This is a genomic window from Saccharothrix syringae, assembly GCF_009498035.1.
GTDB lineage: Bacteria > Actinomycetota > Actinomycetes > Mycobacteriales > Pseudonocardiaceae > Actinosynnema > Actinosynnema syringae.
In genome coordinates, this window is sequence record NZ_CP034550.1 from 1,254,346 (window position 1) to 1,307,961 (window position 53,616).

Annotated in this window: 61 protein-coding genes and 1 tRNA gene (2 of these 62 cut by a window edge); 33 read left to right on the plus strand and 29 right to left on the minus strand. The window is 73.4% G+C overall.

Going from position 1 to position 53,616, the window contains the following annotated elements:
- The 5 genes from ctaD to EKG83_RS05860 form a co-directional block, all read left to right on the plus strand.
- Positions 1-1,684, plus strand: the 3' portion of a protein-coding gene (ctaD, locus tag EKG83_RS05840; protein ID WP_033433307.1) for an aa3-type cytochrome oxidase subunit I. The gene continues 104 nt to the left of window position 1, outside the view; the window shows 1,684 of its 1,788 coding nt (coding positions 105-1,788); its start codon lies beyond the left edge, outside the window; the stop codon is at positions 1,682-1,684.
- Between the two features lie 84 nt (positions 1,685-1,768).
- Positions 1,769-2,995: a phosphoserine phosphatase SerB gene (gene serB, locus EKG83_RS05845; protein WP_033433306.1), complete on the plus strand. Its 1,227-nt coding sequence runs from the start codon at positions 1,769-1,771 to the stop codon at positions 2,993-2,995.
- A gap of 14 nt (positions 2,996-3,009) precedes the next feature.
- Positions 3,010-3,699 (plus strand): peptidyl-tRNA hydrolase, encoded by a 690-nt coding sequence (locus EKG83_RS05850; RefSeq protein ID WP_153278866.1) that lies wholly within the window; start codon positions 3,010-3,012, stop codon positions 3,697-3,699.
- 37 nt (positions 3,700-3,736) lie between these two features.
- Positions 3,737-5,146 (plus strand): phospholipase D-like domain-containing protein, encoded by a 1,410-nt coding sequence (locus EKG83_RS05855; RefSeq protein ID WP_084716816.1) that lies wholly within the window; start codon positions 3,737-3,739, stop codon positions 5,144-5,146.
- A 276-nt stretch (positions 5,147-5,422) separates the two neighbouring features.
- Entirely contained in the window at positions 5,423-5,917 is a 495-nt protein-coding gene (locus tag EKG83_RS05860; protein WP_033433303.1) for a hypothetical protein, read from the plus strand.
- On the opposite strand, the gene EKG83_RS05865 is transcribed toward EKG83_RS05860, so the two are convergent.
- From EKG83_RS05865 to EKG83_RS05875, 3 genes are all read right to left on the minus strand, one after another.
- Complete coding sequence (locus EKG83_RS05865; protein WP_051766442.1) at positions 5,914-6,900, minus strand: RICIN domain-containing protein; 987 nt, start codon at positions 6,898-6,900, stop codon at positions 5,914-5,916. The genes EKG83_RS05860 and EKG83_RS05865 overlap by 4 nt on opposite strands.
- Before the next feature lie 473 nt (positions 6,901-7,373).
- Positions 7,374-9,395 (minus strand): ATP-dependent DNA helicase, encoded by a 2,022-nt coding sequence (locus EKG83_RS05870; RefSeq protein ID WP_033433336.1) that lies wholly within the window; start codon positions 9,393-9,395, stop codon positions 7,374-7,376.
- A 48-nt stretch (positions 9,396-9,443) separates the two neighbouring features.
- Complete coding sequence (locus EKG83_RS05875; RefSeq protein ID WP_153277904.1) at positions 9,444-9,734, minus strand: hypothetical protein; 291 nt, start codon at positions 9,732-9,734, stop codon at positions 9,444-9,446.
- Between the two features lie 328 nt (positions 9,735-10,062).
- On the opposite strand from EKG83_RS05875, the gene wecB reads away from it, so the two are divergent.
- Together wecB and EKG83_RS05885 are read left to right on the plus strand one after the other, a co-directional pair.
- Positions 10,063-11,226: a non-hydrolyzing UDP-N-acetylglucosamine 2-epimerase gene (wecB, locus tag EKG83_RS05880; protein ID WP_033433301.1), complete on the plus strand. Its 1,164-nt coding sequence runs from the start codon at positions 10,063-10,065 to the stop codon at positions 11,224-11,226.
- Between the two features lie 145 nt (positions 11,227-11,371).
- Entirely contained in the window at positions 11,372-12,031 is a 660-nt protein-coding gene (locus EKG83_RS05885) for a hypothetical protein (RefSeq protein WP_033433300.1), read from the plus strand.
- Between the two features lie 191 nt (positions 12,032-12,222).
- On the opposite strand, the gene EKG83_RS05890 is transcribed toward EKG83_RS05885, so the two are convergent.
- Positions 12,223-12,792 (minus strand): isochorismatase family protein, encoded by a 570-nt coding sequence (locus tag EKG83_RS05890; RefSeq protein ID WP_033433299.1) that lies wholly within the window; start codon positions 12,790-12,792, stop codon positions 12,223-12,225.
- 11 nt (positions 12,793-12,803) lie between these two features.
- A complete protein-coding gene (locus EKG83_RS05895) occupies positions 12,804-14,078 on the minus strand; it encodes a nicotinate phosphoribosyltransferase (protein ID WP_033433298.1) in 1,275 nt (424 codons plus the stop codon).
- A 78-nt stretch (positions 14,079-14,156) separates the two neighbouring features.
- Between EKG83_RS05895 and clpS the strand changes: the two genes are divergently transcribed.
- From clpS to EKG83_RS05930, 7 genes are all read left to right on the plus strand, one after another.
- The gene (clpS, locus tag EKG83_RS05900) at positions 14,157-14,456 is read left to right on the plus strand and encodes an ATP-dependent Clp protease adapter ClpS (protein ID WP_033433297.1); all 300 of its coding nucleotides are present in this window, start codon (positions 14,157-14,159) and stop codon (positions 14,454-14,456) included.
- Complete coding sequence (locus EKG83_RS05905; protein WP_033433296.1) at positions 14,453-15,010, plus strand: DUF2017 domain-containing protein; 558 nt, start codon at positions 14,453-14,455, stop codon at positions 15,008-15,010. The genes clpS and EKG83_RS05905 overlap by 4 nt, the downstream gene beginning before the upstream one ends.
- Before the next feature lie 16 nt (positions 15,011-15,026).
- Entirely contained in the window at positions 15,027-15,596 is a 570-nt protein-coding gene (locus tag EKG83_RS05910) for a P1 family peptidase (protein WP_084716821.1), read from the plus strand.
- Between the two features lie 246 nt (positions 15,597-15,842).
- Positions 15,843-16,394, plus strand: coding sequence for a DUF2231 domain-containing protein (locus tag EKG83_RS05915; RefSeq protein ID WP_063741412.1), 552 nt, complete (start codon positions 15,843-15,845; stop codon positions 16,392-16,394).
- A gap of 51 nt (positions 16,395-16,445) precedes the next feature.
- Complete coding sequence (locus EKG83_RS05920) at positions 16,446-16,901, plus strand: Mov34/MPN/PAD-1 family protein (RefSeq protein ID WP_033433295.1); 456 nt, start codon at positions 16,446-16,448, stop codon at positions 16,899-16,901.
- A gap of 53 nt (positions 16,902-16,954) precedes the next feature.
- The gene (locus EKG83_RS05925) at positions 16,955-17,227 is read left to right on the plus strand and encodes a MoaD/ThiS family protein (protein ID WP_033433294.1); all 273 of its coding nucleotides are present in this window, start codon (positions 16,955-16,957) and stop codon (positions 17,225-17,227) included.
- 5 nt (positions 17,228-17,232) lie between these two features.
- Entirely contained in the window at positions 17,233-18,183 is a 951-nt protein-coding gene (locus EKG83_RS05930; protein ID WP_033433293.1) for a PLP-dependent cysteine synthase family protein, read from the plus strand.
- A 72-nt stretch (positions 18,184-18,255) separates the two neighbouring features.
- Here the strand turns inward: EKG83_RS05930 and EKG83_RS47475 are convergent, their stop codons facing one another.
- The 3 genes from EKG83_RS47475 to EKG83_RS05940 form a co-directional block, all read right to left on the minus strand.
- A complete protein-coding gene (locus EKG83_RS47475) occupies positions 18,256-18,405 on the minus strand; it encodes a cellulose binding domain-containing protein (RefSeq protein ID WP_248782420.1) in 150 nt (49 codons plus the stop codon).
- Between the two features lie 25 nt (positions 18,406-18,430).
- Positions 18,431-18,787 carry an alpha/beta hydrolase family protein gene (locus EKG83_RS47480; protein WP_051766440.1) on the minus strand — a complete coding sequence of 119 codons (357 nt, stop codon included), beginning with the start codon at positions 18,785-18,787 and terminating at the stop codon, positions 18,431-18,433.
- Positions 18,788-19,096: 309 nt separating this feature from the next.
- The gene (locus EKG83_RS05940; protein ID WP_033433292.1) at positions 19,097-19,744 is read right to left on the minus strand and encodes a polysaccharide deacetylase family protein; all 648 of its coding nucleotides are present in this window, start codon (positions 19,742-19,744) and stop codon (positions 19,097-19,099) included.
- 172 nt (positions 19,745-19,916) lie between these two features.
- On the opposite strand from EKG83_RS05940, the gene EKG83_RS05945 reads away from it, so the two are divergent.
- A complete protein-coding gene (locus tag EKG83_RS05945) occupies positions 19,917-20,333 on the plus strand; it encodes a cytidine deaminase family protein (RefSeq protein ID WP_051766439.1) in 417 nt (138 codons plus the stop codon).
- 20 nt (positions 20,334-20,353) lie between these two features.
- On the opposite strand, the gene EKG83_RS05950 is transcribed toward EKG83_RS05945, so the two are convergent.
- Together EKG83_RS05950 and EKG83_RS05955 are read right to left on the minus strand one after the other, a co-directional pair.
- On the minus strand, positions 20,354-21,025 hold the full coding sequence (locus tag EKG83_RS05950; RefSeq protein ID WP_051766438.1) for a hypothetical protein: 672 nt from the start codon (positions 21,023-21,025) through the stop codon (positions 20,354-20,356).
- A gap of 17 nt (positions 21,026-21,042) precedes the next feature.
- Complete coding sequence (locus EKG83_RS05955; RefSeq protein WP_153277905.1) at positions 21,043-21,531, minus strand: CYTH domain-containing protein; 489 nt, start codon at positions 21,529-21,531, stop codon at positions 21,043-21,045.
- A 110-nt stretch (positions 21,532-21,641) separates the two neighbouring features.
- Here EKG83_RS05955 and EKG83_RS05960 point away from each other — a divergent pair, with 110 nt between their 5' ends.
- The gene (locus EKG83_RS05960) at positions 21,642-22,415 is read left to right on the plus strand and encodes an MBL fold metallo-hydrolase (protein ID WP_033433289.1); all 774 of its coding nucleotides are present in this window, start codon (positions 21,642-21,644) and stop codon (positions 22,413-22,415) included.
- An 11-nt stretch (positions 22,416-22,426) separates the two neighbouring features.
- Here EKG83_RS05960 and EKG83_RS05965 read toward each other — a convergent pair whose 3' ends face one another.
- The gene (locus tag EKG83_RS05965) at positions 22,427-23,269 is read right to left on the minus strand and encodes an SMP-30/gluconolactonase/LRE family protein (RefSeq protein ID WP_322746632.1); all 843 of its coding nucleotides are present in this window, start codon (positions 23,267-23,269) and stop codon (positions 22,427-22,429) included.
- Between the two features lie 189 nt (positions 23,270-23,458).
- Between EKG83_RS05965 and EKG83_RS05970 the strand changes: the two genes are divergently transcribed.
- Genes EKG83_RS05970 through EKG83_RS05990 form a run of 5 tightly spaced genes read left to right on the plus strand, consistent with a single transcriptional unit; the run spans position 23,459 to position 26,608 of the window.
- Positions 23,459-24,079: a rhomboid family intramembrane serine protease gene (locus tag EKG83_RS05970; RefSeq protein ID WP_033433287.1), complete on the plus strand. Its 621-nt coding sequence runs from the start codon at positions 23,459-23,461 to the stop codon at positions 24,077-24,079.
- Entirely contained in the window at positions 24,076-24,873 is a 798-nt protein-coding gene (murI, locus tag EKG83_RS05975; RefSeq protein WP_033433286.1) for a glutamate racemase, read from the plus strand. Before EKG83_RS05970 ends, murI begins: the two co-directional genes overlap by 4 nt.
- Positions 24,874-24,890: 17 nt before the next feature.
- Positions 24,891-25,703, plus strand: a complete 813-nt coding sequence (locus tag EKG83_RS05980) for an MBL fold metallo-hydrolase (protein ID WP_033433285.1) — start codon at positions 24,891-24,893, stop codon at positions 25,701-25,703.
- On the plus strand, positions 25,693-26,196 hold the full coding sequence (locus tag EKG83_RS05985; protein ID WP_033433284.1) for a hemerythrin domain-containing protein: 504 nt from the start codon (positions 25,693-25,695) through the stop codon (positions 26,194-26,196). The genes EKG83_RS05980 and EKG83_RS05985 overlap by 11 nt, the downstream gene beginning before the upstream one ends.
- A 10-nt stretch (positions 26,197-26,206) precedes the next feature.
- Complete coding sequence (locus EKG83_RS05990; RefSeq protein ID WP_033433283.1) at positions 26,207-26,608, plus strand: OsmC family protein; 402 nt, start codon at positions 26,207-26,209, stop codon at positions 26,606-26,608.
- A 24-nt stretch (positions 26,609-26,632) separates the two neighbouring features.
- On the opposite strand, the gene EKG83_RS05995 is transcribed toward EKG83_RS05990, so the two are convergent.
- On the minus strand, positions 26,633-27,151 hold the full coding sequence (locus EKG83_RS05995; RefSeq protein WP_033433282.1) for a DUF2231 domain-containing protein: 519 nt from the start codon (positions 27,149-27,151) through the stop codon (positions 26,633-26,635).
- Positions 27,152-27,205: 54 nt separating this feature from the next.
- Here EKG83_RS05995 and rph point away from each other — a divergent pair, with 54 nt between their 5' ends.
- Positions 27,206-27,970 (plus strand): ribonuclease PH, encoded by a 765-nt coding sequence (gene rph, locus EKG83_RS06000; protein ID WP_033433281.1) that lies wholly within the window; start codon positions 27,206-27,208, stop codon positions 27,968-27,970.
- Complete coding sequence (gene rdgB, locus EKG83_RS06005) at positions 27,967-28,572, plus strand: RdgB/HAM1 family non-canonical purine NTP pyrophosphatase (protein ID WP_033433280.1); 606 nt, start codon at positions 27,967-27,969, stop codon at positions 28,570-28,572. The genes rph and rdgB overlap by 4 nt, the downstream gene beginning before the upstream one ends.
- A gap of 55 nt (positions 28,573-28,627) precedes the next feature.
- Here the strand turns inward: rdgB and bcp are convergent, their stop codons facing one another.
- From bcp to EKG83_RS06020, 3 genes are all read right to left on the minus strand, one after another.
- Entirely contained in the window at positions 28,628-29,101 is a 474-nt protein-coding gene (gene bcp / locus EKG83_RS06010) for a thioredoxin-dependent thiol peroxidase (protein ID WP_033433279.1), read from the minus strand.
- A 33-nt stretch (positions 29,102-29,134) separates the two neighbouring features.
- On the minus strand, positions 29,135-29,665 hold the full coding sequence (locus EKG83_RS06015) for a hypothetical protein (RefSeq protein ID WP_033433278.1): 531 nt from the start codon (positions 29,663-29,665) through the stop codon (positions 29,135-29,137).
- Between the two features lie 285 nt (positions 29,666-29,950).
- Positions 29,951-30,979, minus strand: a complete 1,029-nt coding sequence (locus EKG83_RS06020; RefSeq protein ID WP_033433277.1) for an LLM class flavin-dependent oxidoreductase — start codon at positions 30,977-30,979, stop codon at positions 29,951-29,953.
- A gap of 107 nt (positions 30,980-31,086) precedes the next feature.
- Between EKG83_RS06020 and EKG83_RS06025 the strand changes: the two genes are divergently transcribed.
- Positions 31,087-32,127, plus strand: coding sequence for an FAD-dependent oxidoreductase (locus EKG83_RS06025; protein WP_033433276.1), 1,041 nt, complete (start codon positions 31,087-31,089; stop codon positions 32,125-32,127).
- On the opposite strand, the gene EKG83_RS06030 is transcribed toward EKG83_RS06025, so the two are convergent.
- On the minus strand, positions 32,093-33,373 hold the full coding sequence (locus EKG83_RS06030; protein ID WP_153277906.1) for a styrene monooxygenase/indole monooxygenase family protein: 1,281 nt from the start codon (positions 33,371-33,373) through the stop codon (positions 32,093-32,095). The genes EKG83_RS06025 and EKG83_RS06030 overlap by 35 nt on opposite strands.
- A 141-nt stretch (positions 33,374-33,514) precedes the next feature.
- Between EKG83_RS06030 and EKG83_RS06035 the strand changes: the two genes are divergently transcribed.
- Positions 33,515-34,624 carry a sensor histidine kinase gene (locus tag EKG83_RS06035; RefSeq protein ID WP_063741410.1) on the plus strand — a complete coding sequence of 370 codons (1,110 nt, stop codon included), beginning with the start codon at positions 33,515-33,517 and terminating at the stop codon, positions 34,622-34,624.
- Complete coding sequence (locus tag EKG83_RS06040; RefSeq protein WP_033433275.1) at positions 34,615-35,253, plus strand: response regulator transcription factor; 639 nt, start codon at positions 34,615-34,617, stop codon at positions 35,251-35,253. Before EKG83_RS06035 ends, EKG83_RS06040 begins: the two co-directional genes overlap by 10 nt.
- On the opposite strand, the gene EKG83_RS06045 is transcribed toward EKG83_RS06040, so the two are convergent.
- Positions 35,238-35,855, minus strand: coding sequence for a DedA family protein (locus tag EKG83_RS06045; RefSeq protein ID WP_084716813.1), 618 nt, complete (start codon positions 35,853-35,855; stop codon positions 35,238-35,240). The two genes, EKG83_RS06040 and EKG83_RS06045, sit on opposite strands and share 16 nt — an antisense overlap.
- 68 nt (positions 35,856-35,923) lie before the next feature.
- A complete protein-coding gene (locus EKG83_RS06050) occupies positions 35,924-36,358 on the minus strand; it encodes an SRPBCC family protein (RefSeq protein WP_211269177.1) in 435 nt (144 codons plus the stop codon).
- Positions 36,359-36,393: 35 nt separating this feature from the next.
- On the opposite strand from EKG83_RS06050, the gene EKG83_RS06055 reads away from it, so the two are divergent.
- Both EKG83_RS06055 and EKG83_RS06060 read left to right on the plus strand, forming a co-directional pair.
- A complete protein-coding gene (locus tag EKG83_RS06055; protein ID WP_033433274.1) occupies positions 36,394-36,942 on the plus strand; it encodes a TetR/AcrR family transcriptional regulator in 549 nt (182 codons plus the stop codon).
- Between the two features lie 16 nt (positions 36,943-36,958).
- Positions 36,959-37,912, plus strand: coding sequence for a CobW family GTP-binding protein (locus tag EKG83_RS06060; protein ID WP_033433273.1), 954 nt, complete (start codon positions 36,959-36,961; stop codon positions 37,910-37,912).
- A 30-nt stretch (positions 37,913-37,942) separates the two neighbouring features.
- On the opposite strand, the gene EKG83_RS06065 is transcribed toward EKG83_RS06060, so the two are convergent.
- Positions 37,943-38,016 (minus strand) — tRNA-Leu (locus EKG83_RS06065).
- Between the two features lie 180 nt (positions 38,017-38,196).
- On the opposite strand from EKG83_RS06065, the gene EKG83_RS06070 reads away from it, so the two are divergent.
- Positions 38,197-38,418, plus strand: a complete 222-nt coding sequence (locus EKG83_RS06070) for a DUF3618 domain-containing protein (RefSeq protein WP_033433272.1) — start codon at positions 38,197-38,199, stop codon at positions 38,416-38,418.
- Here the strand turns inward: EKG83_RS06070 and EKG83_RS06075 are convergent.
- Both EKG83_RS06075 and EKG83_RS06080 read right to left on the minus strand, forming a co-directional pair.
- Positions 38,411-39,043, minus strand: a complete 633-nt coding sequence (locus EKG83_RS06075; protein ID WP_033433271.1) for a TetR/AcrR family transcriptional regulator — start codon at positions 39,041-39,043, stop codon at positions 38,411-38,413. The two genes, EKG83_RS06070 and EKG83_RS06075, sit on opposite strands and share 8 nt — an antisense overlap.
- 52 nt (positions 39,044-39,095) lie before the next feature.
- The gene (locus tag EKG83_RS06080; RefSeq protein ID WP_033433270.1) at positions 39,096-39,395 is read right to left on the minus strand and encodes a hypothetical protein; all 300 of its coding nucleotides are present in this window, start codon (positions 39,393-39,395) and stop codon (positions 39,096-39,098) included.
- Positions 39,396-39,590: 195 nt separating this feature from the next.
- Between EKG83_RS06080 and EKG83_RS06085 the strand changes: the two genes are divergently transcribed.
- A complete protein-coding gene (locus EKG83_RS06085; RefSeq protein WP_153277907.1) occupies positions 39,591-40,025 on the plus strand; it encodes a hypothetical protein in 435 nt (144 codons plus the stop codon).
- Here EKG83_RS06085 and EKG83_RS06090 read toward each other — a convergent pair.
- On the minus strand, positions 40,006-40,623 hold the full coding sequence (locus tag EKG83_RS06090; protein WP_228122515.1) for a TetR/AcrR family transcriptional regulator: 618 nt from the start codon (positions 40,621-40,623) through the stop codon (positions 40,006-40,008). The two genes, EKG83_RS06085 and EKG83_RS06090, sit on opposite strands and share 20 nt — an antisense overlap.
- Before the next feature lie 76 nt (positions 40,624-40,699).
- Between EKG83_RS06090 and EKG83_RS06095 the strand changes: the two genes are divergently transcribed.
- Entirely contained in the window at positions 40,700-42,187 is a 1,488-nt protein-coding gene (locus EKG83_RS06095; protein WP_033433268.1) for a flavin-containing monooxygenase, read from the plus strand.
- A gap of 189 nt (positions 42,188-42,376) precedes the next feature.
- On the opposite strand, the gene EKG83_RS06100 is transcribed toward EKG83_RS06095, so the two are convergent.
- From EKG83_RS06100 to EKG83_RS06120, 5 genes are all read right to left on the minus strand, one after another.
- Complete coding sequence (locus EKG83_RS06100; protein ID WP_033433267.1) at positions 42,377-43,093, minus strand: type 1 glutamine amidotransferase; 717 nt, start codon at positions 43,091-43,093, stop codon at positions 42,377-42,379.
- Complete coding sequence (locus EKG83_RS06105) at positions 43,090-44,268, minus strand: Mur ligase family protein (protein WP_084716811.1); 1,179 nt, start codon at positions 44,266-44,268, stop codon at positions 43,090-43,092. The genes EKG83_RS06100 and EKG83_RS06105 overlap by 4 nt, the downstream gene beginning before the upstream one ends.
- A gap of 114 nt (positions 44,269-44,382) precedes the next feature.
- Positions 44,383-44,880: a helix-turn-helix domain-containing protein gene (locus EKG83_RS06110; RefSeq protein WP_170191903.1), complete on the minus strand. Its 498-nt coding sequence runs from the start codon at positions 44,878-44,880 to the stop codon at positions 44,383-44,385.
- A 118-nt stretch (positions 44,881-44,998) separates the two neighbouring features.
- Entirely contained in the window at positions 44,999-45,700 is a 702-nt protein-coding gene (locus EKG83_RS06115) for a SanA/YdcF family protein (protein WP_051766436.1), read from the minus strand.
- 28 nt (positions 45,701-45,728) lie between these two features.
- On the minus strand, positions 45,729-47,552 hold the full coding sequence (locus EKG83_RS06120; protein ID WP_228122516.1) for an LCP family protein: 1,824 nt from the start codon (positions 47,550-47,552) through the stop codon (positions 45,729-45,731).
- Positions 47,553-48,168: 616 nt separating this feature from the next.
- Between EKG83_RS06120 and EKG83_RS06125 the strand changes: the two genes are divergently transcribed.
- Entirely contained in the window at positions 48,169-51,114 is a 2,946-nt protein-coding gene (locus EKG83_RS06125) for a glycine--tRNA ligase (RefSeq protein WP_033433324.1), read from the plus strand.
- A gap of 61 nt (positions 51,115-51,175) precedes the next feature.
- Here the strand turns inward: EKG83_RS06125 and EKG83_RS06130 are convergent, their stop codons facing one another.
- Positions 51,176-51,346, minus strand: coding sequence for a hypothetical protein (locus tag EKG83_RS06130; RefSeq protein WP_153277908.1), 171 nt, complete (start codon positions 51,344-51,346; stop codon positions 51,176-51,178).
- Positions 51,347-51,661: 315 nt separating this feature from the next.
- Between EKG83_RS06130 and EKG83_RS06135 the strand changes: the two genes are divergently transcribed.
- Positions 51,662-52,771, plus strand: a complete 1,110-nt coding sequence (locus tag EKG83_RS06135; protein ID WP_033433265.1) for a sugar ABC transporter substrate-binding protein — start codon at positions 51,662-51,664, stop codon at positions 52,769-52,771.
- Between the two features lie 52 nt (positions 52,772-52,823).
- Here the strand turns inward: EKG83_RS06135 and EKG83_RS06140 are convergent, their stop codons facing one another.
- On the minus strand, positions 52,824-53,616 hold the 3' portion of the coding sequence (locus EKG83_RS06140) for a transposase family protein (RefSeq protein ID WP_084717238.1). Its footprint extends 17 nt past the window's final position; the window shows 793 of its 810 coding nt (coding positions 18-810); its start codon lies beyond the right edge, outside the window; its stop codon occupies positions 52,824-52,826.

A 53,616-nucleotide genomic window follows, 5' to 3' on the forward strand; every position in this document is an offset into this window, starting at 1 on the left:
GCAGATCGGGATCATGTACCTGGTCACGTCGTTCGCCTTCTTCATGGTGGGCGGGGCGATGGCCATGCTGATCCGCACCGAGCTGGCCCGCCCCGGGATGCAGTTCCTCTCGCAGGAGCAGTACAACCAGCTGTTCACCATGCACGGCACGGTGATGCTGCTGCTCTACGCGACCCCGATCGTGTTCGGCTTCGCCAACTTCGTCCTGCCGCTCCAGATCGGCTCGCCGGACGTGGCGTTCCCGCGCCTCAACGCCTTCTCCTACTGGCTGTACCTGTTCGGCGGCCTGATCGTGATGGCGGGCTTCCTCACCCCGGGCGGCGCGGCCGACTTCGGCTGGTTCGCCTACACGCCGCTGTCCAACGCCATCCACTCGCCCGGCGCGGGCGCCGACCTGTGGATCTCCGGCCTGGTCGTCGGTGGTCTGGGCACCATCCTCGGCGCGGTCAACATGATCACCACCGTGGTCTGCCTCCGGGCGCCCGGCATGACCATGTTCCGCATGCCGATCTTCACCTGGAACATCCTGGTGACGAGCGTGCTGGTGCTGCTGGCGTTCCCGATCCTGACCGCCGCGCTGCTGGGCCTGCTGGCCGACCGGCACCTGGGCGCCCACGTGTTCGACCCCGCCAACGGCGGCGTGATCCTGTGGCAGCACCTGTTCTGGTTCTTCGGCCACCCCGAGGTCTACATCGTCGCGCTGCCGTTCTTCGGCATCGTCAGCGAGATCTTCCCGGTGTTCAGCCGCAAGCCGCTGTTCGGCTACAACGGCCTGGTCTACGCCACCCTCGGCATCGCGGCGCTGTCCGTGGCCGTGTGGGCGCACCACATGTACGCCACCGGCGCGGTGCTGCTGCCGTTCTTCGCCTTCATGACCTTCCTGATCGCCGTGCCGACCGGCATCAAGTTCTTCAACTGGATCGGCACGATGTGGAAGGGGCAGCTGACGTTCGAGTCACCGATGCTGTTCAGCATCGGCTTCATCGTCACCTTCCTCTTCGGCGGCCTGTCCGGCATCCTGCTGGCCGCGCCGGCGATCGACTTCCACGTCTCGGACACGTACTTCGTCGTCGCGCACTTCCACTACGTGCTCTACGGCACGATCGTGTTCGCCACCTTCGCGGGCATCTACTTCTGGTTCCCGAAGATCACCGGCCGGATGCTGGACGAGCCGCTGGGCAAGCTCCACTTCTGGCTCACGTTCCTCGGCTTCCACGCCACGTTCCTGGTGCAGCACTGGCTGGGCAACGAGGGCATGCCGCGCCGGTACGCCGACTACCTGCCCGGTGACGGCTTCACCACGCTGAACACGATCTCCACCATCGGCGCCTACATCCTGGGCGCGTCGACGCTGCCGTTCATCTGGAACATCTTCAAGTCCTACCGGTACGGCGAGACCGTGCACGTGGACGACCCGTGGGGCTTCGGCAACTCGCTGGAGTGGGCGACCTCCTGCCCGCCGCCGCGGCACAACTTCACCGAGCTGCCCCGCATCCGCTCGGCGCGCCCGGCCTTCGAGCTGCACTACCCGCACATGATCGAGCGCATCCACGACGAGGCGCACGTGACCTTCACCGGCAAGGCGATCCCGCACGAGAAGGCCAAGCCCGGCCCGCTGGAGAAGGCGGGCGAGGTCGTGCAGTCGGGCACGGCCTCGGAGGGCACCGAGGGCGACCACAAGTAACCTCGAACGCAGGTTCACCGGCGAGCCCCGGACGACCGCACGCGCGGGCGCCGGGGCTCGCCGTTGTCTGGCATAGGAGCCGTCGTGACCAAGCCCACCGCCACACCCGTCCTGATCACGGTCACCGGACCGGACAAGCCGGGGGTGTCCTCGGTGCTGTTCGCGGTGCTGACCCGGCACGGGGTGGAGATCCTCGACGTCGAGCAGGTCGTCATCCGCGGCCGGTTGGTGCTCGGCGTGCTCGTCGCCGCCGACCGCGACCCCGAGGGCCTCCAGGAGGCCGTCGAGCAGGCCATGGCGACGGTGTCCATGCACGTCGAGGTGGAGCTCGGCGCGGACTCCCGGCGCACCGCGCGCCTGGAGTCCAGCCACGTGATCATCCTGCTCGGCCGCCCGGTGACGGCCCGCGCGTTCACCGAGGTGGCGCGGCGGCTGGCGGCGCTGGGCGTGAACATCGACGCCATCCGCGGCGTGGCCGACTACCCGGTCACGGGCCTGGAGCTGCGGGTGTCCGTGGCCGCCGACACGGGCGAGAGCGACGCGGCCCTGCGGTCGGCGCTGGCCGAGGTGGCGGTGCGCGGCGGCCTGGACATCGCGGTGGAGCGGGCCGGGCTGACCCGGCGCGCCAAGCGGCTGATCGTGTTCGACGTCGACTCCACGCTCATCCAGGGCGAGGTGATCGAGATGCTGGCCGCGCACGTGGGCGTGGAGGAGCGGGTCAAGGAGATCACCGACGCGGCGATGCGCGGCGAGCTGGACTTCACCGAGTCGCTGCGGCGGCGGGTGGCGCTGCTGGAGGGCCTGGACGAGTCGGTGCTCGACGAGGTGGCGGCCTCGCTGGAGCTGACCCCGGGCGCCCGCACCACGGTGCGCACCCTCAAGCGGCTCGGGTTCCGCTGCGGCGTGGTCTCCGGCGGGTTCACCAGGGTCATCCAGCGGCTGGTGGACGACCTGGGGCTGGACTTCTGCGCGGCCAACGAGCTGGAGGTCGTCGACGGCAGGCTCACCGGGCGCGTGGTCGGCGACGTGGTGGACCGGGCGGGCAAGGCGGTGGCGCTGCGGCGGTTCGCCGAGCGGGAGGGCGTGCAGCTCGCCCAGACCGTGGCCGTCGGCGACGGCGCCAACGACATCGACATGCTCGGCGCGGCCGGGCTGGGCGTGGCGTTCAACGCCAAGCCCGCGCTGCGGGAGGTCGCCGACACCGCGCTGTCGCACCCGTTCCTGGACGCGGTGCTGTTCGTGCTCGGCGTGACCAGGGCCGAGGTGGAGGCCGCGGACGCGGCGGACGGGCTGGAGCTGAACCGCCTGTGAACCCGATCCTGCGGATGCTGGTCGACCGGCACTACGCCACCGACGTGGAGGACCCGGCGCAGGTCCGGGCGATGCCGGTGGTGCTGCGCATCGAGCGGTCGGCGCCGCCGTCGCGGACCGACGTGCTGGAGGCCGCGGCGGCGGCCGCGGTCGCGGTGTGCCTGGACGAGCGGGCCCTGCCGGGCGGCGAGTGGCACGACGAGGTGGTGGCGTGGGTGCGCGGCCGCATCCGCAAGGTGTCGCGGCGGGCCCGCGGCGCGCACTGGGAGGCCGTGCAGGCGCTGCCGGGGGTGACGATCACCGTCGGCACGGCGTCGGCGCGGGCGTTCGTGCCCGGTCGGGTCGCGGACCTGCCCAAGGAGCTGAGCCGGTTGCAGATCTCGGGCAGCGAGCTGCCGCCGGACGAGCCGGGCGCGGTGCCGCCGGGCGCGTACGAGCTGTGGCTGAACCCGCGGGTGGAGATGACCGCGGGCAAGGCCGCCGCGCAGGTGGGGCACGCGTCGATGCTGCTCGCGCCGCGCCTGTCGGAGACCGGGCTGAAGGACTGGGCCGAGGTGGACTACCGGTGCGCGGTGCGCACGCCGTCGCCCGCGGACTGGGACGAGCTGGTCGCGCGGCCGGGCGTCGTGCTGGTCCGCGACGCCGGGTACACCGAGGTCGCGCCCGGTACCGCGACCGTGGCGGTGAACCACCGGTTCGCGTGAAGTTTGGTTCGTCCGGTTCGCGGTAATCATCCACGGCGTGGGCCTGTTGGACGTGCTGGACGCCAGACTCGGTGACGGGCTGGAGAGCCTGCTGTGCGCGCACCACGCCCGGCGGCTGCGCCGGCTGGGCTGGGGCGGGGTGTTCGCCGGGGACGGCGGCTGGTGGTCGCCCCGGCGGCCCGTGCGCGAGGGCAACCGGGTCGAGGTGCTGGTCGACGGGCACGAGGTGCTGCCCGCGATCGCCGAGGCGATCTCGTCGGCGCGGCGGTCGGTGCACCTGGCCGGGTGGTGCGCGAGCCCGGACTTCCGGCTGACCCGCGAACCCGGCGCGCCGACGCTGCGCGAGCTGCTGGCGTCGGCGGCGGAGCGGGTGCCGGTGCGGGTGCTGCTGTGGGCGGGGCCGCCGGTGCCGATGTTCGAGCCGACGCGCAAGCGGGTGCTGGCGAGCAGGCGGGAGTTCATGCGCGACAGCGCCGTGTCGTGCGTGGTCGACGCCCGCGAGCGGACCCTGCACTGCCACCACGAGAAGGTCGTGGTGGTCGACGACGAGGTGGCCTTCGTCGGCGGCATGGACCTCACCGCGGTCGAGGGCGACCGGCACGACACGCCCGAGCACCCGCCGCGCCACCCGCTGGGCTGGCACGACATCGGCACCCGGCTGCGCGGCCCGATCGTGGCGGACGTGGCCGAGCACTTCCGCGACCGCTGGCAGGAGATCGCGGGCGAGGAGCTGCCGCCGGTGGCCGTGCCGGGACCGGCGGGCACGTCGTCGGCGCAGCTCGTGCGCACCATCCCGGAGCGCACCTACGACTTCATCCCGCGCGGCGAGTTCAGCCTGCTCGACTCCTACCTGCGGGCGCTGCGCTCGGCCGAGCGGCTGGTGTACCTGGAGAACCAGTTCCTGTGGTCGCCCGAGGTCACCGAGATCCTGATCGACAAGCTGCGCAACCCGCCGGACCCGCGGTTCCGGGTGGTCCTGGTGCTGCCGCGCAAGCCCAGCAACGGCGCCGACACCACCCGCGGCCAGCTGGGCAGGCTGATCGACGCCGACGACGGCGGCCGCAGGCTGGTCGCGGCCACCCTCACCTCGCACGACGGCGCGACCTCGTCGTCGGTGTACGTGCACGCCAAGCTGGCCGTCGTGGACGACCGCTGGCTCAGCGTCGGCTCGGCCAACCTCAACGAGCACTCGCTGTTCAACGACACCGAGGTCAACGTCGTGACCGACGACGCGGACCTGGCCCGCCGCACCCGGCTGCGGCTGTGGTCGGAACACCTCCAGCGCCCGGTCGACGAGGTCGCCGGTGAGCCGGAGGACGTGGTCGACCACCTGTGGCGGGGCACGCTGGAGTCGGAGGGCAAGCACCGGATCGCCGCGCTGCCGGGCGTCTCCCGCCGGGCCGGGCGGCTCCAGGGCCCGCTGCGCGGCCTCCTGGTCGACGGCTGAGGTGTTACCGGCGTCACTTCCGGTGGCCGCCCCTCGTTCCACGCGTCGGCGGAAGCGCGGAACGAGGGGGCGGACCGTGGACAACGGCTGCGCGGACGCCAACGGCCTGCACGAGGACCTGCGCGACCCGTCCCGGCACGCCACCTCGACCCGCACGCCCACCCAGGACGACTGCACCACCAACGACAACGCCTGCCGCTGCCGGCCGACTTCCCGGACTGGGGGGCTCGGGAAAACCGGCTGCTCCACCAGGCCGGCCGCGGGCACCATGCCCGCATGCCGGACTTGCGGTGGGACGAGGTCAAGCCCTTCTTCGACCCGGAGCTGATGGGCTCGCTGCCCGACGGGTGCGTGCCGGGCACCGCGGTCGAGGACTGGCAGGCGCTGCTCGACCTGATCCGGACGAGCGGTTGGCGATGGGAGCTCACCCGGGGCGGGACCCCGGTCCCGGGGCCGCTGCCGACCGCGGAGGAGTTGCTCGCGCGCCAGGACGGCGAGGTGCTCGGCCTGTTGGCCGTCTGGCCGACGCCGGGGGTGCGGGTCAACTTCTGGCCGTTCTCCGCCGAGGACGTCGACTACGACTTCGACCTGCGCGAACTCCAGGGCCAGGCCGGGGTGGACGCCGTGTGCGGGTTCCTGGCCGCGGTCGGCCGCCGGCTGGGCAAGCGGGCGGGCATGGGCGGTGAGGGCAGCGGGGGGCACCCGGTCCTCGCCTACGACCCGGAGGTCGACCGCGTGGTGCTGCCGGAGGATTCCCCCGGGTTCCGCTAGGCCCCGGGCAGCAGGTCGACCAGGAAGTGCTGGGCGGCGCCGTCGGAGCAGGGGCGCTGCACGACCTCCGCGCCGGGCGCGGTCTCGTCGTCGGCGATGGCCAGGCACAGGTCGCCGCCCGCGCGGCGCAGCCGGAAGGCGCGCGAGCCGGGCACGCGCTCGACCCGGAACAACTGCGCGTCCTTGTCGGCGAGGCAGTTGTCCTGCGGTTCGAGCAGGCCCGGCGCGGGCTCGTGGTCCATCACCGTCAGGCACCCCAGCCCCCTGTCCTCCGGGTGCTCCCACTTGATGTTGACCAGGCCGGTGGCGACGGGCTGGAGGAACGTCCGCGGGCCGGGCTCGGCGCAGGGGCGCTGGACCGCTACGGCGGAGTCGTAGCGGCCGGCGCGGTCGCGGCCCTCGGTGACGCACAGGTCGGGGGTGCGGGCGGGGCGGATGCCGGCCCAGTGGCCGGCGGGGGCCAGGGCCAGGGTTTCCGAGGTGTCCGCCGGGTCGCCCACCGGGGGGTTGGTGATCGGTTGGTCCTTGAACGCGGTGAAGTCGAGCACGCTGGTCACCACGGCGACCACGACCAGCACGAAGGCCACGGCCAGCAGGCGCTCCCGGGTGAGGGGCCGGGGTGCCGGAGAGGTGGGGTCGGCGGTGACCCGGGGTTCGGCGGAGGTCGCGAACAGGACTGGTTCGGCGGAGGTCCCGGGGGCGGGCTCCGGGTGGTCGTCGGGCGTGGCCCTGGGTTCCGCGGACCCGGCGGTCGGCTCCAGCACCGCCGCGGCGATCACCCGTTCGTAGGCGCGCGTCCACTCGGGCAGCCGGTCCCCGTCCCCGCACGCCCGGACGAACGCGGCCACCAGCGCCGGCCGGGGCAGCGTGGACCGGCGCAGGATGTCGGCCGCGGTGCTGCGGGCCAGGACGTCGCCGCGGGCCGCCGCCCGCTCCTCCAACTGCCGCAGGGTGAGCCCGGACCACTCCTTCAGCTGCCGCATGGCCGACACGAATTCCTCGGCACCACGAATTCCGTCAAGTCGAATGGGGACGTTCGCCACCCGAACATCAGTACTGGGCGCGTCGAGCGGGGTGCAATCCGCCGTCCAGAGCCTTGTCCGACCGCTCGGACAGAACCTGTGACCAGCGCAGACACCCGGTCCTGTCCGGGACGGCCGCATCCCCTTGGCACGCCGCGGTTGATCGGGACAGACTGGCGTGGCAACCGGACGCGGCCCCCGGTCGGAGCACCCGCCGAATTCTCCGCGGAAATCGCCGGTTCCTTCGCGCGGCAAATCCGAACCCGATCGGGCCGGCGCGCGAACGACCACCGGGGGCCACGACGGGGACCCGGGCGGGAGGGGGGACGGGCGGTGCCGGGCAGGGGGAGTCCCGGGACGCCGGACCCGACCGGGCGGCACGGGGGGAGGTCCGGTCCCCGCACCAGCGGGGGCCGGACCTCGGTACCGGGCCCTCAGGCGTTGGCCGCGTCCAACCGCTTCAGCGCGGCCCGCACCACCTCGGGGTCGTAGGTGGTCCAGAACGGCGGCAGGGACGCCCGCAGGAACCCGCCGTACCGGGCGGTGGCCAGGCGGGGGTCCAGGATCGCCACCACGCCCTTGTCGCTCATCGACCGCAGCAGCCGACCCGCGCCCTGCGCCAGCAGCAGCGCCGCGTGGGTGGCCGCCACGGTCAGGAACCCGTTGCCGCCGCGCGACTCGACCGCCTTCTGCCGCGCCGAGGCGAGCGGGTCGTCGGGCCGGGGGAACGGGATGCGGTCCATCACCACCAGTTGCAGCGACGGCCCGGGCACGTCCACGCCCTGCCACAGCGACAGCGTCCCGAACAGGCACGTGCGCGGGTCCTCGGCGAACCGCTTCACCAGCTGCCCCGTGGCGTCGTCGCCCTGGCACAGCACCGGGAACTCCAGCCGGTCGCGCAGCGCGTCCGCGGCCGCCTTGGCCGCGCGCATCGACGAGAACAGGCCCAGCGCCCGCCCGCCCGCCGCGTTGACCAGGCCCTCGATCTCGTCCACGTAGGACGGCTGCAGGCCGTCGCGGCCCGGTGGCGGCAGGTGCCGCGCCACGTACAGGATGCCGCTGGTGCCGTGCGAGAACGGCGAGCCCACGTCCAGGCCCGTCCACCGCGGCGCGCCCAGGTCCGACGGCGGCTCCTTGTCCGTGGCGGTGCCGGCGGCCTTCACCGACGCCGACGACGCCGGCAGGCCCCACTGCCGGGCCAGCGTGTCGAACGTGCCGCCCAGGGTCAGCGTCGCCGAGGTCAGCACCGTGGTCCGCTTGCCGAACAGCCGCTCCCGCAGCAGCCCGCCCACGCCCAGCGGCGCGACCCGCAGCGACGGCGCCCGGTCGCCGAAGTCGCCCGACACCCACACCACGTCGTGGTCGTCGTCGAACGCCTCCAGGATGCGCGCCGCGCAGTCGTGCACGTCCTCCAGCAGCGACAGCGCCAGCTTGCGCGAGGTGGCGCCCTCGACGTCCTCCTTGCGCTCGGGCCCCAGCGACGTGATGCACGCGTGCGCCGCGTCCCGGGTCGCCCGCAGCGCGCCTGCCAGCGCCTGCGGCAGCGCGTCGAGCCGCCCGGCCGGCGCGTCCTCCAGCACGATGCCCAGCCCGTCGGACGCCTCGGCCAGCCGGTCGGCCACGTCCTGGTCGATGAGCCGGCCGCAGCGCCGCGCCGCGGTCGACACCAGCGACGCGCTCAGCTCCTCGGTCGCCACCGACGTGATGCGGTCGACCAGGTCGTGCGCCTCGTCGATGACCACCACGTCGTGGTCGGGCAGCACCTGGTAGCCCTCCAGGGCGTCGACGGCGAGCATCGCGTGGTTGGTCACCACCACGTCGGCCTTGCCCGCCTCGGCCCGGGCCCGCTCGGCGAAGCAGTCCGCGCCGATCGGGCACTTGGCCACGCCCAGGCACTCCGGCCCGCTCACCGACACCTGCCGCCACGCCTGCTCGCTCACGCCCGGCACCAGCTCGTCGCGGTCACCGGTCTCGGTGTCGGACGACCACTCGTGCAGGCGCTTGACCTCGCGCCCGATCCGCGACACCGCGAACGGGTCGAACAGGGCCGCCTCCTCCGGCTCGTCCGGCGCGCCGGTGTGCAGGCGCTGCAGGCACAGGTAGTTGCGGCGGCCCTTGAGGATGGCGAACCGGGGTTCGCGGCCCAGCTCCTTCTTCAGCGCCTTGGCCAGCCGCGGCAGGTCGCGGTCGACGAGCTGGCGCTGGAGCGCGATGGTGGCGGTGGAGATGACGACGGTCGCCTCCTCGGCCACCGCGTGCCGCAGCGCGGGCACCAGGTAGGCCAGCGACTTGCCGGTGCCGGTGCCCGCCTGCACGGCCAGGTGCTCGCCGGTGCGGATCGCCCGCTCCACGGCCTCGGCCATCCTGACCTGGCCGTCCCGCTCGGCTCCGCCGACCGCCGCCACGGCGGTGGCGAGGAGTGTCCTGGTGTCGGGGATGGCGGTGATGGCGGGCACGGCGAAGACCGTACCCGGCCGCACCGTCAGTTCAGGGCGAGCACCCGGTCACCGGCCCGACAACGCGGCCCCGCGCGCCGCCGCGTCCCCGCCGCGATCCCGCGCACCACTGCTGCGCCGCCTCCCCGCCGCGGCCTCGCCGCGCCGCCGCGCCCCCGCCGATCCAGGACCTCCCCGCCGCGCCCGCCCCGCTCTGCCGCGCCACCCCGCCGCCGCACCCGCGCGCCGCCGCGCCGGCCCGGACAGCTCGACCTCGGCGGCGCGGCACGCGAGCACCAGGCCCACCGCGGCCACCAGCGTGACGACCACCACCCGGTCGAGGGAAGCGGTCCTGGTCACGGCAAGCCTCACCGGTGTTCCCCTTCTCCCTCGCCTGAAGATCGCCCGATAGGGCTATGTGATGGTCATCGGACCGGCGCACCACCCTCCGCACCCCCGGAACGAGTGGCGATCAGGGCCGTTTATTCCACCCTCCGTGGCACCGGCTGGGCGATTCGAGTGGACGTGATCGTCCGTTACGGGCAGCAACCCTTAATCCGGGCGGCCGTCCGCCGATAGGGGCAATTGCTCACGTGGAATTCACCAGAAGGGAGTTCCCTTGCCGACCCCACCACGCGCCGTTGCGCGCCGGGGCGCCCGGACCACCGGATCGAGAGATGGGAGCAAGGTGAAGGAAGTCCTGCTGCTCGCGGGCACGAGGCCCGAAGCGGTGAAGGTCGCGCCCGTCGCGCTGGCCCTGGCCGACCACCCGGTGCTGCGGCCGGTGATCGTCCACGGCGGCCCGCACCCCGGCCTGGTCGAGCAGGCCCTGCGCGCGTTCGGCCTGCGACCGGACGTGGAGCTGGACGTGCCCCGCGCCACCGGCACCCCGGCCGAGCTGGTGGCGGGCCTGCTGCCGGAGCTGGACCGGGTGCTGGGCGAGCGCGCCCCGGCCGTCGTCGTGGTGCAGGGCGACGCGACCACCGCGCTGGCGGGCGCGCTCGCCGCGTTCTGGCGCGGCATCCCCGTGGCGCACCTGGATGCCGGCCTGCGCACCGGCGACCTCGCCGGCCCGTTCCCCGAGGAGGGCACCCGGCAGATGATCGCCCGGATCGCGCGGCTGCACCTCGCGCCGACCGACGACGCGGCCGCCGCGCTGGTCGGGGAGGGGCTGGTGGACCGGGAGGTCGTGGTCACCGGCACCACCGCGGTGGACGCCGTGCGGCGGGTCGCCGCCGCCGACCTGCCCGCCCGCGACCCCGACCTGGCGGTGCTGGAGCGGGTGCTCGACGAGCGCGCCGAGCGGCTGGTGCTGGTCACCGCGCACCGGCGCGAGTCGTGGGGCGCGCCGCTGGAGCGGGTGCTGCGCGCGGTGCGGGGGATCGCCGACCGGCACCCCGACGTGCGGGTGCTGCTGCCCGCGCACCCCGAACCGGCCGTGCGGGAGGCGGCGCTGCGGGTGCTCGGCGGGCACGAGCGGATCGTGGTGAGCGCGCCGCTGGCCTACCCGGACCTGGTGCGGGCGCTGCGGCGGGCCGCGCTGGTGCTCACCGACTCCGGGGGCATCCAGGAGGAGGCGCCCACGTTCGGGGTACCGGTGCTGGTGCTGCGCGAGGCGACCGAGCGGGTGGCCGCGGTGGACGCGGGCTGCGCGTGGCTGGTCGGCACGGACCCGATCCGCATCCTGGCCGAGGCGGGCTGGGTGCTGGGCTCGCGGCTGCGGCTGCCGGTGGGGCGCAACCCCTTCGGCGACGGCCGGGCGGCGTCCCGGGTGCGCAGCGCCCTGGAGCGCCTGGTGGGCCTGCCGCTGGACTTCGCCACCGCGCCCCTGCCCGTGCGCATCCCGACCTGACCCCACCCGCGTCGTGACTGAGGGTCACACAAAACTCGATCGGTTATCAGGCTCGCCACTGACGAGTGACTTCGCGGCGGGTTCGAGGACGCGCGGCGCCGGGGCGTCGATATTCATGCGCAAGCAGAGGCATGGAGGCAACAGCATGAACCACATCCGAGCGCGCCGGGCCGGTTCGGCCGCCGCGGCGCTCCTGCTCGGCCTGGTCGCGGCGCCGCCCGCCTGGGCGGCCACCCCGGCGGGCGTCGCGTCGGTCGGCTCCGCCGAGTTCACCAAGGGTGACGTGGAGGTCGACATCGCCACGCTCGCCCCGTGCGCGGTGGACGGCGTCACGTCCGCGTCGTCGGAGGCGGTGGTCCGCCAGGGCGTCCGGTTCGGCCCCGGCAAGTCGACGTGCACCACCACGGTCGTCGACCCGGTGAACGACACGACCACGACCACCTCCGAGGCCACCGGCACCGAGTTCGAGCTGTCCGCGCTGGTCTCGGCGGGCGGCCCGCGCCTGCGCGTGGGCAAGTGGCGCGTCACCTGCACCGCCACCGACCGCGGCACCAGCACCGACTGGGCCCTCAACGGCCTGCAGGGCTTCCCCGGCCTGCCCGACGAGGTGCCACCCGACCACCACCACGAGGTCAAGGCCGCCGACGGCACCGTCCTGGCCGTCGCCACCTTCAACAGCAGCGCCATCCCCGAGCAGAACGACGGCAGCATGGCCCTCACCCTGCTCCGCATCACCTTCACCGAGGCCGCGGGCACGACGGGCCAGGTGACCCTCGGCACCACCGCCTGCTCCCCGACCCCCTGACCCACGCCGGGGAGTCCCCCTCCCCGGCGTGCCACCCACCCACCTCACCCCGCGCGTGTCCTCCACCCAGACACCGCGTGTCCTCCACCCAGACACCGCGAGTCCTCCACCCAGACACCGCGAGTCGAACGCTCAGACCCGTCGTGTCGAACGTTCAGGACCCCCGAGTTCCACATCCAGGGCCGAGAACCTCACCCCACCCGCGGCGCGCCCGACAACGCCACCCCCGCCGCACCCAGCTCCGCCAGCGCGTTGTCGGTCGTGGCCGCCGCCACCCCGGCCGTCAGGTCCAGCAGCACCGACGTCCGGAACCCGGCCCGCGCCGCGTCCAGCGCCGTCGCCCGCACGCAGTGGTCCGTGGCGATCCCCACCACGTCCACCTCCTCGACCCCGCGCGCCCGCAACCACTCGGCCAGCCGCTCACCGCCGCCCGAGGTCCCCTCGAACCCCGAGTACGCCGCCGCGTAGGCGCCCTTGGAGAACACCGCCTCCACCGCCGTCACGTCCAGCTCCGGGTGGAACGACGCCCCCGGCGTACCCGCCACGCAGTGCACCGGCCACGTGTCCACGAAGTCCGGCGCCTCGCTGAAGTGCGCCCCCGGGTCCACGTGGTAGTCGCGCGTGGCCACCACGTGGTCGTAACCCCCGGCCGCCACGTGCGCGGAGATCGCCGCCGCCACCGCCGCACCGCCCGCGACCGCCAGGGAGCCGCCCTCGCAGAAGTCGTTCTGCACGTCCACCACGACCAGCGCCTTGCTCATCGAAGCCCCCTTCACAGGAACGTCGTCGGAATAGCGGGTTCGCCGCGGGACAGCTTCAGGCCCTCCCACGGCACCGTCACCAGGGCGGCGCGCAGCCGTTCCCGGCTCTCGGCCAGGGTGTCCAACCCCGCCGCGCGTTGTCCACCGCGCACCAGCGGCACGGCCAGCAGCCGGTCGTGCTCACCCTTCTCGGGCTGTTCCGAGTGGGGGAACACGACCTCCTCCAGCGCCGTCCCGGTGTCCTTGTGCCGCCGCAGCGCGCTCTTGCGCCCACCGCGGGACTCCTTGTGCGAGCTGCGCTTGGCCACCGGCCGCCCGTCCACCTCGACCAGCTTGTAGACCATGCCCGCGGTCGGCGCGCCCGAGCCCGTGACCAGGGACGTGCCCACGCCGTAGGCGTCCACCGGCTCGGCCCGCAGCATCGCGATCGAGTACTCGTCCAGGTCGCCGGACACCACGATCCGCGTGTTGCGCGCGCCCAGCGAGTCGAGCTGGTCCCGCGCCTGCCGCGCCAGCACGCCCAGGTCGCCGGAGTCGATCCGCACCGCGCCCAGCGACGGCCCGGCGACCTCGACCGCGGTGTTGATGCCGTTGGTGATGTCGTAGGTGTCCACCAGCAGGGTCGTGTCCACGCCCAGCGCCTCGACCTGGCTGCGGAACGCCGCCTCCTCCGAGTCGTGCAGCAGCGTGAACGCGTGCGCGCACGTCCCGGCGGTCGGGATGCCGTACCGGCGGGCGGCCTCCAGGTTCGACGTGGCGGTGAACCCCGCCAGGTACGCGGCCCGCGCCGAGGCCACCGCGGCCTCCTCGTGCGTGCGGCGCGACCCCATCTCGATCATCCGCCTGCCGTTGGCCGCGCCCACCATGCGCGCCGCGGCCGAGGCGATCGCCGAGTCGTGGTTGAGGATCGACAGGGCCAGCGTCTCCAGCACCACGCCCACGCCGAACGGCGCGCGCACCGACAGGATCGGCGAGCCCGGGAAGTACAGCTCGCCCTCGGGGTAGCCGTCCACGTCACCGGTGAACCGGTAGTCGGCCAGCCAGTCCAGCGTCGCCCGGTCGACCACGCCCGTCCGCTCCAGCAGCTCCAGCTCGGCGGGGGAGAAGGTGAACGACTCGATCGCGTCGAGCAGCCTGCCCGTGCCGGCGACCACGCCGTACCGCCTGCCCTCGGGGAGCCGCCGGGCGAAGACCTCGAAGACGCACGGCCGGTCCGCGGTGCCGTCGCGCAGCGCCGCGGCGAGCATGGTGAGCTCGTAGTGGTCGGTGAACAGGGACGTCGACATGGGATCAGAGCCTAAGCCCGCGCGATCAGGTCCACCTGTGGGCTCCACCACCAACCGGAACATGACACCATTGGCGGTATGACCACGCCCGTCGAACAGGAGCGGACGCAGGTTGAGCCGGTCGCCGAGGAGGTCCGGACCGAGGACCGCCCCTGGCAGACCCTGGTCTGGAACGACCCGGTGAACCTGATGTCCTACGTGACGTACGTGTTCCAGAAGCTCTTCGGCTACAGCCGGGACCACGCGACGAAGTTGATGCTGGACGTGCACCACAAGGGCAGGGCGATCGTGTCGTCGGGGACCAAGGACAAGGTGGAGGCCGACGTGGCCAAGCTGCACGCGGCCGGGCTCTGGGCGACCATGCAGCGTTCGTCGTGAAGAAGTGGACCCGCCAGGGGGACCTGGTCCTCGGCCGGTTCGACCGGCAGGAGGCGGCCGTCGTGCGCGGCCTGGTGAGCCAGATCCAGGACATGCTGCTCGCGCGCGCCGAGGAGGCGCCGCAGGACGAGCTGGCCGAGCTGACCGGCATCCGCACCGGGCCGTCGACGCCGCCGGACGACCCCATCCTGGGCCGGCTGCTGCCCGACTTCCACCGGCTGGACCCCGACGCGCCCGACCCGGGCGAGGTCGACTCGGCCAACGCGCTGCGGTCGCTGCACGAGCCCGAGCTGCTGGACATCAAGACCGGGGTGGCGGCGGTGGTGCTGGACACGTGCCCGCCGGACGGCGGTGACGTGCGGCTGGCGCTGGAGCAGGCCGAGGCGTGGCTGTCGGCGCTGAACGACGTGCGGCTGGCCCTGGGCACGGCGCTGGACGTGCAGGAGGACATGCCGGACGAGCTGCCGCCGGAGGACCCGCGGTCGCCGCACCTGGGCGTCTACCACTGGTTGACGTGGGTGCAGGAGACGCTGGTCGAAGCGGTCATGGACTGATGCCGGTCGGGTGCTGATGCTGGTCGGCCGCGCCGCCGGGGTCGTGGTGGTGCTGACGCCCGGTGGCGCGGTGGCCGGGGTGGACGCGCGCGGCGCGCCCGTCGGCACCCGCGAGCTGGACCTGCTGGACCCGTCGACGCTGGTGCAGCGGGTGCACGCGGTGGTGCTGGCGTCCGGTGGGCTGGCGGCGGTGGACGGGGTCGTGCGGTGGCTGGCCGAGCGGGGGCACGGGTTCCCGGTGGGGTCGCGGCCGCACGAGGTGGTGCCGATCGTGCCCGCGGCGGCGGCGTTGGGGCTGGTCGCCGGCGGTGACGGTGCCGCGGCGTGCGACGCGGCCGCCGAGGAGGCGGTCGACGCGCTGGCGGTCGTGGGGGAGACCGCGGTGGGGCTCGTGGTGGTGGGCGCCGACCTGACGCAGGCGCAGTGCCGGCGGGTCGCGGTGGCGGCCGGGGACGGGTTCGTGCGGGCCGGGGTGCTGGTGCCGACGACGGTGTTCGCGCTGGCGGTGGGGGAGCCGGGCCGGGCGTTGAACGACACGTGCACGTGGGCGGCGGACGCGCTGGAACGCGCGGCCCGGGGTGCCTGAACGTCGAACTCGGAGGTCCTGAACGTCGAACTCGGGGGTCCTGGAGGTTCGACACGCGAGGTCTGGAGGTTCGACTCGCGGTGTCGGAGTGGAGGACTCGCGGTGTCTGAGTGGAGGACACGCGCGGGTTGGGGGCATGACACGCGGGTGCTGAGCGCATGACACGCGCGGGGTGGGGGCATGACACGCCCGGGGGGAGGTGTTGGTCGCGGGGGTGAAGAGGAGCGGTGCGGGTACCCGGTGGGCATGGCGGGTGTGAAGAAGCTGCTCAGGTGGGTTGAGGAGAGTTCGGCGCTGGACAAGGCGGCCGGTGCGCTGGCGGAGGTGATCCCGCCCGCGCTGCGGCGCCACCGGGTGACCGACCTGCTGCGCGGCCGCCCGCTCGGCCACCCCGCGCACCCGGCGGTGGTGCTGCTGCCGATCGGCATGTTCGCCGCCTCGACCGTGCTCGACCTGCTGCCGGGCGAGGGCCGGGCCGCGCGGGCGCTGATCGGGCTGGGGCTGGCCAGCGCGCCCGCCGCCATCGCGACCGGGCTCGCCGAGTACACCACCCTCGACGAGAGGCAGCGCCGCACCGCGTTCGTGCACCTCGCGGCCAACGCGGCGGCGACCGCCTGCTACCTGACCTCGTTCCGGCTGCGCGGCCACGGCTTCGGCGTGGTGGCGCGGGCGGTGTCCGTGGTGGGGCTCACCGCGGTCGGCGCGGGCGGTCTGCTGGGCGGCCACCTGTCCTACGCGCAGGGCGCGGGGGTCGGGCGCGAGCCGGTCGAGCCGGAACCCGCGGTCGAACCCCTCTAGTGGGCCTTCTCACGAAGCGGGACGGCTTCCGCCACCACGTAGGATGAGGGTGTGCTGGTGATTCGCCGTGACCTCGTCGACGCGATGGTGGCGCACGCCCGTCGCGACCACCCGGACGAGGCGTGCGGGATCATCGCGGGCCCCGAGGGCTCCGACCGCCCGGAGCGCTTCGTCGCGATGGACAACGCCGAGCGCTCGCCGACCTTCTACCGCTTCGACGCCGCCGAGCAGCTGCGCGTGTGGCGCGAGATGGACCGCAACGACGAGGTACCCGTCGTCGTCTACCACTCGCACACGGCCACCGAGGCGTACCCGTCGCGCACGGACGTCTCCTACGCGGGCGAGCCCGGCGCGCACTACGTGCTCATCTCCACCCGTGACCCCGAGGAGCACGAGCTGCGCTCCTTCCGGATCGTGGACGGCGTGGTGACCGAGGAGCCGGTCGAGGTCGTCGAGTCGTACATGTTCGCCCACACCGGCGCCGACGACACGCCCGACTGTCCCTGAGCCGAGCGTCCTCGCCCCTCTTTCACCAAACCCGGTTCCTCGGAGGTTCCAGCATGGCCGTCACCGTCTCCATCCCCACGATCCTGCGCACCCACACCGCGGGGCAGAAGTCCGTGGAGGCATCGGGCAGCACGCTCGCCGAGGTGATCGACGACCTGGAGAGCAACCACGGTGGCCTCAAGCAGCGCCTGGTCAAGGAGGGCGCGCTCCACCGCTTCGTCAACGTCTACGTCAACGACGAGGACGTGCGCTTCGCGGGCGGGCTCGAAGCAGCGGTGAAGGACGGCGACACCGTGACGATCCTCCCGGCCGTCGCGGGCGGCTGATCCGCGTGGCCCGGTACGAGTCGCTGCTCGACGCCGTCGGCGGCACGCCGCTGGTGGGCCTGCCCCGGCTGTCGCCGTCGAAGGACGTGCGGCTGTGGGCGAAGCTGGAGGACCGCAACCCGACCGGCTCGATCAAGGACCGCCCCGCGCTGGCGATGCTGGAGGAGGCGGAGCGGGCGGGCGTGCTCACGCCCGGCTGCACGATCCTGGAGCCGACCTCGGGCAACACCGGCATCTCGCTGGCCATGGCCGCCAAGCTCAAGGGCTACGGCCTGGTGTGCGTGATGCCGGAGAACACCTCCACCGAGCGCAGGCAGCTGCTGCAGGCATACGGCGCGCGGATCGTGTTCTCGCCCGCCGCCGGCGGCTCCAACCAGGCCGTGGCGCTGGCCAAGGAGCTGGCCGAGCAGAACCCCGACTGGGTGATGCTCTACCAGTACGGCAACCCGGCGAACCCCGGCGCGCACTACCACGGCACCGGTCCCGAGCTGCTCAAGGACCTGCCGACGATCACGCACTTCGTCGCGGGCCTGGGCACCACCGGCACCCTGGTCGGCGTCGGTCGGTACCTGCGCGAGCAGAAGCCGGACGTGCAGATCGTCGCGGCCGAGCCGCGGTACGGCGAGCTGGTCTACGGCCTGCGCAACCTCGACGAGGGCTTCGTGCCGGAGCTCTACGACGCGGACGTGCTGACCGGCCGCTACTCGGTCGGCTCGTACGACGCGCTGCGCCGCACCCGGCAGCTGCTGGAGGTGGAGGGCATCTTCGCGGGCATCTCCACCGGCGCGATCCTGCACGCGGCGCTGGCCGTGGCGGAGAAGGCGGCGGCCCGGGGCGAGTCCGCGGACATCGCGTTCGTGGTGTGCGACGCGGGCTGGAAGTACCTGTCCACGGGCGCCTACTCGGGCACCCTGGACGAGGCGTCCGAACGGCTCGACGGCCACCTCTGGGCCTGAGGCCCGGGGACGACGAGGGCCCCGCACCCGGTGGGGGACACCGGGTGCGGGGCCCTTCGCGCGGTCCCCGGGTCAGGCGACCGCGCAGGCCGCCCCGTTGAGGGTGAACGCGCCCGGCTCGCCGGTGTTGCCGGTGTGGTTGGTGTGGTTGGCCTGCAGGCCGATGGCGAGCGAGGCACCGGACGCGATGGTGCCGTTGTAGCTCACGTTCCGGGCGGTCACCGCGTAGTCCACGCGGCAGGGGCCGTCACCGGGCGGGTTGCCGGTCGTGGTGGTCGGGCTGGTCGGGTCGGTGGACGTCGGTCCACTGCTCGATCTCCTCGGTGAAGTTCGGGTGGCGCAGCGTGTCGTCGTCGGTGCCGTGCACCAGCGGCACCCGGGGCCGCGCCCCGCTGTGGCCGGGGTACGCCGCGCGCACCAGGTCGCCCCACTCCCGCGGGGTCCGGTTGAGCTGCCCGTTGGCGCACGCGCTGTTCCACGACGAGCCGTCGGTGGTGGCGAAGCAGCTCGCCGGCACGCCCGCGAACACCGCGCCCGACGAGGCGCCGGTGACGAACACGCGCGAGGTGTCGCCGTTGTAGCGCTGGAGCGCGTAGCGGACCATCGAGGCCAGGCCGACCGGGTCGCGGTCGGGTAGACCACGCTGAACCCGTACTGGTCGGCCGGCCGCGCGAAGTCCGTGCCGGAGTGGAACGCCCGGCCGGACCCGGTGCAGTGGTGGACGGCCGGCAGCACCGGCGGGCGGGCCTGCGCGCGGTCGGGCGCGTACGGGTGCATCCGCGGGTTGCTCGGGTTGCCGCCGAAGTTGGTGACCTCGGTCAGCGCCGCGGCCGACGCCTGCCGCGGGGTGACGAGGGCGAGCGCGAACGCCGCCGCCGCGGCGACCGCCGCGACGACGGCGTCAACGCCTTCCTCACGGGGCCACCACCTGCCCGTAGTTGTTGATCCGACCCGGGCACAGGTTCTTGGCGGCCAGCCCCTGCACGATCCGCGGCACCGCGTTCACGGTCGTCTGGTAGGCGGCGTGCATGAGCACGATCGCGCCCGCGTTGGCGCCGGTCGCGGCGCGCACGATGGCGTCGGTGGAGGCGCCGTTCCAGTCCTGTGAGTCGATCGACCAGGTGACCTGGGTCAGGCCGAGCTTGCGGGCCTCGGCCTGCACGGTGGCGTTCGTCGCGCCGTACGGCGGGCGGAACAGCACCGGCGACTGGCCGGTGGCGCTGCGGATCGCGTTCTGGGTGTTCGACAGCTCGGCCGCGACCTGCGCGGCGCTCATGTTCGTCAGGTACGGGTGCGACCAGGAGTGGTTGCCGACCCACATGCCGGCCGACGCGACCTCGCGGGTCAGGCCGGGCTGCTGTTGGACGTTGCTGCCCACGTCGAAGAACGTCGCCCGGGCGCCCGCCGCGCGCAGGGCGCTGAGCAGGGGCCTGGTGTACTGGGCGTTCGGACCGTCGTCGTAGGTCAGCGCGACGTAACCGTTGCAGGCGGCGGCCTGGGCGGTGGCGGACGGCACGGCGACCGCCACGAGCAGGGCGGCGAGCAGTGTTCTCCAGAGCATCGTTGCTCCTCAAGACGGTGAAGGGTCTCGTCACTATCTGTCACACCGCGGTCGTCGACAATGAGTTTCGTGGAATTTGCGGATCTCAAATGGCCTATTGAGCTGCTTCAACTGGTAAAGCACCCGATCGGCCGCGTAGTGGTGATCGGGAAACTTTCGTAGGCTGCCCCGCGTGTTGCCGACCGACGCGGAGCGCGAGTTGTTGGCCACGGCGCTGCGGACGGCGCGCGCCCGGACCCGGTGGCGGCACCACAACGCGGCCGCGGCGGGCCGGGCGCCCGACGGGCGGGTGTTCACCGGGCTCAACGTCTTCCACTTCGCGGGCGGGCCGTGCGCGGAGCTGGTCGTCCTGGGCGCCGCGGCGGCCGAGGGGGTCTACGAGCTGGAGTCGGTCGTGGCGGTCGACGCGACGGGCGTCATCGTCCCCTGCGGCCGCTGCCGCCAGGTGCTGTCCGACCTGGTGCCGGGGGTGCGGGTGCTGGTGGCCGAGGACGAGGTCGTGGGCGTCGGGGACCTGCTGCCCCGCGCCTACCGCTGGGCCGAGCACCTGGCCGCGCTGGAGCAGCGCCGCCGCGACCCGCGGGGGTAGCGCGGGTCACGAGCCGCGGGTCAGAGCAGGTCGAGCACGTGGCCCAGCTCGCGCGCCACCTGCTCGCGCGGCAGCGGGTCGAGGGTGATGTCCTCGCCGGACCGCAGGGCGTGCTTGGCGTAGACCTCCACCGGCGCGTCCTTGTGCGGGCCCTGGAGGATCATCGACACCGTGGTGCGGTCGGCCGGGCTGACCACGCGGTGCAGCACGTCGGAGGTCAGCAGGTAGCTGCTGCCGCTGCTCAGGTCGGCGTCGAAGGTGCACCGCAGCCGGGCGTCGCCGGTGGGCGCCAGGGCGTAGGACGAGGTGCCGCGGTGGCCGCCGTAGCGGAACCCCAGGAAGTCCTCGCCCCGCGCGTCCGGCACGTACTCCTGGAACCGGTAACCGCCCGCCAGCACCGCCGACGCGAAATCCCACCGGTGGTTGTGCACGTTCTCGGTGGGCGCCGGGTATTCCGGTGCGGGGCGCCACACGTGCAGTCTCAGCTGGAATTCCGGGTTGCTCACCAGCACGATCTTCAGGAAGCCGTTCGGGTGTCGGTACGCGCGGTCGGGCACCTCACCGGTCGCGCCTCGCGCGAGCAGTGGGCGGAGGAATTCCGGTGCCGCCAGCCTGCGCAGGCAATCGACCAGCGCGAAGTCGTTCCCCGACCGGTAGTCGGCCACGAACCCCGCGATCTCGGGCAGTTCCATCAATACCCGCCGTCCGTTCAGCCCAGCGCGATCTGGGCGTTGCGATATGCCGGTTCGGAGGTCACCTCGCGCACCACCGGCAGGAATCGCGGAATCGCCACCGCGTCGTCCGGGCGCGTCACCTGGACCTCCAGCAGCCAGCACGCCCGGCTGCCCGGATCGGTGATGTGGTCCACCTCGTAGAGGCGATCGTCCCACGGGAACGTGGTGCGCGTCTTGCGGATGACGTGCCGGGAGTCGTCGCGGTCGTCCATCAGGCGGTCGTACCGGGCGCCGTCGATCTCGACTTCCTCGACCTCGCGCACACCGTCGCGGGCGGTCGTCAGCCGTGCGTACTCGTAGCTCACCCGGCCGTCGCAGACCCGCCGCCGGATGCGCTTCTCCCCGGCTTCGGTAACCCGTAGATATACCTGTTCGAACTCGATCCGCCGGATCGACCCCGGACGCACGGCGGACCAATCGGGTTCCCCGCCGAGGAGGAACTTCCGCTCGATCTCGACCGCCACCCGCACCCCCGTTGATGCATTCGAGTGAACCCATCCGCGCCTGATATTGACAGCTTACCCGCCCGCTCTTTCCGCATTTTTGCCGTCAGCGGGCTGCTATCGTTCCCGCCATGCAATTGACGGTGCTCGGGTGTGCCGGCAGCGCCCCCGGTCCCGACCGGCCGACCTCGGGCTACCTGGTGGAGGCGGGCGGGGCGCGGATCGTGATGGAGCTGGGCAGCGGCGTGTTCGGCGCGCTGATGCGGCGGTGCGACCCGTTCGACCTCGACGCCGTGCTGCTGTCGCACCTGCACCTGGACCACTGCGCGGACTTCAGCTCGCTCACCGTGCACCGGCGCCACCACCCCGCGCCGCCGTACGACGTCACCGAGCGCAGGCTGCCGGTGTTCGCGCCCGCGCACGCGCCGTCCCGGCTGGCCGCCGCGCACGCCGCGAGCCTGGCCGAGCTGGCCGAGGTGCGGCTGGCGGACACGTTCGACTTCGTGCCGCTGGCACCCGGCTCGTACCGGGTGGGGCCGGTGGACATCGAGGTGGCGCCGATGCGGCACATCTGCGAGGCGTACGCGTTCCGGCTCACGCACGGCGGCGCGTCGCTGGTGTTCTCCGGCGACACCGTGCCGTGCCCGGAGCTGGTGGAGCTGGCGCGCGGCGCCGACCTGCTGCTGGCCGACTCCGCGTGGCGGGAGCAGGCGGGCCGGGCCGACTACCTGCACATGAGCGGGCGGGAGGCGGGCGCGGTGGCGTCGGCCGCCGGGGTGGGGCGGCTGGTGCTGACGCACGTGCTGCCGTGGTCGGACCGGGAGGGCGTGCTCGCCGACGCCGTCGCGGAGTTCGACGGGCCGGTGGTGCTGGCCGCGCCCGGCGCGGTCTACGAGGTCGGCTGACCCCGCGGGCGCTAGCCGGCGAAGGCGTTGGACGGCAGGCCCTCGCCGACACCGGGCAGCACCAGCACGGAGCCGGCCAGCTCGCTCAGGGCGTCGCCGGACAGGCCGGTGCGGGCGCTGGTGACGTACAGGTCGGTGAAGTCCGGGCCGCCGAAGCAGCACGCGGTGGGCTGGCCGACCGGCAGCTCCAGCTCCAGGTCCAGCTCGCCGGCGGGGGTGTAGCGGTGGACGGCCGCACCGCCGAACAGGGCGACCCAGACGGCGCCGGAGGCGTCCACGGTGAGGCCGTCGGGCAGGCCGCGGTGCACCCGGGCGAGCGGGCGGCGGTTGGTGGCCTCGCCGGTGTCGCGGTCGTAGTCCAGCACGTCGATGCGGCGTTCCGCGGAGTCGATGTAGTACATGAGGGTCGAGTCGGGGCTCCAGCCGATGCCGTTGCTGACGCCCACCTTGTCCAGCACGACCTTGGCGTCACCGGAGGGCTCGACGCGGGCCAGCCAGCCGTCGGGCTCCTCGTCGTAGCGCATGGTGCCCGCCCAGAGCCTGCCCGCCGGGTCGACCGCGGCGTCGTTGCCCCGCACGCCCTCCCGCGCCCAGTACACCAGCCAGGTCCTGGTCCCGTCCCGGTCCAGCAGGGCGATGCCGTCGCGCAGGTTGAGCACCAGCCCGCCCCGGGACCGCGGCTTGGCCGCGCCCACGTGCTGGGGCACCTCCAGCACCGCGTCGTCGCCCCGCGCCGGGCTGTGCCGGTGCACCTCGGAGGCGAGCACGTCCACCCACAGCAGCGTCCCGCTCGCGTGGTCCCACGTGGGGGCCTCCCCCAGGGCCGCCTCGGCCCGCACCGCCACCTCGATCACCACCCCACCCTACGGCCCCGCCCCACCCCCGGACCCCGCGAGTCGAACACTCGGACCCCTCGTGTCGAACCTCCGGACCCCTCGAATTCCACATTCGGGCTCGACCGCCAGGGCGCGAATGTGGAACTCGGGGGTCCTGGGGGTTCGACACGAGGGGGCTGGAGGTTCGACTCGCGTAGGTTTGGTGGGGTGGACGGTGGTGGTGTGCTGGCCAAGAGGGTGATCCCGCCCAACCCGGTGGTGTCCGCGGTGGTGGTGCTGGGGTTCGTGGCGCTGCTGTACGCGGTGGAGGCCCTCGACGTGGTGGCGGGCGGCGCGCTGGACGCCAACGGGGTGCTCCCGCGGAACTTCGCCCAGTGGGACAACATCATCTGGTACCCGTACCTGCACGCGGACTGGGCCCACCTGACCAACAACGCGGTGCCCCTGCTGGTCCTGGGCTTCCTGGCCACCTCGGGCGGCATCGCGCAGTTCCTCCAGGTCACCGCGGTCATCTGGCTCACCAGCGGCCTGGGCATCTGGGTCTTCGGGCAGCCCGGCCCCCACATCGGCGCGTCCGGCCTGGTGTTCGGCTTCCTGACCTTCCTGCTGGTGCGCGGCCTGTTCGCGCGCAGCCCGCGGCAGGTCGTGGTCGCCGCGGCCGTCTTCGCCGCCTACGGCGCCGTGCTGTGGGGCGTGCTGCCCGGCCGGCCCGGCATCTCCTGGGAGGCCCACCTGTTCGGCGCGCTCGGCGGCGTGCTCGCGGCGTGGGGCGTGGCCCGCGACGCCAGGGCCGCTCGGAAGGGCGCCGGGACTAGTCTCGGGGCGTGACACCAAGCGCCGACTCGCCCATCGGGATCTTCGACTCCGGCGTCGGCGGCCTCACCGTCGCGCGGGCGATCATGGACCAGCTGCCCGAGGAGCGCATCCGCTACGTCGGCGACACCGCCAACGCGCCCTACGGCCCGCTGCCCATCGCCCAGGTGCGCAAGCACGCCCTGGAGATCGCCGACCAGCTCGTGGCCGACGGGGCGAAGCTGCTCGTCATCGCGTGCAACACGGCGTCCTCCGCCTGCCTGCGCGATGCCCGGGAGCGCTACGCCATCCCGGTGGTCGAGGTCGTGCTGCCCGCCGTGCGCCGCGCGGTCGCCACCACCCGCAGCGGCCGCGTCGGCGTCATCGGCACGCAGGGCACGGTCACCTCCGGCGCCTACCAGGACGCGTTCGCCGCCGCGCGCGACGTCGAGGTCACCGCCGTCGCCTGCCCGCGCTTCGTGGACTTCGTCGAGCGCGGCATCACCTCCGGCCGCCAGGTCCTCGGCCTGGCCCAGGCGTACCTGGAGCCGCTGCAACGCGCCGAGGTCGACACCGTGGTCCTCGGCTGCACGCACTACCCGCTGCTCACCGGCGTGGTCCAGATCGTCATGGGCGGCGACGTGACGTTGGTCTCCAGCGCCGAGGAGACCGTCAAGGACGTGGTCCGCCTGCTCACCGAGCACGACCTGTTCCGCGAGGGCACCCCCGACCGGCTGTTCTCGTGCACCGGCCCGGTGGAGCCCTTCGCCAGGCTGGCCCGGCGATTCCTGCCCCAGTTGGAAAACGCCTCCTTTCGCGCCCACGGCTGAGCCGGCACGCTCGCCGGGTGCTGTTGACCATCCTCGGCTGCTCGGGCAGCCTGCCGGGACCGGACGGCCCCGCATCCGGCTACCTCGTCGAGGCGGACGGCTGTCGGCTCGCGATCGAACTGGGCAGTGGCGCGCTCGCCGCCCTGCAGGCACACCACGACCCGTTCTCGCTGGACGCGCTGCTGTTCTCCCACCTGCACCCGGACCACTGCAGCGACTTCACCACCCTCGCGGTCACCCGCCGCTACCACACCCACCCGCCCTACGACACGCGGGAACGCCGGCTGCCCGTGCACGGCCCCGCCGAGAGCCCGGACCGGTTCGCCCGCGCCTACGCCGAGACCGCCGAGGAACTGCTCACCACCGACCTGGGCGACGTCTTCGAGTTCCACGCCCTGGTCGACCGCGCGCCGTTCCGGGTGGGCCCGTTCGAGATCACCCCGGTGCTCGTCGACCACCCCGTCGAGACCTACGGGTTCCGCATCGCCACCGAGTCCGCCACCCTCGCCTACACCGGCGACACCGGGCCGTGCGAGGCGCTGACGACCCTCGCCGCCGGCGTGGACGTGCTGCTGTCCGAGGCGACCTGGACGCACGCCGAGGACCGGCCGGCCGGGCACCACCTGTCCGGCGTCCAGGCGGGTGACCTCGCCGCGGCCGCCGGGGTGGGCCGGCTGCTGCTGACCCACGTTGCGCCGTGGACCGACAAGGACGCCGTGCTCGACGAGGCGCTGGACCGCTTCGAGGGGCCGGTGGAGCTGGTCCGGCCGGGCGGGACCTACGCGGTTGACGAGCCGGCGGTCCGGGTAATCGGCGGCCATGGCAACTGACGTCGTCGAGCTGATCCTCGAAGACCACCGCAGGTTCGAGGAGCTGTTCCGCCAACTGCGCGACCGGAACTCCGACCGGTCGGCACTGCTGGGCGAGCTGGCCGCCCTGCTCGTCGCCCACGCCGAGGCCGAGGAGTCCGAGGTGTACCCGGCGCTCAAGCGCTACAAGGAGGTCGACAACGACGAGGTCGACCACGGCGCCGAGGAGCACGCCGAGGGCCACCAGGCGCTGCTGGCCCTCATGGAGATCACCGACACCGAGTCCGAGGAGTGGGAGAGCAAGCTCGAAGAGCTGGTCGAGGCGCTCAACCACCACGTGGACGAGGAGGAGCGGACCATCCTCAACGACGCTCGGGAGCAGGTGGCCGACGAGCGCCGCGAGGAGCTGGGCAAGCTGTTCCTGGAGATCCGGCAGGACCGCCTGGACGACGACTGCGGCGACATCTCCTACGTGCGTCGCGTCGCGGCCGACACCAAGGACCGCATCGACTAACGTCGGCCTCGTGTCGAACGTCGAGGTGCGTCGGGTCGGTGAGCACGACTTCGTGGCCGAGAACGGCCGGGGCGCCTCCGTGCGCGTCGGCCGCAAGGGCGCGGAGGGCGCCTTCACGCCGGTGGAGCTGCTGCTCGCGGCCGCGGCGGGCTGCGCGGCGGTGACCGCGGAGACGCTGGTCACCCGCCGCGTCGGCGAGGGGCTGGCGGCCCGCGCGGACGACGTGCGGCCCGAGGGCGCGCACGAGCTGCACGAGGTGCCCGTCACCCTCGACTACGACGTCTCGGCCCTGGACGAGGGGCAGCGCGCCGCGCTGGAGGCCGCGGTGCGGCGCGCGGTCGAGCAGCTGTGCACGGTGACGCGGACGCTGAAGCAGGCACCGCCCACGCCGCTGCACCTGCCCGGCGACTGACGCCCCTGTCCCGGCGACCCGCCGCTACCCCTCGGTGACCCAGTGCCACACGGCCGTCGACCCGCTGTGCCCGATGCGCACCGTCTGCACGGTCGCGGCCACGCCGGCGCCGATCACCAGCACCGCCACCACCGCGGCGATGCGCCGCCACGTCGGGGGCACGTTCCCGTCGTCGGCCGCCGCCGCGCGCTCGCGGTCGGCCAACCGCCCCGCGACCAGCAGCGCGACCACCGACAGCCCGAACCCCAGCGCGAACGGCAGCAGGTCGTTGCCCAGCTCCACGTGCCGCCGGATCAGCTGGTCGTCCGAGTCGGCGAACCGCTCGTGGAGCCGACCGCCCGACCACTGGGCCAGCGGCACCGAGCCGACGCCCGCCAGGGTCACGCCGAGCAGCGGCACCGCGTACCGCCGCCGCCAGCGCGGCACCACGGCCAGCGCGGCGGCGCTCGCCGCGGCCAGCGGGAGCAGCACCACCACCGCGTGGACCAGCAGCGGGTGCGTGGGGAGGCCGAACACCGTGCTCAGGTCGCTCGCCAGTGCCATGTCTCTCCCTACGCCGGTGGGTCGCCCCCGGGTTCAGCGCAATAGGGTAGTGCCGTGCTGAGGAGCGATGGCAGGAACGACGACGTGCTGCGCGACATCCGGATCACCCGCGGCTTCCAGCAGTGGCCGGCCGGGTCGGTGCTGATCGAGTTCGGCAACACCCGCGTGCTGTGCGCGGCCAGCGTGACCGAGGGCGTGCCGAGGTGGCGCTCCGGGTCCGGGCTGGGCTGGGTCACCGCCGAGTACGCGATGCTCCCGTCGGCCACGCACACCCGCAGCGACCGCGAGTCGGTCAAGGGCCGCATCGGCGGGCGCACGCACGAGATCAGCCGCCTGATCGGCCGCGCCCTGCGCGCCTGCATCGACCTGGCCGCGCTGGGCGAGAACACGATCGTCATCGACTGCGACGTGATCCAGGCCGACGGCGGCACCCGCACCGCGGCCATCACCGGCGCGTACGTGGCCCTGGCGGACGCGGTGACGTGGCTGGGCGCGGCGGGCCGCCTGGCCGACCCGCAGCCGCTGTCGTGCGCGGTGTCGGCCGTCTCGGTGGGCGTGGTGGACGGCCGGGTGCGGCTGGACCTGCCGTACGAGGAGGACTCGCGCGCCGAGGTCGACATGAACGTGGTGGCCACCGACGCCGGCACGCTGATCGAGGTCCAGGGCACCGGCGAGGGCGCCACGTTCGCGCGCTCGACCCTGGACAAGATGCTCGACCTGGCCCTCCAGGGCTGCGCCGAGCTCAACCGGGTCCAGGCCGAGGCGCTGGCCCAGCCCTACCCCGGCGTGCTGCCCGAGCCGAAGGCGAAGAAGAAGTGAAGCTGCTGCTGGCGTCCCGCAACCCCAAGAAGCTCGGCGAACTGCGCCGCATCGTGCTGGCCGAGGGCCTGTCGGGCGTCGAGGTGGTGGGCCTGGACGACGTGCCGGAGTTCCCCGAGGCCCCGGAGACCGAGCCGACGTTCGAGGGCAACGCCCTGGCCAAGGCCAGGGACGCGTTCCGCGCCACCGGCCTGCCGTCGGTGGCCGACGACTCGGGCATCGCGGTCGACGCCCTCAACGGCATGCCGGGCGTGCTGTCGGCGCGCTGGTCGGGCCGGCACGGCGACGACCCGGCCAACACCGAGCTGCTGCTGGGGCAGCTGCGCGACGTGCCGGACGAGCGGCGCGGCGCGGCGTTCGTGTGCGCGGCGGCGTTCGTGTCCGGGCCGGGCGCGGAGGTCGTGGTCCGCGGCGAGTGGCGGGGGTCGATCACCCGCGAGCCGCGCGGCGAGAACGGCTTCGGCTACGACCCGGTGTTCCGGCCGGAGGGCCACGACGTGACGTCGGCCGAGCTGTCGGCGGAGGAGAAGGACGCGCTGTCCCACCGGGGCCGCGCGCTGCGCCTGCTGCTGCCGCACCTGCGGGAGCAGGCCCGGGACTGAGCACGAGAGCTGTTCCGGTCGCCCTCCCCGGGCGGGGAGGGCGACCGGCGACGGCTCAGGCGGGCAGTTCGCGCAGCAGCTTGGCCACGTGGCCGGTGGCGCGGACGTTGTACATGGCCTTGACCACCCTGCCGTCCGGCCCGACCAGGAACGTCGACCGGATCACGCCCATGACCGTCCGGCCGTAGTTCTGCTTCTCCCCGTACGCGCCCCACTCGGTGAGCACCGCGCGGTCGACGTCGGACAGCAGCGGGAAGTTCAGGCCCTCCGCCGCGGCGAACCTGGCCAGCTTCTCCGGCTTGTCCGGGGAGATGCCCACGACGTCGTAGCCGGCGGTGGCCAGCTCACCGATGCTGTCGCGGAAGTCGCACGCCTGCTTGGTGCAGCCCGGCGTGCTCGCGGCCGGGTAGAAGTAGACGACCACGGAGCGGCCGAGGTAGTCGGACAGCGAGACGGGCTTGCCCTCGCTGTCGGGCAGCGTGAACGCCGGGGCCTGGTCGCCGGGGGACAGGCGCTTCTGCTCGGTCATGGCGCGCAACGCTACCCAGGGCAGGCGCGGGGGTCAGGTCTGGCCCTCGAACACCGCGCTGGGCTCCTGCCCCGCCCCGTTGGGCTCGACCACCAGGCGCAGCCGCACCGGGTCCTCGGGCACGGCGAACGCCACGGTCAGCATCGTGTCGGCGCCCGGCGCGACCTCGGCGACCGCGGCGGTGATGCCGTTGAGCCCCTGCACCGAGTCGCGCACCTCGGCCACCGGCTTCCCCGCGACCTCGGCCCGCACCGCGAGCAGGTTGGTGCGGTAGGCCGCCTTGGTGCCGTTGACCAGGGTCAGCGTGAACACGGCGGTGCGCGGCGCCTGCGGGAACGAGGTGTCGCTGGGCTTGAGCGAGGTCGGCTGCGACACGGTGACGGCCATCCCGTCGGCCCACACACGCTGTGTGCCGAACTCGGTGGGGCCCGATCTGGGCGGCGCCTCGGGGTCCTCGTGGGCCACGGCGGCCGGGCCGGAGCCGGCCGTCACGTCGGGATGGTCCGCACACCCCGCCACGGCCAGGCCCAAGCACACGCCGACGGCCAGTCTGGCGAACTTCACGAACCTCCCCTTCCCGCCCCGGCGGTGGGCTTGCTGCGACTGCCACCACCATGGCGGGGATGAGGGGCGAGCGGGCGGTGATCCGGGGCCTTGAAGCGCACCTGGTGCCTGCCCGTGGCCAACCCGTGATGACGCGCGGCCGCCCGCGTGGGCGTCGCCACACCGGGCGGCGCCCACGCGGATCGGCGGCGGCCGAACCCGGGGCGGCGAACCGCCCCTGGAGTTGGAGAGCGCGTCGGGGGGCGTGCGCGCTCACAAGGATCATCGCGATCCGGGGCCGAACCGCTACACCTCTACTTCAGTATTCACCCGTTCGGATGAACGATGGGCCAGTTCGGCCAGGATTTCGTACGACCGGAGCCGGTCGGCCTGCTCGGCGACCATGGTCGTCACCATCAGCTCGTCGGCGGCGGTGTCGGCCAGCAGCCGCTCCAGCTGGGCCAGGGCGGTCGTCGGCGAGCCGACCACCTGCGCGGCCAGCCGGTCCTCCACCAGCAGCCGCTCCAGGTCGGTGAACGGGTAGGCGGCGGCCTCCTCGTTGGTGGGCATCCGGCCGGGCTGCCCCTTGCGCAGGTTGAGGAACGACAGCGCGCTGGGCATCGCGATGTACTTGGCGCGCTCGTCGGTGTCGGCGATGACCACCGAGGCGCACACCACCGCGTAGGGCTCGGCCAGCCGCGCCGACGGCCGGAACCGCTCGCGGTACAGGGCGAGCGCGGGCAGGGTGTTCTCCGCGCTGAAGTGGTGGGCGAACGCGAACGGCAGCCCGAGCAGGGCCGCGGCCTGCGCGCTGTACCCGCTGGAGCCGAGCAGGAAGACGTCGGGCTTGTTGCCCGCGGCGGGCACCGCGTCCAGCGGCTCGGTGCCGTCGAAGTAGCCGGTCAGCTCGGCGAGCTGCTGCGGGAAGTCGTCCACCGACAGCGGCCCGGTGCTGCGGCGCAGCGCCTGGGCCGTGCGCTGGTCGGTGCCCGGCGCGCGGCCGATGCCCAGGTCGATCCGGCCGGGGTGCAGGGCGGAGAGCGTGCCGAACTGCTCGGCCACCACCATCGGCGGGTGGTTGGGCAGCATCACGCCGCCCGAGCCGACCCGCAGCGTGGTGGTGGCGTCGGCGACGTGGCCGATCAGGATCGCCGGCGACGAGCTGGCGATGCCGGGCATGTTGTGGTGCTCGGCCAGCCAGAACCGGGTGAAGCCCAGCCGCTCGACGTGCTGCGCCAGCTCCCGGGTGTGGGCCAGGGCGGTGCGCGCGTCCGCGGCCGTGGTGACCGGCGCCAGGTCGAGTGCGGACAGCGGCACGTCGCGAAGTCGGCTCATGCTCCAGCACAACGCGCGCGGGGCGCCGGGGCTTCCGCCGACCGGGTGTGACCGTCGCGACGACCCCCGCGCGGAAGCCGGGCCGCGCGGGGAGCGTTGTCCAGGACATGGACGTGGTGGTCATCGGCGCCGGTCAAGCGGGCTTGTCCGCCGCTTACTTCCTCGAGCGGGCCGGGCTGGACCACCTCGTCCTCGACGCCGAGGACGGCCCCGGCGGGGCCTGGCGGCACCGCTGGCCGACCCTGCGCATGGCCACCGTGCACGGGATCCACGACCTGCCGGGCACGCCCTTCGCCGAACCCGACCCGGACGCGCCCGCGAACGAGGTGCTGCCCGCCTACTTCGCCGACTTCGAGCGCCGTAACGGCCTGCGCGTGCGGCGCCCGGTGCGCGTGCGCGCCGTCCGCGACCTCGACGGCCTGCTGCGGGTCGAGACGGACCGGGGTGCGTTCGACACGCGGGCCCTGGTCAACGCCACCGGCACCTGGACGCGCCCGTTCTGGCCCCGCTACCCGGGCCAGGAGCTGTTCCGCGGCCGGCAGCTGCACTCCTCGCAGTACCGCGGGCCCGAGGAGTTCGCCGGGCGGCACGTGGTCGTGGTGGGCGGCGGCACGTCCGCGGTCCAGCAGCTGCTGGAGATCGCCGGGCACGCCGCGGGCACCACCTGGGTGACCCGCCGCGAGCCGGAGTTCTCCGACGCGCCGTTCACCCCCGAGGTCGGCCGCGCCGCCGTGGCGCGGGTCGAGGAGCGCGTCCGGCTCGGCCTGCCGCCGCGCAGCGTGGTCGGCGTGACCGGGCTGAGCCTCACCCCGGCCGTCCGCGCGGGCCTGGCGAACGGGGTCCTCGCCCGGCGGCCGGTGTTCGAGCGCCTCACCGAGGACGGCGTGGCCTGGGCCGACGGCAGTGCCCTGCGCGCCGACGCGATCCTCTGGGCCACCGGTTTCCGCGCCGCCCTGGACCACCTGGCGCCGCTGCGCCTGCGCGAGCCCGGCGGCGGCATCCGGCTCGACGGCACGCGGGTCGTGGCGGACCCGCGCGTGCACCTGGTCGGCTACGGCCCGTCCGCCAGCACGGTCGGCGCCACCCGGGCCGGGCGCGCGGCGGCGCGGGAGATCAAGGCGCTGCAGGCCCGTTCAGAGGCCGCTTGAACAGCTTGTGCGCGACGACCCGCGCACCGACCCCCAGCTTGTAGCGCAGCACGTCCCACCGCCCCACGTCGCACCGCGCCAGGAACTCGCGGGTCGCCGGCGGCTCGAAGAACCACGGCGCCAGCGACGCGGGGTCGTTGAAGCCCTCCCACAGCCGCTCGGCGATCTCCGGGTGGTGCGAGGCGGCCAGGATCAGCTCCTTCTGCGCCTCGCCCAGCGGCGCCAGCATCCGGTTGGTGAACTCGTTGGTGTAGCGCCCGCGCTCCCACCACTCGTCGAACCTGCCCGCCAGCCACTCCGGCGTGTACGGGCCGTCGAACGCGGTCAGCTCGTCGGCGAAGAACCGGGCCATCCGGGTGGCGTTGTTCGCGCCCTGCCCGGTCAGCGGGTCGTTGAGCACCACCGCGTCGCCGAGCCCGAGCACGTGCCTGCCCGACGGCAGCACCCCGACCGGTCTTCGCACCACCGGGGTGACCTCGCCCTTGATCCAGGTCACCGGGCTGGTGGCCCGCGCGGGCCCCAGGAACGCCGACTCGTGCGGCAGCAGCTCGTCGACCAGCTCCTTGAGCACGGCCAGGCCCTCGTCGGCCGTGGTGACGCGGCAGAACCGGTCCGCCCGGCCGCCGGGCGCGGCCTCCAGCACGATGCTGCGCGACTCGCCGACGTCCTTGTCGTGGAACGGCACCCAGAACACCTCCACGGTGCCCGGCAGGAACGAGAACACGCCCTCCTCGTGCTCGGGGCGGGCGGCCGTGTCGTACCCGTGCACGTTGACCATGAACAGCCTGCGCTGCGGCTCGGTGTGCACGCACCGGGCCGGGTCGCGCTCGAACAGGCCGGTCAGCGACCGGTGCCCGGCGGTGACCACGACCAGGTCGTGCGTCGCGGCCAGCTCCTCCAGGTCGGCCCCGGTCACCCGGCCGACGGTCACCCGGGCGCCGCGCCCGCGCAGCTCCCGCAGGCCGCGCCAGAACTTCAGCCGCTGGTCGACCGCGAGCGCGGGCTTGCGCAGCGGCGCGTCCACGGCGAAGGCGACCGCGCCGTCGTCGGTGGCCAGGTCGAGGTGGATGCGGCGCATCCGGGGCGCCTCGGGCCAGAAGTCCAGGCCCAGCTCGGCCTCGTACTCGACCTGGTCCCCGAACAGGCAGGCGGTCGGCCGCCCCCGGTCGGCGAGGAAGTCCTCGGCCTCCCGGTCGGAGCACAGCGAGACCCGCCACCCGGCCCGCAGCAGCGCCGCGGACAACACGATTCCTGCCTGACCTGCACCGACGACGGCGATGGAGTGCACGTTTACAGATAATTGGCGGCCCGTCCGGGGTGGCGCCATAGCACGATCGGGTCTACTAGCCTCGACAACGTGCACAGGGGGTTGCGTATTGTTGCCGGCTTGTTCCTCGGTTTCGCCACCGCGCCGGTGAACCTGCTGGTGGTGGTGCTCGCCCGGTCGAGGGCCACCGCCGTCGCCCGGTGGGAGCGCCGCCGCCTCGAATGGTTCCTCGGAATCGATGCGGCCGAGCCGGCCCCCGGGCGGGCGGTTCGGTACCTCGCAATCCGAACAGCGGTCGGTTTGTTCGGCGGGTTCGTGCTGGTGTGGCTCTTCTACGGCCTTTACTGGGGTCTGGTGATCGCCTACCGGCTGGTGGCCGGCGACGGCACCGGGCTGGCGGACGACTGGGCGGAGTTCGCCTGGACGGGCCTGATCGGCGTGGTCCTGCTCTACGTGGAGGTCCAGGGCATCATCGGCGTGGTCGCCCTGGAGGCGAAGGTCGCGCACCGGTGGCTGGGCCCCAGCGAGGCCGAGCTGCTGCGCAGGCGCGTGGAGGAGCTGTCCGCGAGCCGGGCGGGCATCGTGGCCGCGGTGGACGCCGAGCGCCGCCGCATCGAGCGCGACCTGCACGACGGCGTGCAGCAGCGGCTGGTCGCGCTGGGCGTGCTGCTGGGCCGGGCCCGCCGCAACCCGGGGGCCGCCGCCGACCTGCTGGCCCAGGCGCACGAGGAGTCCCGGCACGTGCTGGAGGACCTGCGCGAGGTCGCCTGGCGGGTCTACCCGGCCGCGCTGGACTCGCTGGGCCTGGCCGAGGCCCTGGAGGCGGTGGCCGACCGCTCGCCCGTCCCGGTGCGCCTGCGCTGCGCGGTCGCGGACGTCCCGCCGCAGGTGGCGACGGCGGTGTACTTCGTGGTGTGCGAGGCGGTGACGAACGCGGCCAAGCACTCGGGTGCCACCATGGTCGACGTGGAGATCACCGCGGACGACGGCGCGGTGCGCGTCTCGGTCACCGACGACGGCGCCGGCGGCGCGGACCCGGCGGGCGGCGGGCTCGCGGGCCTGTCCCGGCGGGTGCTCGCGCTGGACGGCGGGTTCGCGGTGAGCAGCCCGGCCGGCGGGCCCACGGTGATCACCGCGGTGGTCCCGCGGGCCGGGGTGGCACCGGACGGGGCGCCGGCGGGCGGGGTGCCGTCGGGGCGGGCCCCGGCGGGGGAGGTCCCGTGCGCGTGATCCTGGCCGAGGACTCGACGCTGCTGCGCGAGGGCCTGGTGCGGCTGCTGACCGAGGAGGGGCACGAGGTGGTGGCCGCCGTCGGCGACGCGGGGGCGCTGCTGCGGGCCACGGCCGCGCACCTGCCGGACGTGGTGGTGACCGACGTGCGGATGCCGCCGACGAACTCCGACGAGGGCGTGCGGGCCGCGCTGGAGATCCGCGGCCGGTTCCCCGGCGTCGGCGTGCTGGTGCTGTCGCAGTACGTGGAGCAGCGCTACGCCGCCGACCTGCTCACCGGGCACGCCGACGGCGTGGGCTACCTGCTCAAGGACCGGGTGGTCCAGGTGGAGGAGTTCCTGGACGCGCTGCGCCGGGTGGGCGACGGCGGTGTCGCGTTCGACCCCGAGGTGGTGCGGCGGCTGCTGGCCCGCACGACCTCCCCGCTGGACGTGCTCACCGCGCGCGAGCGCGACGTGTTGTCGCACATGGCCGAGGGGCACACCAACAACGCGATCGCGGCGCGGCTGCACGTGTCGCGCAGCGCGGTGGAGAAGCACGTGAACTCGATCTTCGACAAGCTGGGCCTGTCCGGCGCGGACGGCTACAGCAGGCGCGTGCTGGCGATCCTGCGCTACCTGCGGGCCTGAGACCCCCGCCGCCGGTTCACCCGCGAGACCACGAACCACACCACGGCCGCGGCCAGCAGGCCCAGCACGACCTTGGACACGATGCCCAGGTACTGCTCCACCAGGTGGTAGTTGGCGCCCAGGAAGTAGCCGGCCAGGATCAGCGCGGTGTTCCAGATCAGGCTGCCCGCCGCGGTGAGCAGGGTGAACTGGGGCACCGGCATGCGCTCCACGCCCGCCGGGATCGAGATGAGGCTGCGGAACACCGGCACCATCCGGCCGAAGAAGACCGTGCCCCGGCCGTGCCGGGCGAACCACTGCTCGGCGCGGTCGACGTCGGAGACCTTCATCAGCGGCATCCGCTCGACCACGCGGCGGAGCCGGTCCCGGCCCAGCGCGGCGCCCAGGTAGTACAGCAGCAGCGCGCCGACCACGGACCCGGCGGTGGTCCACAGGATCGCGGCGACCAGGTTCATCCGGCCCTGGCCCGCGGTGAACCCGGCCAGCGGCAGGAACAGCTCGCTGGGCAGCGGCGGGAACAGGTTCTCCAGCGCGATCGCGAGGCCGGCGCCGGGCGCGCCGAACTTGTCCATCAGGTCGGTGACCCACGAGACGACATCCATGATCCGAAGTTACGAACCGGCCGACGCGGCCACCATGAAGCCGACCTCACAGCGGGGTGCGGAAAACCTCAGGCTGGTCCCCCCGCCGACCGCGCGGCGTGCGCGGCCAGCCCCTCGGCGAAACGCGAGATCACGGCTCGGAGCGCCAGGCGGTAGAGCCAGCCGGTGCCCCGCACGTCGGCCTCGAAGCACGAGTGCCAGCGGATCGCCGTCCCGGCGCCGTCCGGCGCGAGGTCGATGAACGCCCGGTAGTCGTGGATCCGCAGGCCCGACAGCAGGACGTAGCCCACCCGCCGGTTCGGCGTCAGTTCGACGACCTCCTCCCTCGTGAGCGCCTTGCGTCCTTTGGTCCGGAATACCCGAATCTCACCGACCCCACTCGCATCACCCGCCCGTTCACGCGCATAGGTGACGATCGGTGCCCAGAGGGGCCAGGTCGAGCTGTCCGCGGCCAGGCGGAACACCGCTTCGGGTGGTGCCGCGCTGCGCACCGTGACGTCCACTCGTTGTACCATGTGGTACATGTACCATTCGGTACATGGAGGGACAAGAGGCGCGGCACCGGTTGCTGTCCGCCGTGGTCGAGCACCTGGCCGCGCACGGCCTCGGCGACGTGAGCCTGCGGGCGCTGGCCGCCGCCGTCGGCACCAGCCACCGGATGCTCCTCTACCACTTCGGCTCCAAGGAGGGCCTGCTCGTCGAGGTGGTCAAGGCGGTCGAGGAGAAGCAGCGGCAGGTGCTGGCGTCGCTGCGCACCGACGACCCGGCCGAGGCGGCGCGGGAGTTCTGGCGGGTGCTCACCGACCCGGCGCTGCGCGCGCACGAGCGGCTGTTCTTCGAGCTGTACGGGCAGGCGGCGCAGGGGCGGCCCGGCACGACCGCGCTGCTCGACGGGATCGTGTCCCGCTGGGTCGAGCCCGCCGCGGCCCTCGAACGCGCCCGCGGGCACGCCCCGGACGTGGCCCTCGCCCGCGCCCGGCTCGGGCTGGCCGTCGCGCGCGGCCTGCTGCTCGACCTCGTGGCCACCGACGACGTCGCCGGGGTCGACGCGGCGATGGAGCAGTTCATCGCGCTCATGACCGGCTGAACTAGGATCGCCCGGCGTGAAGCGGACCCCGGTGGTGGTCGTGGCGGGTTTCCTCGGCGCCGGCAAGACCACGCTGCTCAACCACCTGCTCGCCGCCGCCCGCGGCACCCGGATCGGCGTGCTGGTCAACGACTTCGGCGCGATCGGCATCGACGCGATGACCGTGGCCGGGCAGGTCGACTCGGCGGTGTCGCTGGGCAACGGCTGCCTGTGCTGCGCGATCGACGTCTCCGAGCTCGACGGGATGCTCGCCAGGCTGGTCGGGCGGGTGGACGTGGTGGTGATCGAGGCGAGCGGCCTGGCCGAGCCGGAGGCCATGGCGCGGATGGTGCTGGCGAGCGAGAACCCGGACCTCACCTACGGCGGCCTGGTGCTGCTGGTCGACGCGGCCGAGTTCCCCGACGACCTGGCCCGGCACCTGCGCGTGGCGGACCTGGTGGTGCTCAACAAGGTCGACCGCGCCGCCGACCCCGACGCCCTGGAGCGGGAGGTCCACCGGCTGGAGCCCGGCGTGCCGGTGGTGCGGTCGGTGTTCGGGCGCGTCGACCCCGGCCTGCTGTTCGACCCCCGCCCCCGCACCCGGTACGGCCAGCTGTCGTTCGAGGACCTGCTGGAGCCCGACGAGCACGACCACGCCCGCTACGAGAGCGTCGACTTCACCGCGGGCGCGCTCAACCCCGTGCGGCTCATGGCGTTGCTGGACCGCCGGCCCAAGGGGCTCTACCGGGTCAAGGGCTTCGTGCTGTTCGACGTGCCCGGCCACCGGCAGCGGTTCTCCCTGCACACCGTGGGCGCGTTCCTGCGGTTCGAGCGCTCGGCGTGGGAGGGGCCGCGGCGCACCGAGCTGGTGCTGATCGGCACCGGCCTGGACACCGCCGCGCTCCGCGCGGAGCTGGCGGCCTGCGTCGAACCCGACCCCGGCTCGGTGGACCCGCAGTCGATGCTGGAGGTCCTGCGGTACCTGGCGTGAGGCCCCCGGCACGAGCCGAGGGCCGTCGCGTGGGGCCGGAGAGACTCGAACTCTCACTGGCACGGACCTAAACCGTGTGCCTCTGCCAATTGGGCTACGACCCCGTCGTGCCGAGCTTATCGGCAGCCCCGCCGGCCGGTCGCCGAGGGACCGCCGGCGGGACGACGGGCCGGGGCGCTCCTGAGGGGGAACGGGGTTCCGCGGCGCCGGTCGGCCGGTCCGCGCAACGCCGCGCCCGCGCCTGAACTACGGTTGTCGGGGCACACCGTGGCGAGGGAGGACATGTGGCGCGCGACCCGGACACCATCCAGCGCGAGATCGAGCAGGCCCGTGACGCGCTGGCCGCGACCCTGGACGAGCTGGGCACCAGGGCGAACCCCCAGCGCTTCGTCGAGTCGGGCAAGGAGAGCGTGCGGGCGAAGCTCGACGAGCCCAAGGTCAGGTACGCGCTGGTCGCGGTGGGCGCGCTGGTCGCGTTCGCGCTGCTGCGCAAGCTGTTCAGGTGAGTTCGGAGACCTCCTGGGGCCCCTTGGCGACGAGGGGCACCAGCACCTGCTCGACCACCCGGTCCACGAACGGCACGTCCAGCGGGTCGCCGGTCAGCATCAGCCGGTAGATCAGCGCCGCGCCGGCCAGCTCGACGGCCATGCCGCGCGGCGCCTCCGGGCGCAGCTCGTCCCGCTCGTCGGCCCGCTCCAGGATGCGGCGCAGCACGTCGCGCTGGGTGGTGAGGAACGTGTCGCGGAACGCGGTGGCCAGCTCCGGCTCGTGCGGCAGCTCGCCGACCAGCGCCTGGGCCGCCTTGCCGATCGGGCCGGACAGGAACGCGGCGAACCCGCTCAGGAACTCCCGCAGGTCGCCCTCCAGCGAACCGGTGTCCGGCTCGGGCAGGTTCCGGTGCGCCAGCTGGGTGCAGGTGTCGATCACCAGGTCCAGCTTGGACTCCCAGCGGCGGTAGATGGTGGCCTTGCCCGCCCGGGCGCGGGCCGCGACGGCGTCCATGGTCAGGGCCCGGTAGCCGACCTCCGCCATCACCTCCAGCGCGGCCTGCCGCAACGCGTCGTCCCGGCTCGCGTCCCTGGGTCTTCCCCGTTGGGCGGTGCGAGTCCCGCTGTAAACCGGTGTCGCCATCTCTGCGCTCCCGTCGCCTTTGGGCGGTCATCCTAGGCCGGGGCGCGCGGCCTCAGCCCTCGATCACCTGGTCGTGAGTTCTTCTCGCTTCGGGTTCGCCCGCCGGTGGCACGAGACCCGCACGCGTGTGCAGGTACGCCACCGAGAAGGCGAACGCGTCCCCGTCGAGCAGGTGGACCACGGCCGGGTGGGCGCGCCCACCGGCGAGCTGGGCCACCAGCTGCTCGGCCGCGATGCGCGCCGCGATCAGGCCGGGCGCCGTCGCGGCGAGCTCGTCGGCACCGGCGCGGACGGTGACCGCCCAGTCGTCGCCGTCGCGCCGGTAGTTCGCGGTGATGGGGGGTGTGGGCATGGCTCGGCCTTCCGTCGGTCGGTGCCTCCATATGACCGGCGTTTCGGGTCGAGCATGCCTTCTGTCCCTCTAACGAGTGAGCGGGACCCGGGTTGTGCATATCGGCGCGACACACGGACGGTGCTCGTCCGGTAACGCACGGCACCGGAACGGCGATACTCTGTTCGGAGCACCGAACACGTCCGAAAGGTCGTCATGAGCCGTCGAACCGCTGTCGCCCTGTGCTTGTGCCTGGGGCTGTCGGCCCTGCCCGGGACGGCGTCGGCGGGCCCGTGCCGACACCTGGGCGACCCGCCGTGCCCCTTCCCGACCACCACCGCGGACCTCTCGGGCACCTCGGCCGCGGCGACGACCACCGCCGACCTCTCGGGCACGTCGGCCGTCGCGACCACGACCACGACGACGGCGGCGGTCGCCGGGTCCACGGCGGCCGCGGGCCCGACCTCCGCGGTGCTCGCCGTGGTGGCCACCGCGCCCGTGGTCGCGTCGGCGCCCGCGCCGCGGGCGGTGCCGCCGTCCGCCGACGCGCTGGCGGACACGGGGCCCCGGGCGCTGTGGCCGTCGCTGCTCGGCCTGGTCGCGCTGCTGACGGGGTCGCTGCTGGTGCTGTTCAGCCGTCGGCGGGCGTGAGCCGGCCGGCCACGCCCCGCCACACCACGTCCATCACGTAGGCGGTCGCGCGGGCGGGGTCCACCTCGGGGCGGTGCTCGCACCACAGCGCCAGCCGCTCGGTCGAGCCCACCACGATCTCGGCGAAGGCCGCGGCCTCGACCGGGTCGATGTCGGGTCGGAAGGTCGTGATGACCGCCGCGATGAGGTCGGTCTGCTGGAGGCGGATGCCCTCGACCTCCTCCACCGCCGACGGCACGGTGATCGCCGCCTCCTGGCGCAGCAGCGCCCACGACTGCTTGCGCTCGTCGATGAAGCCGAAGAACGCCAGCAGGCCCTGCCGCAGCACCTCCTCGGGGCCGTCCGCGCCCGCGATGGCCCGCTGCGTGCGCTCGAACAGCTCGGTGCGCGCGCGGTGGATGCAGCCGATGAGCAGGCCCTCCTTGGAGCCGTAGTACTCGTAGAGCATCGGCTTGGACACCCCGACCCGCTCCGCGATCTCGTCCATCGACGCGGCGAGGTAGCCGCGCTCGGCGAAGACCGCCTCGGCGACGTCGAGCATCTGCGCCTTGCGCTCGGCCTTGGGCATCCGGCGGCGCCTCGGCTCCGGGGTGGTCACCCGGCCGAGAGTACTACCGCAAGTAACTTACTTCGAGTAACCTACTGCGGAGTAGTCGCGGACTGGGAGGACGGGCATGCACCGAGAGGTCAAGGTCCTGGTGATCGGCACGGGCTTCTCCGGCCTGGGCATGGCGATCGAGCTGAAGCGGTCGGGCGAGCGGGACTTCGTCGTGCTGGAGAAGGCGGCGGACCTCGGCGGCACGTGGCGGGACAACTCCTACCCCGGCTGCGCGTGCGACGTGCCGTCCCACATGTACTCGTTCTCGTTCGAGCTGAACCCGCGCTGGTCGCGGATGTTCGCCCGGCAGCCCGAGATCTGGGACTACCTCAAGCGGGTGGCCGACAAGTACGGGCTGCGGCCGCACATCCGGTTCAACAGCAAGATGAGCGGTGCCCGGTGGGACGAGGACGCCAAGGTCTGGCACGTCAGCGTCGAGAACGGCGACACCTACACCGCCAGGTCCCTGGTCGCGGGCGTCGGCGCGCTGCACATCCCGAACGTCCCGGCGCTGCCGGGCATCGAGTCCTTCCGCGGCAAGGCGTTCCACTCGGCGCAGTGGGACCACGACTACGACCTGCGCGGCAAGCGGGTGGCGGTGGTGGGCACGGGCGCGAGCGCCATCCAGTTCGTGCCGCGCATCGCCGGCGAGGTCGGGAGGATGACCGTCTTCCAGCGCACGCCGCCGTGGGTGATGCCGAAGATGGACCGGTCGATCAGGAGCTGGGAGCAGCGGCTGTTCGGCGCGCTGCCGTTCACCCAGCGCCTGTACCGGGACTTCGTGTACTGGACGCGGGAGTCGACCGCGCTCGGGTTCGCGGTGAACCCGAGGATCATGGAGTTCGCGCAGAACATCGCCCGGCGGCACCTGCGCTCGCAGGTCCGGGACCCGGCGCTGCGGGAGAAGCTGGCGCCGGACTACACCATGGGCTGCAAGCGCGTGCTGATCAGCAACGACTACTACCCGGCGCTCAACCGCGACAACGTCGAGCTGGTGACCGACGGCATCGCCGAGGTGCGGGAGAACTCGATCGTCGACGCGGCCGGCGTGGAGCACGAGGTCGACGTGATCATCTACGGCACCGGGTTCCACGTGGTCGACGCGTTCGACTACCTGGACATCGCGGGCAAGGGCGGCGTGGACCTGGCCAAGCAGTGGCGGGAGAAGGGCATCGAGACCTACTACGGCATCACGGTCTCGGGCTTCCCCAACCTGTTCTTCCTGCTGGGCCCCAACACCGGCCTGGGGCACAACTCGGTGGTGTTCATGATCGAGTCCCAGATCCGCTACGTCCGCCAGTGCCTGGAGCTGCTCGACCGCCACGGTGCCGACGAGATCGACGTGCGCCCGCAGGTGCAGGCCCGGTTCAACCGGCACCTCCAGCGCAAGCTGACCAGGGGCGTCTGGACCGAGGGCGGCTGCAAGAGCTGGTACCTCGACGCGCAGGGCGTCAACCGCACCGTGTGGCCGGGCTTCACCTGGCGCTACTGGATGCGCACCAGGACCGTCAACCCGGCCGACTACACCCTGACCCGGGCCCGCCGAACCAAGCTCCCCGCCTAACCCCGCGAGTCGAACCTCCAGACCCCGCGTGTCGAACCTCCAGGACCCCCGAGTTCTACATTCAGGCCCCGCACCGGCGATCGGTGCGGGGCCTGAATGTCGAGTTCGGGGGTCCTGAGCGTTGAACTCGGGGGTCTTGAGCGTTCGACACGAGGGGGTTGGAGGTTCGACTCGCGCGGAGTCCTGGGGTCAGGCGGGGACGCCGGCGGCCTTGGCGCGTTCGGTGCGCAGCCTGGTCACGGCCTCCAGTTCGAGGGGGGCCGGTTTGGTGCCGGTGGCCCACTCGATGAGGAGGTCGGCGAGCTGGGGGTTGCGCGGCAGCACCGGGCCGTGGAGGTAGGTGCACAGGATGCGGCCCTGCACGGCGCCCTCGACCGAGCCGTCGTTGCCGGTGCCGACCTTCACGTGCGCCAGCGGCCGGGCCGACGGGCCGAGCACGGTGCGGCCCTGGTGGTTCTCGAACCCCGTGAGCAGGCCCTCGAACAGGCCGTCCGCCGGCGTGGCGACGACCTCGCCGATGGCCCGGCTGCCGCCCGCGTGCGACGTCGAGTCGAGCAGCCCGAGGCCGGGGTGCGTCACCTGGTCGGCCCTCGTGAACGACTCGCCGAAGATCTGGATGCCCGCGCACACCCCGAGCACCACCGCGCCGCGCGCCGCGGCCCGCTGCATGCCCGGGTGGTCCCGCAGGTGCCGCACGGCCAGGGTCTGCGCGGTGTCCTCGCCGCCGCCGACGACGTAGATGTCGCACGAGTCCGGCACCGGCTCGCCGAAGTTCACCGTGACGATCTCCGCGGGGATGCCCCGCCACGTCATCCGCTTCTCCAGCACCACCGCGTTGCCGAAGTCGCCGTAGGTGCCCAGCAGGTCCGGCAGGACCAGGGCGATGGAGACCTTGTCGTTGCTCACTGGGCGGCCCTCGCGTTCAGGTCGCGGAAAGCGGTGTAGTTGGCGATCACCTCGACCGGTCCCGGCGGCATGGCGTCGATCGCCTTCAGCGGGTCCGGCACGATGGTGTGCTCGACCTCGGCGTAGGTCAGCCGCACGGCCAGGTCCGTGGCCCGCTCGCCGGACGCGATCACGCGCCGGCCGCGCAGCTTCTCGAACGGCACGTCCCACAGCCACGACAGGTCGCGCCCGTCGGCCTCCTGCGCGTTGATCACCAGCACCGCGGGGTGGTCGGCCTCCCGCACCACGGTCAGCGTCTCGCTCCACCCGGCCGGGTTCTTCGACAGCAGCAGCCGCGCCTTGTGCCCGGACCGCTGGATCGTCCGGTACCGGCCGGCCACGTTGGACACGCCGCGCAGCCGCTGCACGGCCTCCTCCACCGGCACGCCCACGGCGTGCGCGGCGGCCGTCGCCATGACCGCGTTGGCCTGGTTGAACTTCCCGGGCAGGCGCAGCGACAGCTCGACCTTCACCCCGCCGGGCGTCACCAGGTAGCCCTCGCCGGTCACCCAGTGCGGCCGCGGCCGGGCCAGGTCGCACCCGGTGCACGCCCAGTGCTCGCCCTGCCAGCGGATCGGGTCGCCGCACCGCGGGCACGACGCCGAGTCGTTGTGCCACCCCGTGCCGGTGGCGACCCACACCACCGACCGCGCGTCCCGCGCCGCCGAGGTCACCATGATGTCGTCGCAGTTGGCGACCACGACGCCGGGCACGCCGGTCAGCGCGGTGCGCAGCGACTTCTCGATGGTGCGGACCTCGCCGACCCGGTCGAGCTGGTCGCGCGAGAGGTTGAGCAGCACGGCCACCGCCGGCGCCGAGGCCCGCGCGACCTCCGGGAAGTAGCCCTCGTCGACCTCCAGCACCGCGTACGGCGCGTCGGGCTGCTTGGACAGCGCGGTCACGTGCCCGTCGGGCATGTTCGCGCCGCCGTGGTTGGTGGCGACCTCGCCGAGGGCCGACACGGCGCGGCTGAGCATCATCGTGCTGGTGGTCTTGCCGTTGGTGCCGGTCACCAGCGCGACGGTCCGACCCTGGGTCAGGTTCGCCAGCGCCTGCGGGTCCAGCCTCAGCGCGACCCGGCCGCCGATCATGCCGCCGGCGCCCAGTCCCATCTTCTGGGACAGCTTCGAGCTCATGTTGCCCAGTCGCACGGCGGCCGCGGTGCGCAGCGGCAGGCGGGCTGGGTCTGCACCTGGAGTGTTCGGCAAGCGACTTCCTGCATCGGTGGTGGGGGAGGGGGTCCCCCGATGCTACCGGTGGCCGTGGTGCTCCAGCTCCCGCAGGGTCCTGATCAGCTCGACCGTGCTGAGCTGGCACAACTGGGCCATGTACTCCAGCGCCGGCAGGTCCAGGTGGACCTCGGTCGACTGGCCGGGCACGAGCTGGGCCAGCCTGCCCTGCGCCCAGCGGCGCAGCGGCAGCAGCTGGGGCCGGGTGTCGGAGACGACCGCGGTGAGGCTGACCGGCAGGTGCCCGGTGGGCGTGTCGCCGAACACCCGTTCGTGGACCCGGGCGAGCACCTGGTGCGCGGGCACGCCCAGGGCGACGCAGATCTCCACCAACCGCACCACCGAGCACTGGCGGGTGCCCAGTTCGTAGGTGGCCAGCGTCTGCAGGGAGATGTCGCTCTGCAGCCGCCGGTTGAGCTCCTTGCGGGTCCACCCGCGCTGCTTGCGAAGGCTGCGGAGCTCATCACCGAGCACGCGCTGGTACGCCGCTGTGTCGATCTGCACCGTGGAGTCCTCCATGTCCGCCGGGGTTTCGACGAACCCCACGCAGATGGAAGGGACCATGTGCCGTTTGCTTACGCGGGTTCTTCAATTTATCGCCCGATCGGGCTAACCCAGTCGTACGGAGAGTAGCGTTTCACTCCGCAAGAGCGCTGGTCACGCCCTGTTCGAGCGGACCGAGGAACCGGGGGTCGGGTTTGGCAACCAGGCCGTCCCACATCGCCTTGCCCGCCGCCAGCGCCTCGCGGAAGTACCCGTAGGCCGTCGTCGCCCGCCACTGCCGCGAGGTGTCGTGCCCGACGCCGAACGCCTCCAGACCCGCCGCCCGGCACAGCGCCACCGCGCGCGGCAGGTGGAACGACTGGGTCACCACGGTGAGCCGGGTCACGCCGAAGATGCGCCTGGCCCGCGTGCACGAGTCCCACGTGTCCAGGCCCGCGTAGTCGGCCACCACCACCCGCTCCGGCACGCCCCGCGCGACCAGGTAGTCCCGCATCGCGCTCGGCTCGTCGTAGTCGGTGCTGCTGTTGTCGCCGCTGACCAGCAGCACCCGCACCTTGCCCGCGCGGTACAGCCCGGCCGCCACGTCCAGCCGGCCCGCCAGGAACGCCGAGGGCGTGCCCGCGCTGGTCAGGCCCGCGCCGAGGACCAGCGCGACCGGCGCCTCGGGCACGTCCGCCGCCGCGTGCCGGTACGGCGCGCTGCTCAGCTGCGCCCACGCCCACGGCGTCGCCGCCAGCGCGGTGAGCAGCGCGAGCGCCGCGACCACCCGCCGCCGGGTCAGGCGCCGGGCGAACCGCGCCGCCCGGGCGCGCAGGCGTCCGGTGAAGTCCCCCATGCCGGTCCCCCAAGTCGGTTCACGCGGCTCAGTTGACGCAGCGCACGCCGTCCGCGGTGATGGGCTGTTCGGTCGTCGTGTCGGTGGTGTCGGGCTGCCGCCGCGCCCCGTCCAGGCCGACCAGCGGCCCGCCGACGAGGTTCTGCGCGCCCGGCCCGGTGTAGTCGCCGGCCACGAACACGCGGGCGTGCCCGGCCGGGATGTCGTCGTCCTGCTCCAGCTCGATGCCGCCCAGCGCGTCGGAGACGGCCTCGGCGCCGGCCTCGCCGCCCACGCCGTAGCGGACCACCGAGACGTCCTCGGCCTCCTCGGCGTTGGCCGTGCCGCCGTCCGCGAAGCCCTTGGCCACCAGCGACTGGAGCACCCGCGAGGCCAGCCCGCCCACGCCCGAGGCGTTGCGCACCTCGACGACCACGGTGGCCGGGTCGACGGTGGGCGCGGTGGTGGTCGGCGCGTTCGGGTCGGCGTTGAGGGCCTTGAAGAACTTCTTGACCTCGCGCTCGTTGACCTCGACCGCCAGGCCGTCCTCGGGCGTCTCCAGCTCCAGGCTGCCGGTCGGGATGGTCTCGAACTTCAGGTTGCCGCCGGTCAGGTCCTTCATCTGGCCGGCGAACCGCAGCACGTCCCAGCCCTCGTCGAGCACGATCGACTTGGTCAGCGCGTCGGTCAGGGCGCCGAGCCTGCCCGGGTCGGACAGCGTGCCCGCGGACAGGATCTGCTTGGCCAGGCCGGCCATGAACACCTGCTGGCGCACGATCCGGTCGAGGTCGCCGCGCAGCAGGCCGTGCCGCTGGCGGACGAACGCCAGCGCCTCGCGGCCCTGGATGCGCTGCTGCCCGGCCTGGAAGTCCGCGCCGGAGAACGTGTCGCGGGTGGCCTGGTTCAGGCACACGTCCACGCCGCCGATGGCCTTGGTGATCTCGTAGAAGCCGACCAGGTTGATCTCGGCGTAGTGGTCGATCTTGACGCCGGTGAGGTTCTCGACGGTGCCGATGAGGGTCTTGGCGCCGTACTGGCGGGACCCGGTCTCCAACTGCGCCGGGTCGCTGACGCCCTTCTCCCGCAGCTCGTCCAGGCCGTCCTGCTTGCCGTAGCCGTACGCCGAGTTGATCTTGTGCCGGCCGTAGCCGCCGTCGATCTGCACGTAGGAGTCGCGCGGGAACGACACCGCGACCGCCTTGCCGCCGTCGTTCGGCACGTGCATGAGGATGATCGTGTCGGTGTTCAGGCCGCCTGCCGACTCGTCGCCCGCGTGCAGCTCGTCCAGGATCTCCTGGGGCAGCGGGTTGCCCTTGGCGTCGGTGCGGCTGTCCATGCCGACCATCAGGATGTCGACCGAGCCGTCGGCGGGCTTCTCGCCGCCGGCCTCCTCGCTGATCACGTCGGTGGTGGCCAGGTTGTCGGTCAGGTTCCGGAAGTTGGCCCACGCGTAGCCGGTGCCCAGCAGCACGGCGGTGGAGAACAGCGCGATGACCGTGCGACCGGCCAGGGACCCGGTGCGCCGCGCGGGGGGACGCCGCGGCGGTCCGGTGCGCATCGGGGCCGGGCGGGGGCGCTCGCCGGGCTCGGCACCGGCCTTGGCGCGGACGGCGCCGTCGACCCGGCCGCGGGCACCGGCACCGGCCGCCTTGGCCGCGCCGGCTGCTTTGGCCGCACCAGCCGCACCCGCGGCCGCACCCACCACAGCGCCGGCCTTGGCCGCACCCGTGCCCGGCCGGGCCGCGCCACTCGCCGCGCCCGCTGCCTTGGCCACGCCTGCCGCCTTGCCGCCGGCCCGGTCCGCCCTGCCCGCCGCCTCCCGGTCGGCCGCGTCGGGCGCGATCCTGGCCGTGCTCTCCGACTCGGTCCGCACCCTCGGCGCGTTCGCGCGCGCGGCGGGTCCCGCCGCACCGCGCGGCCGGGCGGGTCCACCGGCGCGACCGGGGGCCTCACCGGCCGGGGGCACCCGGCCGGGCGCACCGACCTGGCCGCCCGCACGCCCCGGCGCACCGCGACCGGCCGCGCGGTCACCGGACCGGTTCGCGTCGGCGGGGCGGGGGCGCGGCCCGGAGCGGTCCGGGTCGGCCCCGGTCACCGGAGGCCGGGGGCGTTCGGTGGGCGCGTCGACGTACTCGTCGCGCCCACCGGCGGTCCGGTCGGGCCGACGCCGCGGTTGCTCGGCGCGCGACGCCCCCTGCTCGCGGGGGGCGTCGGGTTGGCTCGCGGAAGGACCACGAGGTGGAACGGGTCGCCCGCGGAACCCGTCGGGTTCGCCTGGCCTCGGCGGCCGGTTGTCCACTCCCACTCCTTCCAGGTACCCGGGTACGCACCCAAGGACGCGTCAGCGGGCGCCCGGGTTGCCGACAAGCCTCGCACACCGGTTGTCAGGTGACGCGGTGATACCGGGTGCGGACCCGCGCTGACCAGGGCGGTAACCCGATTGTGAGCTGACCTTCACCGCGTTCGTAGACTGTGCCCCCGTGCTGACCATGCAGGACGCGCTGCTCGCGCTGACCACGTACTGGACCGACCGGGGCTGCATCGTGGTGCAGCCGTACAACACCGAGGTCGGCGCCGGCACGCTGAACCCCGCCACCGTGCTGCGGGTGCTGGGTCCCGAGCCGTGGCGCGTCTCGTACGTCGAGCCGAGCGTGCGGCCCGACGACGCGCGGTACGGCGAGAACCCCAACCGGCTCCAGACCCACACCCAGTTCCAGGTCATCCTCAAGCCCGACCCGGGCGACCCGCAGGAGCTGTACCTGGGCAGCCTGGAGGCGCTGGGCATCGACGTGCGCGCCCACGACGTCCGGTTCGTCGAGGACAACTGGGCCTCGCCCGCCCTGGGCGCCTGGGGCCTGGGCTGGGAGGTGTGGCTCGACGGCCTGGAGATCACCCAGTTCACCTACTTCCAGCAGGCCGGCGGCATGTCGCTGGACCCGGTGTCGGTGGAGATCACCTACGGCATCGAGCGCATCATGATGGCGCTGCAGGGCGTCGACCACTTCAAGGACATCGCCTACGCGCCGGGCATCTCCTACGGCGAGGCGTTCGGCCAGGCCGAGTACGAGATGAGCCGCTACTACCTCGACGACGCCGACGTGGAGGCGAACAAGCGGCTGTTCGAGGAGTACGCCTCCGAGGCGCGCCGGATGCTCGACGCGCGCCTGCCCGTGCCCGCGCACAACTACGTGCTCAAGTGCTCGCACACCTTCAACGTGCTCGACGCCCGCGGCTCGATCAGCACGACCGAGCGCGCCCGGGCGTTCGGCCGGATGCGGGCGCTGGCCCGCGAGGTGGCCCAGCTGTGGGCGGCCCGCCGCGAGGAGCTGGGGCACCCGCTCGGCCTGGCGCAGGCGCCCGCCGCGGCGACCCTCCCGGACACCTTCGCCGAGGTCGCCGAGCCCGCGACGCTGCTGTTCGAGATCGGCACCGAGGAGCTGCCGCCCGCCGAGGTGACCCGCACCGTCGACGCGGTCCGCGCCGCGGTCGCCGGCAAGCTGGGCGCCACGCGCCTGGGCCACGGCGAGGTGGAGGTGCACGGCACGCCGCGCCGCGTCGTGGTGCTGGTGGCCGACGTCGCCCCGCGCGAGCCCGACGCCGAGAAGACCGTGCGCGGCCCGCGCGTGTCGGCCGCGTTCGACGCCGACGGCAACCCGACCAAGGCGGTCCAGGGCTTCGCCCGCGGCCAGGGCGTGGCCGTCGAGGAGCTGGGCCGGGTCACCGAGAACGGCGTCGAGCACGTCGCCGTCGTGCGCACCGACCCCGGCCGCGGCGCGGTCGAGGTGCTCAGCGGCCTGCTCGGCGAGGTGGTGGCCGAGCTGCGCGCCGAGAAGAACATGAAGTGGAACGACCCGAAGCTGTCGTTCACCCGCCCGATCCGCTGGCTGCTCGCCCTGCTGGGCACGACGCCGGTGCCGGTCGCCGTGTCGTCCCTGCGCTCGGAGCCGACGACGCGCGTGCACCGCACCGCCGACCAGCCGGTCGTCGAGGTGTCCACGGCGGACGGCTACCTGGAGTTCCTGGCCGGGCACGGCATCGACGCCCCCGCCGAGGTCCGGCGGGCCGCGATCGTGGCCGAGGCGGAGCGGCTGGCCGCGTCCGTCGGCGGGGTGGTGGACTTCGAGGGCGTGCTGGACGAGGTCACCAACCTGGTCGAGCGGCCGACGCCGATCCTCGGCTCGTTCGCCGAGCGCTACCTGGAGCTGCCCGCGCAGATCCTCACCACGGTGATGCGCAAGCACCAGCGGTACCTGCCGGTGCGGGCCCGGGACGGCTCGCTGCTGCCGCACTTCGTGGCCGTGGCCAACGGCGAGGTGGACGCCGACCTGGTCCGCGCGGGCAACGAGGCCGTGCTGCGCGCCCGCTACGAGGACGCCGCGTTCTTCTGGCGCGCCGACCTGCGCACGCCGCTGGAGGACATGAAGTCCGGCCTGGTCAAGCTCACCTTCGCGGACAAGCTGGGCTCCATGGCCGACCGGGCGGGCCGGATCGCGGCGCTCGCGCGGCGCCTGGCCGACGTGGTCGGCGCGGCCGACGACACCCTGGCGCGGGCGGGCGAGCTGGCCAAGTTCGACCTGGGCTCGCAGATGGTGATCGAGCTGTCCAGCCTGGCCGGGGTGATGGCCCGCGAGTACGCCGAGCGGGCCGGGGAGACCCCCGAGGTGGCGCGGGCGCTGTTCGAGATGGAGCTGCCCCGCTCGGCGGGCGACGCGCTGCCGTCGTCCACGCCGGGCGCGCTGCTGTCCCTGGCCGACCGGTTCGACCTGCTGGCGGGCCTGTTCGGCATCGGCGCGAACCCCACGGGCAGCTCCGACCCGTTCGGCCTGCGGCGGGCCGCGCTGGGCGCGGTCAGCGTGCTGCGGGCGTTCCCGGACCTGAAGGACGTCACGATCACCAGGGCGCTGTCGCTGGCCGCGCAGGACCTGGAGGTCTCGGCCGAGGCGCTGGAGGCGGCGCGCGAGTTCACCGTGCGCCGCTACGAGCAGCAGCTCCTCGACGCGGGCCACGACCACCGGTTCGTCAACGCGGTGCTGCCGCTGGCCGACGCGCCCGCCGTGGCCGACACCACGCTGGCCGAGCTGACCGACCTGGCCGGGGACCCCGGGTTCGCCGCGCTGGTCGCCGCGCTCCAGCGGGTGCGGCGGATCGTGCCCGCGGACACCGCGGGCGGGTACGACCCGGCCGCGCTGGTCGAGCCGGCCGAGGTGGCGCTGCACGAGGCGCTGGTCGAGGTGCCCGCCGGGGTCACCGGCCTGGCCGCCTTCGCCGCGGCGGCGGACGTGCTGACCGCGCCGGTCAACACGTTCTTCGACGAGGTGCTGGTGATGGCCGAGGACCGGGACGTGCGGCGGGCGCGGCTGGGCCTGCTGGCCGCGATCCGGGACCTGGCCGCCCCGGTCCTGGACTGGCAGGCGCTGGGCACGGCCCTGGGCTGACCCCCGGACAAGCGAAGAGCCCCGCCCACCGGACTCCGGTGGGCGGGGCTCTTCGCTTGTTTCACATGTCGCGGTTGTCCTCGGCGACGCTCATCAGGGGTGGGGTGAGCGAACCGCGGACGTCGACGACGGTGTGGTCCGGCGTGACCTGTGCGGCGGCGGCCGGCCCGGCGCCCAAGGCGAGCAGAGCCGCGGCGGTCGCGGCTACCAGCGCTGCGGGGACGATTCTCACGCTGTCTTCTCCTCACACACCTGGCCAGGGTTCGGCAGGCGACACCATCGCACACAAATCACCGGAAGACGAGCCTCCTTTCGCACGTGCCGGCTCCGTAGTCGGGCCGGTGCAGAGCGTGATAGTTATGGCCGAAGTCAGTGCTTGATCAGCCGTTACGGCGTGTTTGAACGGTCAACCGCCTCACCGGTGCGGACCATTTGGCGCCCGGTGGTTGCGACATCTTGACGAACCCGCCACCGGAGGGATGGAATTCCGCAACATTCCGTTTCTTCGGACCGTCGTCGGCGACGCGCCCGGACGAGGGGTTGGCGAATGCGAAGGCTGGCCAGGGCCGTGTCCTGCGGTCTGTTGGTGCTGTTCCTGGCGTCCTGCGGCGGCGGGAGCGACCCGCTGGCGCCGTCGACCGCGGCCAAGGGCGACAAACCCGTGGTGGGGGTCATCCTGCCGGACCACACGTCGTCGGTCCGGTGGGAGGCGCAGGACGCCCCGCTGCTGAGCCGCGCGTTCAACTTCGCCGGCATCGAGGGCGTGATCGAGAACGCCGAGGGCGACGAGGCGAGGTTCGCCAGCATCGCCGACGCGATGATCGCGCGCGGGGTGAAGGTGCTGATGACGACCCCGCTGACGCCCGAGGGCGGCGCGGCGGTCGAGCGCAAGGCCAAGGACGCGGGCATCCCGGTGATCAACTACGACCGGATCAGCCTGGGCGGCTACGCCGAGTACTACGTCTCGTTCGACAACCTCAACGTGGGCGAGCTGCAGGCCGAGGGCCTGCTGCGGTGCCTGGGCCAGAAGCCGGGCGCCCAGATCATCGAGGTCCAGGGCGCGCCGCAGGACAACAACGCGACCCTGTTCGCCGACGGCCAGCGCCGCAAGCTCGGCCCGCTCTACGACTCGCGCGAGCTGCGGCTGGTGGACAGCAAGCCCGTGGACAAGTGGGACCCGCTGATCGGCAAGGCCACGTTCGAGCAGATCCTCAACGCCAACGACGGGCGGGTGGACGGCGTGGTGGCCGCCAACGACGGCCTGGCCGGCGCGGTGATCGAGGTGCTCAGGGCGCGCGGCCTGGCCGGGCGGGTGCCGGTGACCGGCCAGGACGCCACCCTGGAGGGCCTGCGCGCCATCCTGCGCGGCGAGCAGTGCATGACGGTCTACAAGCCGATCCGCGACGAGGCCGAGGCCGCCGCGCGGCTGGCCATCGCGGTGGCGCGCGGTGACCTCAGCGGCGCCGACGACCTGGCCACCGGCAACACCCGGGACCTGGTGTCGCGGCGGGACGTGAAGTCCGTCCTGCTGGGCGCGGACCTGATCACCCGCGACAACGTGCGCACCCTGGTCGCCCAGAGCGTGGTGAAGCCGGTCGACCTGTGCGCAGGCGACACCGCCGACGACTGCGCCGAACTGGGCATCCTCGTCAACTAACCCCGCGTGTCCTCCACTCAGGCACCGCGTGTCCTCGAGCGTTATTCAGAAGTCATCGGCTCAGGCGGTAGTGCTCGAGGTTGGTGACGATGCGGATGATGGTGGGGAGTTCGGCCAGGCGGGCGCGGTAGCCGGTGGCGAGGATTTTCCAGTTCTTCAGGTGGGCGATGGCGCGTTCGACGGGCCACCGGTGCCGGGCGAGCAGGGTGTTCCATGCCTGGTCTGTGGGGGTGTGGCGGGTGTGGCCGGGGCGTTTGCGGCGTGGGGTGGTCACGCCGGTGCCCTGGTAGCCCAGATCGCCGATCACGACGGTGGTGGCCAGCAGGTCGGCCAGGCCGGAGAGGCGGTAGGCGCGGCTGTCGTGGGTGCGGCCGGGCAGGGGTGGGAGGACGGCGAGCAGTCGGCCTCGCCGGTCGGTCAGGACCTGGATCGAGAGTCCTTGTTTGCGGTGTTTGCCGTTGTGGTTGGGGTGCGGGCCGCGCCGTGGCGCGTCGGTGGGGTGCGGGTCGGGGTGGGCGCGTGTGCCGGTGGGGATCAGGGTGCCGTCGACCAGCACCGTGGTCAGGCGGGCCGGCAGGTCGGGCAGGCGCGGGGTGTGCAGACAGAGGACCTGGCCGATCAGGGGCGTGAAGCGACGGAAGATCCGGGAGACGGTGGGTTGGGAGACGCCGAACAGGTCGGCCGCGAGGGTCTGGGACAGGTTGTGGCGCAGCAGCACCAGCGTGAGCAGCACACAACGGTGCAGGCTGAGCGCGGGCGGTCGTCCCCGTCGCAGGTCGGGATCGGGGACGACCTGGCGGATCCGGGTGGTCAGCTCCCGCAGCTGGGCAGGGGACAGCCCGGTC

Bases quoted from the DNA above. Each gene is read 5' to 3' on its own strand.
- bcp (WP_033433279.1), bottom strand. From the start codon at position 29,101: ATGACCGAGCAGAAGCGCCTGTCCCCCGGCGACCAGGCCCCGGCGTTC.
- EKG83_RS05950 (WP_051766438.1), bottom strand. From the start codon at position 21,025: ATGGAACTGCCCGAGATCGCGGGGTTCGTGGCCGACTACCGGTCGGGG.
- EKG83_RS05940 (WP_033433292.1), bottom strand. From the start codon at position 19,744: ATGCTCTGGAGAACACTGCTCGCCGCCCTGCTCGTGGCGGTCGCCGTG.
- EKG83_RS06125 (WP_033433324.1), top strand. From the start codon at position 48,169: ATGCAGGACGCGCTGCTCGCGCTGACCACGTACTGGACCGACCGGGGC.
- EKG83_RS06085 (WP_153277907.1), top strand. From the start codon at position 39,591: ATGAGCCGTCGAACCGCTGTCGCCCTGTGCTTGTGCCTGGGGCTGTCG.
- EKG83_RS05985 (WP_033433284.1), top strand. From the start codon at position 25,693: ATGGCAACTGACGTCGTCGAGCTGATCCTCGAAGACCACCGCAGGTTC.
- EKG83_RS06025 (WP_033433276.1), top strand. From the start codon at position 31,087: ATGGACGTGGTGGTCATCGGCGCCGGTCAAGCGGGCTTGTCCGCCGCT.
- EKG83_RS05960 (WP_033433289.1), top strand. From the start codon at position 21,642: ATGCAATTGACGGTGCTCGGGTGTGCCGGCAGCGCCCCCGGTCCCGAC.
- EKG83_RS06105 (WP_084716811.1), bottom strand. From the start codon at position 44,268: ATGAGCTCGAAGCTGTCCCAGAAGATGGGACTGGGCGCCGGCGGCATG.
- clpS (WP_033433297.1), top strand. From the start codon at position 14,157: ATGACCACGCCCGTCGAACAGGAGCGGACGCAGGTTGAGCCGGTCGCC.
- EKG83_RS05995 (WP_033433282.1), bottom strand. From the start codon at position 27,151: ATGGCACTGGCGAGCGACCTGAGCACGGTGTTCGGCCTCCCCACGCAC.
- EKG83_RS06055 (WP_033433274.1), top strand. From the start codon at position 36,394: ATGGAGGGACAAGAGGCGCGGCACCGGTTGCTGTCCGCCGTGGTCGAG.
- EKG83_RS05915 (WP_063741412.1), top strand. From the start codon at position 15,843: ATGGCGGGTGTGAAGAAGCTGCTCAGGTGGGTTGAGGAGAGTTCGGCG.
- EKG83_RS05860 (WP_033433303.1), top strand. From the start codon at position 5,423: ATGCCGGACTTGCGGTGGGACGAGGTCAAGCCCTTCTTCGACCCGGAG.
- EKG83_RS06110 (WP_170191903.1), bottom strand. From the start codon at position 44,880: ATGGAGGACTCCACGGTGCAGATCGACACAGCGGCGTACCAGCGCGTG.
- EKG83_RS05850 (WP_153278866.1), top strand. From the start codon at position 3,010: ATGCTGGTCGACCGGCACTACGCCACCGACGTGGAGGACCCGGCGCAG.
- EKG83_RS06080 (WP_033433270.1), bottom strand. From the start codon at position 39,395: ATGCCCACACCCCCCATCACCGCGAACTACCGGCGCGACGGCGACGAC.
- EKG83_RS05895 (WP_033433298.1), bottom strand. From the start codon at position 14,078: ATGTCGACGTCCCTGTTCACCGACCACTACGAGCTCACCATGCTCGCC.
- EKG83_RS05885 (WP_033433300.1), top strand. From the start codon at position 11,372: ATGAACCACATCCGAGCGCGCCGGGCCGGTTCGGCCGCCGCGGCGCTC.
- EKG83_RS06045 (WP_084716813.1), bottom strand. From the start codon at position 35,855: ATGGATGTCGTCTCGTGGGTCACCGACCTGATGGACAAGTTCGGCGCG.
- EKG83_RS05925 (WP_033433294.1), top strand. From the start codon at position 16,955: ATGGCCGTCACCGTCTCCATCCCCACGATCCTGCGCACCCACACCGCG.
- EKG83_RS05910 (WP_084716821.1), top strand. From the start codon at position 15,027: ATGCTGGTCGGCCGCGCCGCCGGGGTCGTGGTGGTGCTGACGCCCGGT.
- EKG83_RS06135 (WP_033433265.1), top strand. From the start codon at position 51,662: ATGCGAAGGCTGGCCAGGGCCGTGTCCTGCGGTCTGTTGGTGCTGTTC.
- EKG83_RS05890 (WP_033433299.1), bottom strand. From the start codon at position 12,792: ATGAGCAAGGCGCTGGTCGTGGTGGACGTGCAGAACGACTTCTGCGAG.
- EKG83_RS06115 (WP_051766436.1), bottom strand. From the start codon at position 45,700: ATGGGGGACTTCACCGGACGCCTGCGCGCCCGGGCGGCGCGGTTCGCC.
- EKG83_RS06075 (WP_033433271.1), bottom strand. From the start codon at position 39,043: ATGGCGACACCGGTTTACAGCGGGACTCGCACCGCCCAACGGGGAAGA.
- EKG83_RS05865 (WP_051766442.1), bottom strand. From the start codon at position 6,900: ATGCGGCAGCTGAAGGAGTGGTCCGGGCTCACCCTGCGGCAGTTGGAG.
- EKG83_RS47480 (WP_051766440.1), bottom strand. From the start codon at position 18,787: ATGGTCCGCTACGCGCTCCAGCGCTACAACGGCGACACCTCGCGCGTG.
- EKG83_RS06020 (WP_033433277.1), bottom strand. From the start codon at position 30,979: ATGAGCCGACTTCGCGACGTGCCGCTGTCCGCACTCGACCTGGCGCCG.
- EKG83_RS06095 (WP_033433268.1), top strand. From the start codon at position 40,700: ATGCACCGAGAGGTCAAGGTCCTGGTGATCGGCACGGGCTTCTCCGGC.